A 57002-nucleotide genomic window follows, 5' to 3' on the forward strand; every position below is an offset into this window, starting at 1 on the left:
CAGGGGCTGCGCCCCCGAACCCCCCATCGCGCCTGAACGGCGCTCGTCCTCAAACGCCGGACGGGCTGAAATGCCCCGATGCGGGCCAGCACCGGGCAGTTGAGGGGCGCGGGGAACTGCGCGAGAAGCGACCACGACCCGCACCCGACCGCGGAGCCAAGGGGCGCGGGGAACTGCGCAAAAGGCATCCGCGGGCCGCAGCCGTATGGGCCCCCGGCGGGTTTCGGGGAGGGGCGGGGTGGGGGCTAATCCTTGGACAGGGCCAGCGATGCCCTCGCTACCGGGAGGCCGGGGAGGTGGGCCTCCAGGAGGTACGTGCCGGGCGGCACCACCCCGGCCGGCGCCGTCGCACACCCAGGCACCGACTTCGCCCGATCCCAGTCCACCGCGTGCGTGATCGAGGACCCCCCGGGCACCTGGAAGAAGAGCGCGGGGTCCCCCGAGGGACAGTCGTCCGACGACCACACGCGGTCGTTCGCGGTGGACGTCACCGTCAGCACCGCCCCCTTGGGCCCGAGATCCGCCTTGCACGCCGACGCCGCGTTGTTCTTGAGCACGATCTCGATGCGCGGCTTGTCCCCGGGCGCGTACGACGTCTTCGTGGTGCGCAGGGTCAGGGTCAGCGAGCCCGGCGCACAGGTCGGCACGGTGGAGTCGGCCGGCACCCGGCTGCCGGAACTGCCGCCGCCACCCGAACTGCCGCTCCCCGAGCCGGAGTCGGAGCCCCCCGAGCCGCCCGAACCCGTACTCCCGCCCCCGTCACCGGAGTTGGAGCCGCCCGAGCCGGCCCCGGCGCCCCCGGAACCGCCGGAGCCCCCCGTACCGCCGGACTCGTCGCGGCCGCCCGGGGCCGTGCTGATGGCGGGGCCCGAGCCCGAGGGGCCGGGGGTGATGGACTGTGTGGGGTTGGGGCCCTTCTCGCTGCCGCCGTTGTGCTTGCCCCCGCCGCCGGACGTGACGACCCATAGGACGAGGACGGCGATCAGCGCGAGCAGGGACAGCGCGACTGCCCTCCGTCGCCAGTAGATGGAGGAGGGAAGCGGCCCGACCGGATTGCGCAGAGATCCCACGCACCGAACCTTACGAGAGATCGACGCCAACTCCCGCCCCACCCGCCGCCACCGCGCGCAAGTTTTCCGGATCATCATCACGGAGCGCCCCGTTCCGTGATGCGGCCGTCACCCGGCGGCCGACTCGTGGTCACCCCCTCGCCATGATTCATACTGTCGGTCACCATGGATAGTGAGCTCTACCGCAACATCACCGACTTCGCCCACGACATGCCGTCCTGGGTGCAGAGCTTCGTCGAGGTCTGGACGGAGCTCGGCCTGCTCGTGTTCGGCGTGCTGTTCGTCTGCGCCTGGTGGCGGGCCCGGCGCCGGGACACGACGTCGTTCGCCCTCGCCCTGCTCGCGCCCGTGGCGACGGCCGTCGCGTACGTGTGCAGCGAGGTGATGAAGTCGCTGATCGACGAGGAGCGGCCCTGCCGGGCGGTGGCGGGCGCGGCGGCCTCGCTGATCGCCTGTCCCGCGCACGGCGACTGGTCGTTCCCCTCGAACCACTCCACGATCGCGGGCGCGGCGGCCGTCGCCCTCGCGCTCGCCTGGTCGCGGATCTGGCTGCTCACCGTGCCCCTGGCCCTGGCGATGGCGTTCTCGCGCGTCTTCGTCGGGGTGCACTACCCCCACGACGTGGCGGTCGGCCTGGTGCTCGGCACCGTGATCGCGCTGGTCGTGGTGAAGGCGGGCACCCGGCCGGTGCGGGCGCTCGCCGAGTCGATGCGCCACAGCGACATCGCCGCGGTCGCCTGGTTCACCGGACCCGGCGCACGTATGCACGCCAGGCAGCACGCACGCCGCTGAGGGCCACCGCGCGCCCCCCTTCGGACCCGAACATGCCAGGATCGGCCCTGCGATGAACATTCTGCCGACGATGCCCACCGTGTCCCCCGCCCCGTCCTCGTCCGCGCCCCGGGCGACCGAGCCCGCCGTACTGCACGAATCCGTCATCGGATGGTTCGGCGAACACGCCCGCGACCTGCCCTGGCGACGCCCCGAGGCGGGCGCCTGGGGCGTGATGGTCAGCGAGTTCATGCTCCAGCAGACCCCGGTCAGCCGGGTCCTGCCGGTGTACGAGCAGTGGCTCGCGCGCTGGCCGCGGCCTGCCGACCTGGCCGCGGAAGCGCCCGGCGAGGCGGTCCGCGCCTGGGGCCGCCTCGGCTACCCGCGCCGCGCGCTGCGGCTGCACGGCGCGGCGCTGGCCATAACGGAGCGGCACGGCGGTGACGTACCGGCCGACCACGCCCAGCTGCTCGCGCTGCCCGGCATCGGCGAGTACACGGCGGCCGCGGTCGCCTCGTTCGCGTACGGGCAGCGCCACGCGGTCCTCGACACCAATGTGCGCCGGGTGTTCGCCCGGGCCGTCTCCGGAGTGCAGTACCCGCCGACGGCGACCACCGCGGCCGAGCGGCGGCTGGCCCGCGCGCTGCTGCCCGAGGACGAGACGACGGCGGCCCGCTGGGCGGCGGCCTCCATGGAACTCGGCGCGCTGGTCTGCACGGCCAAGAACGAGACGTGCGCGCGCTGCCCGATCGCCGCGCAGTGCGCCTGGCGGCTGGCCGGCAAGCCCGCGCACCAGGGTCCGGCCCGGCGCGGCCAGACGTACGCGGGCACCGACCGCCAGGTGCGCGGCCGGCTGCTCGCGGTGCTCAGGGACGCGACCGGCGCGGTGCCGGCTTCCGCGCTCGACGCGGTCTGGCATGAACCGGTGCAGCGGGCCAGGGCGTTGGACGGGCTGGTGGCCGACGGTCTGGTCGAGCCGCTGGAGGGCGGCTTCTACCGGCTGCCCCAGTCCTGACGACTCCGGCCCGGACAGCTCCGGTCCCGGCAGCGCCAGTCCTGACAGCTCCGGTCCTGACGACTCCCGCCCAGGCAGCTCCAACCCCGGCGGGTCCGACCCTGGCGGTCCCGGTCCTGACGGTTCGTCAAGCCATGCCCGGCTGTGTCCGTAACGTCCGAATGAGCGGCCTTACCCCTGGAAAACGGCGGTAAACCTCGGCTGTTACACAACCGATGGCTCTCCGTGCGTCGGCCGACGGCTGCTCCGCACAGCCCCGTGACAAGTCCTCCGTAGCTTCATTCCGGTAAGCGACCAGCAGGACGAGCGGGACCAGCTCACGGGGACGACGGAGGCGGTTGGGTATGGCGCAGGGCGAGGTGCTTGAGTTCGAGGAGTACGTACGCACCCGGCAGGACGCGCTGCTGCGCAGTGCCCGGCGGCTCGTTCCGGACCCGGTGGACGCGCAGGACCTGCTGCAGACCGCGCTGGCGCGTACGTACGGACGCTGGGACGGCATCGCCGACAAGACGCTTGCCGACGCCTACCTGCGCCGCGTCATGATCAACACCCGGACCGAGTGGTGGCGGGCCCGCAAGCTCGAAGAGGTGCCGACCGAGCAGCTGCCCGACGCCCGGGTCGAGGACGGCTCCGAGCAGCGCGCCGACCGCGCCCTGCTGATGGACGTCCTGAAGGTGCTGGCCCCCAAGCAGCGCAGCGTCGTCGTGCTGCGACACTGGGAGCAGATGAGCACCGAGGAGACGGCCGCGGCCCTCGGGATGTCGGCGGGCACCGTCAAGAGCACGCTGCACCGGGCGCTGGCCCGGCTCCGCCAGGAGCTGGAGAGCCGCGAGCTGGACTTCCGTGCGCTGGAGCACGGTTACACGGGCGACGTAAAGGGGCGGGAGCGGTGCGCGGCCTGAACAGGCACGGCGGAAGAGGTGTGACGGCGGGGACCACGGCACTGGCCGGGCTCTCCGCCCTCGGGCTGTTGGTGGCCGGCTGCTCCACCGGCGGCACCGGCACCCGCGACGAGGGCGAGGCCCCGCGGTCCGACAAGGTCGCCCACGCCACGCCCACGCCGAGCGCGTCCTCGCCCGCCCCGTTCAACAAGGTCGACCCGGTGCGGCTGCTCAAGGCCGACCCGAAGGTGAGCACCCGGGTCAAGGCCCAGCTCAAGCCCTGCACCAAGAGCGAGTACCCCATCGACGTGACGTACGGGCACCTGACCGGCGCGACCGGCCAGGACGTCATCGTGAACGTCATGAACTGCTCGGACGCGGTCGGCCTCGGCGCCTACGTCTACCGCGCGTCCGGCTCCTCGTACGACAACGTCTTCACCGCCGAGGAGACGCCGGTGTACGCCGAGATCGACCGGGGCGACCTGGTGGTCACCCGGCAGATGTACGCGCCCGGCGACAAACCGTCCTTCGCGTCCAGCGAGGTCGTCACGACGTATCGCTGGTCGGGCGGCGCGAACGGCAAGTTCGCCCAGCAGGACCAGGTGGAGAACGACTACAGCAAGGCCGTCGACGGCAGCGGGACCAGCGCTCCCGCCCCCACCACTCCCTGACCCGACCCCCGGGCGGCGGTCGGCGCGGCGGCCATGCCGCAGACTGAGTACTGCGCCCGGCCGCCGCGGTACCGCGCCGGGCGCGGCAAGAGACCGCCGGAGAACTGAGAGAGCAGCGCGATGGCCGAGACCCATGTCCTGTTCGTCGAGGACGACGACGTCATCCGGGAAGCCACCCAACTCGCCCTGGAGCGGGACGGCTTCACCGTGACCGCCATGCCCGACGGGCTCTCCGGTCTGGAGGCGTTCCGCGCCGACCGGCCGGACATCGCCCTGCTGGACGTGATGCTGCCGGGCCTGGACGGCGTCAGCCTGTGCCGCCGCATCCGCGACGAGTCGACCGTGCCGGTCATCATGCTCTCCGCGCGCGCCGACTCCATCGACGTCGTCCTCGGCCTGGAGGCCGGCGCGGACGACTACGTCACCAAGCCGTTCGACGGCGCCGTCCTGGTCGCCCGGATCCGTGCGGTGCTGCGCCGGTTCGGGCACGCGGGCGGGCCCGGCGCCGCGCTGGAGACGCCCGACGAGGCGCCCGAGCGCGGGGTGCTCGCCTTCGGCGACATCGAGATCGACACGGAGGGCATGGAGGTGCGCAAGGGCGGTGACCCCGTCGGCCTGACGCCCACCGAGATGCGTCTGCTGCTCGAATTCTCCTCGGCCCCCGGCACGGTCCTGTCCCGCGACAAGCTCCTGGAGCGGGTGTGGGACTACGGCTGGGGCGGCGACACCCGGGTGGTGGACGTGCACGTACAGCGGCTGCGCACCAAGATCGGGCAGGACCGGATCGAGACCGTGCGTGGCTTCGGCTACAAGCTCAAGGCGTGAGGGCCAAGTGAGGCGTCCCGCCCTGCGTACCGGGGTCCGCTGGAAGATCAGCATCGCGATCACCGCGGTCGGTGCGCTCACCGTCATGGCGCTGAGCCTCGTCGTGCACAACGCCGCCCGCGTCTCGATGCTCGACAACGCCCGCGAAGTGCAGATGGAACGGCTCACCTTCGCGCAGAACTACTACGAGACCAGCAACAAGCGGGTCCGCTTCGGCACCAAGCTGAACGATCCCGCCCTGCCGCCCGCGCTCAAGGCCAAGGCGCTCCAGGGCCGCAAGGTCTCCTCGGTGCAGGAGCGCGGCAGCGGGCCGCCCGACATCTGGGCGGCCGTCCCGGTCGGCAACGGCGACGTCCTGTCGCTGCATTCCACGTTCACCGACCGCAGCTCCAACGTGATGGCCGACCTCGACCGCGCCCTGGTCATCGGCTCGGTCGCGGTCGTCTTCGGCGGCTGCGCGCTGGGCATCCTGATCGGCGGCCAGATCTCGCGCCGGCTGCGCAAGGCGGCGGACGCGGCGGGCAGGGTCGCCGAGGGCAACACCGATGTACGGGTACGGGACGCCATCGGCGGTGTCGTACGCGACGAGACGGACGAGCTGGCCCGCGCGGTCGACGCGCTCACGGACGCGCTGCAGGAACGCATCGAGGCGGAGCGCCGGGTCACCGCGGACATCGCGCACGAGCTGCGCACACCCGTCACCGGGCTGCTCACCGCGGCCGAGCTGCTGCCGCCGGGCCGCCCCACCGAGCTGGTGCGCAACCGGGCGCAGGCCATGCGGACGCTGGTCGAGGACGTGCTGGAGGTCGCCCGTCTGGACAGCGCGTCCGAGCGGGCGGAGCTGCAGGACATCGCGCTGGGCGAGTTCGTGAGCCGCCGGGTCGCGGCGTTCGACCCCGAGGCGAAGGTGCGGGTCGTGCACGAGTCGTGGGTCTCCACCGACCCGCGCCGCCTGGAGCGGATCCTGGGCAACCTGCTCGGCAACGCGGCCAAGCACGGCGGGGGGCCCGTGGAGGTCACCGTCGAGGGACGGGTGGTGCGGGTCCGCGACCACGGGGCCGGGTTCCCCGAGGCGCTGCTGCGCGAGGGGCCGAGCCGGTTCCGCACCGGGTCGAGCGACCGGGCCGGGAACGGGCACGGGCTGGGTCTGACGATCGCGGCGGGGCAGGCGAAGGTGCTGGGGGCCCGGCTGACGTTCCGCAATGCGGCGCCGGAAGGGGTCGGTGTGGGTGGCGCCATCGCCGTCCTCTGGCTGCCGGAGCACGCCCCCACCAACACCGGCACCTTCGCCACCCAGCCCCCGAGCACGAAGCCCCCGGGCGGCTGACCGACTCCGGGGGCCCCGGGGCGCGCGGACCCCGGACGGGCCGGCCGGGGCGTGCTGCCGCCCGGGCCGGCCCCTCATCTACACCGCGGGCTCGACCATCTGCACCTCGGCCGCGGCAGCGTCCTTGCCGGCCCCCGGGGCGGCCCCGCGCAGCGGGACCTCCTTCACGAAGAACGCCGCCACGAACATCGCCACCGCGATCACCGAGCCGACCAGGAACGTCCCGTGCGTCCCGGAGGACACCGCGTACTGGTACGCCTCACGGACCGGCTCCGGCAGCTTCAGCAGGCTCGCGTGGTCCAGCTGGGCCGAGCCGAGCTTGCCCGCGCCCGCGCCGAGGCGGTGCACCATCTCGTCGCCGACCCGGTTGGTGAAGATCGCGCCCATGATCGAGACGCCGAACGACGAGCCGAGGGTGCGGAAGAGGGTCGTGGAGGAGGAGGCCACGCCCATGTCCTTCATCTCGACGCTGTTCTGCGCGACCAGCATCGTGATCTGCATCAGGAAGCCCATGCCGGCGCCGAGCACCGCCATGTAGACGCCGGACATGAAGCGCGTCGTGGTGGTGTCCATCGTGGAGAGCAGGAACAGGCCGATCACCACGAGCGCGCCGCCCATGATCGGGAAGATCTTGTACTTGCCGCTGTTGGTGGTGACCCGGCCCGCGATCAGCGAGACGGCCATCATCGAGAGCAGCATCGGCAGGAGCAGCAGGCCGGAGTTGGTGGCGGAGGCACCCTGCACGGACTGCTGGTACAGCGGCAGGAACAGCATCGCGCCGAACATCACGAAGCCGGTGAGGAAGCCGATCCCGGACATGAGCGAGAAGTTGCGGTTGCGGAAGATGTGCAGCGGCAGGATCGGCTCGGCGGCCTTCGTCTCGACGAAGAGGAAGCCGACGATCGAGACGACGCCGAGCGCGATGAGCTCCATGATGATCGCCGAGCCCCAGGCGTACTGCGAGCCGCCCCACGTGGTGACCAGGACGATCGAGGTGATGCCCACGGTCAGCAGGATCGTGCCGAGGTAGTCGATCCGTCCGGACGCCCGCTTCTTGGGCAGGTGCAGCACCGCGGTGACCATGGCGAGCGCGACCGCGCCCAGCGGGATGTTGATGTAGAACGTCCAGCGCCAGCCGAGGTGGTCGGTGATGGCGCCGCCGACGAGCGGGCCGCCGATCATGGCGAGCGCCATGACGCCGGCCATCATGCCCTGGTACTTGCCGCGCTCGCGGGGCGGGATGAGGTCACCGATGATCGCCATGACGCCGACCATGAGGCCGCCCGCGCCGAGGCCCTGGATCGCACGGAAGCCGATGAGCTGGCTCATGTCCTGCGCCATGCCGCTGAGCGCGGAGCCGAGCAGGAAGATCGCGATGGAGGTCAGGAAGGCGCCCTTGCGCCCGTACATGTCGCCGAGCTTGCCCCAGATCGGGGTGGACGCGGCCGTGGCCAGGGTGTAGGCGGTCACCACCCAGGACAGGTGCTCGAGTCCGCCGAGCTCGCCCACGATCGTCGGCATCGCCGTGTTCACGATCATGTTGTCGAGCATGGCGAGCAGCATCGCGATCATGAGCGCGAGCAGGACGACGCGCACGCTGCGGGGCTGCGGCTCGTCCTTCACCCCCGCGCCCACTGTCTTCTCGTCCGGTATCCCCGTAGCCATCGTCCCCAACTCCCTGAAGCCTGCCGTCCACCGGGAGAGCTACTTACTTGTCGCCCGGCTAGTTACCACTACACTGGGGAAGGTAGACCCCAACTAGCCGGGCGTCAAGTAAGTAAATGATGAACGGCGCGGACGCCGGGGGACGGCGTCCGTACGCATTCGGGAGAGCAGGCATGGCCAGAGGAAACACCCGCCAGCGGATCCAGGACGTCGCCCTGGAGCTCTTCGGCGAGCAGGGGTACGAGAAGACCTCGCTGCGCGAGATCGCCGAGCGCCTCGACGTGACGAAGGCCGCGCTCTACTACCACTTCAAAACCAAGGAAGACATCATCATCAGCCTCTTCCAGGACCTCACGAGGCCCATGGACGAGGTGATCGAGTGGGGGCGCACCCAGCCGCACACCCTCGACGTCAAACTGGAGATCCTGCGCCGCTACAGCGAGGCCCTGTTCGGGGCCGAGCCGCTGTTCCGCTTCATGCAGGAGAACCAGGCGACCATGCGCGAGCTGAGCATCGGCGAGATGTTCAAGGAGCGGATGCACGCGATGGTCGACCTGCTGAAGGATCCGGACGCCCCGATGACCGACCGGATCCGCTGCTTCACGGCGCTGTTCTCGATGCACGCCGGGATGTTCGTCCTCAAGGACATGGAGGGCGAACCCGAGGAGAAGCGCCTGAGCGTCCTGGAGGTCGCCAGTGACCTGGTGACCCAGGCCCATCACCACTCGCGCGGCCGGTAGGCCGCGCCCGGTCAGACGGTGATGCCGACCGTCCGCAGGAAGGCCACCGGATTGACGGCCGAGCCGTAGTTCGGCGTCGTGCGGATCTCGAAGTGCAGGTGCGGGCCGCTGGAGTTGCCGGTGTTGCCGGAGAGCGCGATCCGCTGACCGGTGGCCACGCTCTGGCCGATCCGTACGTTGATCTTCGACAGGTGGGCGTACTGCGAGTACGTGTTGTTGGCGTGCCGGATCACGATCGCGTTGCCGTACGCGGGGCCGTCACCGGCGCCGACCGGGCCGGCCTTGACGACGGTGCCGCCGTGCACGGCCGAGACCGGCGTGCCGCTGGGCACCGCGAAGTCCTGGCCGGAGTGCTTGTGCGACCACATCGAGCCGCCCCGGCCGAAGCTCGCGCTCAGCGTGTAGTGCGAGACCGGGTGGACCCAGGAGACGGCCTTGGCGGCGGCGGCCTTCTTGACCGCGGCGGCGGCCGTGGCCTGCGCCTTGGCCTGGGAGGCCACGGCGCTCGTGGTGGTGGCGGTGGTGGCGAGCGGCGCCGCACTCACTCCGTCGGCGACCGCGACACCGGTGCCGAGGAGCGTGGCCGCTCCCATGCCGGCGGCGACGGCGGAGACGGCCGCGGCCCGCAGGCGGAGGGCGGGGCGACGGGTGGTGGTGGACGGGGTGCGCTGGGGCATGCGAAAGCTCTTCCTTACGGCGACAGGGATCGCCACCGAGGGAGACACGGGCTCCGGGGTCCGGCGGCATGCACGGACCCGGCGCGCACAGCGGCACACCGGGTCGGCCTCACCTTGGTAACTCGAACCCCCATCTCGACTCAAAACGCCCATCTACTAACGAAAGCCGTAACGATCAGGCAGGGAATACGTCCGATACGTGGCGTATGAGTCCTAGCCCGCCTAGTAGGGGCCCCGGGGGCTGTGCGCCTTGTCACCGGGTCCCGGACCACGGCCTGTCCGATTCGGGACCAAGGTCCCGCGCCCGTCGCTAGGCTGACGTGTCGTGGATTTCGCGCAGATCGGCCTCAGGCTCGCGTCCAGCACCGTCGGCCCGCTGGTGAAGAAGCTCTTCGTGAGCGAGGGGCCGGGCGCGGGCCTGGTCGACCGCCCGGTCCGGATCTCCGGCTACGTCTCCTTCCGCGGCGAGAAACGCACCCTGTCCGAGCGGGACCTGCGCAAGCTCGCGGCGGCCCTGGTCGAGGAGGGGCTGCGCACCGGCGAGCGGGCCGTGCCCGCCGACGAGGTACCGGCCGTGGTCGACGCCCTCACCGCCACCCTGTCCGCGCTGGGCGAGCTGACCCTCGACGACGTCGAGGCGGTCGCACTCGGCCCCGGGGCACTGGCCGGCGAACTGCGCCGGGCGGGCGGGCACCCCGAGCGCCACCTCTCGGCGGACGCCGCCCACTTCTACGACCGCCTGCTGCTCGCCACCTGTCTGCACATCCTGCACTTCTTCACCCAGCGCACCACGTTCGTCCCGGCCACCCTCGTCCAGCAGACCCGCCGCCAGGCCCAACTCGGCGCCCAGATGGACGAGTTGATGACACGCACCGCGCGGGCGGACGCGCGCGACGGCGCGTTCGAGCGCCGCCACCTCGCCCAGGTCGCCCGCACCCACGGCAAGCTGACCATCTACGGCATCGACCTCACCAACTCCCCCGGCACCTGGCCGCTGGACGCCGCCTACCTGAGCCTGGAGGCGACCGCGGTCGCGCCGCGCGCCGGGCTCTCCGAGCAGCTGCGCTCCTCGGCCGTCCGCTACGAGCAGCACCCGGCCCTGCTCGCCGCCCGCATCGGCCGCTTCCCCGAGCGCACGGCCGAGCCCTCGACGCGCTGTCTGCCGATGCCCGCCGACCAGGCGCTCGCCGACCACGAGCGGGTCCTGCTGCGCGGCGAGGCGGGCTCGGGCAAGACCACCCTGGTGCAGTGGCTCGCCGTCTCGGCCGCCCGCCAGGACACCGGGGGCAACGACGGCCGGATGACGTATCTGCGCGACCGCATCCCCTTCGTGCTGCCGCTGCGCACCCTGACCCGGCACGGCGAACGGCTGCCCGCCCCCCGGCACTTCCTCACCGCGGCCGGCTCCCCGCTGGCCGGCGAGCAGCCGCCCGGCTGGGAGTCCCGGGTGCTGTCGGCGGGCCGGGCCCTGGTCCTGGTGGACGGCATCGACGAGATCCCGGACGCCGAACGGGCCCGGGCCCGCACCTGGCTCGGCGACCTCGTCGCCACCTACCCCGGCAACCGCTGGCTCGTCACCTCGCGGCCCTCGGCCGTGCGGGACGACTGGCTCGCCGACGAGGACTTCACCGAGCTCACCCTGTCCACCATGAGCCCGGCCGACGTGGCCGCGTTCATCGGCCGCTGGCACACCGCCGCCCGCTCCGGCGTCACCGCCGGCGAGGGCCGCACGGACGAGGACGCGCTGCTCACGGCCTACGAGGCCCAGCTCCTCGACTCCGTACGCACCAAGCCCGACCTCGGCCGGCTCGCGACCAATCCGCTGATGTGCGGGCTGATCTGCGCCCTGCACCGCGACCGCCGCGGCTTCCTGCCGTACGGCCGCAAGGACCTGTACGACGCGGCCCTCACCATGCTCCTGACCCGTCGCGACCGCGAGCGCAGCATGAGCGGACTGCCCGAGCTGCGCGAGGAGCCGCAGCTCCAGCTGCTCCAGCGGATCGCGTACTGGCTGATCCGCAACGGCCGGACCGAGATGGACCGTTCGCGCGCGGAGCGGATCATCGGCGATCTGCTGCCGGCGATCCCCGAGATCGCCCGTATCGGCGACGCGCCGGCCGTCTACACCCACTTCCTGCACCGCAGCGGCCTGCTGCGCGAACCGGGCCCCGAAACCGTGGAGTTCGTGCACCGCACCTTCCAGGACTTCCTGGGCGCCCGGGCCGCGGTCGAGGAGGGCGCCTGGGGCGAGCTGGTGCTGCACGCCGGGGACGACCAGTGGGAGGACGTCGTACGCATGGCGGTCGCCCACGCGCGGCCCCGTGAACGGGCCGAGCTGTTCTCGGAGTTGCTCGTCCACGGCGACCGCCACGAGTCGCCCGCGGTGCGCATGCGGGTGCACATGCTGGCCGCGACCTGCCTGGAGCACGCCCCGGAGCTCGACCCGCGGGTGCGCGCCGAGGTGGAGCGGCGCACCGTCGGGCTCATCCCTCCGCTCAGCGGCCAGGCCGCCCAGGCGCTGGCCAAGGCGGGTCCGCTGATCCTCGATCTGCTGCCCGGCCCCGACCGGCTGGCCGCGGACACCGCCGAGCACGTCGTGACGGCCGCCTCCCTCACCGGCTCCGAGCGCGCGATCCCCTTCATGGCCCGCTTCGCCGGCCATCCCGATCTGCGCGTGCGCACCCAACTCGCCTGGTCCTGGCCCCGGTTCGACACCCAGCAGTACGCGGACGAGGTGATCGCCCGGCTCGACCCGGCCGACCTGTACTTCTGCGCCGCCTCCGAGGAGCAGCTCGCCGCCCTCGGGGAGCTGGGCACCCGCCCCCTCCTTGAGGCCCGCAACGGCCTGTCCGGCCGGGCCCTGGCCGCCTATGCCGCGCGGGCCCGGCTCACCGGCCTGCGGCTGCGCAACAACACCGTCCTGCGCGACCTGGCGTTCCTCGCGGGCCAGGACGGACTGACCGAGCTGACGCTCAGCGCGTGCCCGCTCCTGACCGATCTGTCCCAGCTGGCCGGACTGCCCCTGCGCAGCCTGTCCCTGGACGCCGCGCGCGGCATCGACCCGGCGTTCCTCGCCTCCCTCGACCGGCTCGACACCCTCACGCTCTCCCTCGAAAGCAGCGGCTGGCGCTGGGAGTCGGCCGATCTCCCCGCCCGGGCCCCGCTGCGCAAGCTGAACCTGCGCGGGGCCACCCGGCCCGCGGGCGGCCTCGGCGCGCTGGCCCGCTACCCGCTGCTGAGCACCCTGCACCTGGGCGCCGCGAACAGCCCCCGCACCAAGGCCGAGTGGACCGGCATCGACCGGCTGCCCGCGCTGCGCATGCTGGCGCTCACCGGGCGCTCGGTGGCCCTGGCCCCTCCGTCGGCCCGCCTGGAGCGGCTGCGGGTCGCGCTGCTCCACGACAGCCTGCCGCCGGTCGCGCTCGCCCGGATCCCCGAGCTCTTCCCGCGGCTGCGGGTGCTGGTCGTCGCCGGTTCGGCGGAGGAGCCCGACGTCAGTCCGCTGGCCGCCCTGGAGGACCTGGGGGCGGTGCACTTCGACTCCCGCGTCCATGAGCTGCACGGGGCGGACGCCCTGGCGCCGGGCGTGCAGATCACCGTGGCCGGCCGGCCGTTCCCCGCCGGGCAGCCCGGCCCGGAATGAGCAGACCCCTGTCCCAACTGCCGTGTGCAGAGCGACACTTGGGGTGGCAGCAAGGGGGAGCCATGACCGACGACACGCACGCTTTCGACGGGATCGAACTGGCCGACGCCATCGAGTCCGTACGCGACCAGCTCACCGAGGCCGCCGCCCGGGCCACCGGGCCGCTGGTCTTCGAACTCGGCGCCATCCAGATGGAGTTCACCCTCGAACTCCGCAAGGAGGTCAAGGGCGGCGCCAAGGTGCGGGCCTGGGTCGTGGACGCGGGGGCGGACGCCGGGCGCCTCACCGGCCGCACCCACAAGGTGTCCTTCACCCTGACGCCACAGGCAGCCGCGGGCGGCGCCGCCTGGAGGGTCGGCAACGACCGGCCGGGCGGCGGCTTCGCGGCCGGGCCGCGGTGAGCACGCCGCCCACGACCGCGGACCGGGTCGTGGCCGTGCTCTCGGACGCCCGCCAGGGCAGCGGGGTCATCGTGTCCCCGTGGCTCGTGCTGACCTGTGCGCACAATCTGGCGGACACCGCACCGGTCCGTCTGGCCCATCCGTCCATCGGCGAGGTGAGCGGCCAAGTTCTGTGGCAGGACGCGGAGTTGGACGCGGCGCTCATCTACGGCGGCGAGGAGCTGCTGCCGGGGATGCTGCGGCTCGGCACCGTGGACACCGCGCAGTCACTGCCCGGCTGCGAGATCATCGGCTTCCCCGACATCCAGCGCTACGGCGCCGATCACCACCTGGACTACGACCAGTTCGTGGGCACCGTACTGCCGGTCGCGGGCAGCCTGCGCGACGACCTGGTCTGCGAGCTGCACCGGCCCCCGGCCACCGAGCGCGCCGACGGCAGCTCACCGCTCGCGGGCCTGTCGGGGGCGCCGTTGTTCGCGGCGGCCACCCTGCTCGGCCTGGTCAAGGAGATCCCGCGCGGGCGCGGCCACCGCAGGGTGGTGTGCGTACCGCTGCGGGGCATCTTCGCCTCCCCCGGCTTTCGCGCCGCCTTCGCGACCCTGGCCTCGCTGCCCACCCTGGAACTGGTCACCGGCGTGCCCCCGGAGGACCAGCGCTACGAGCAGGAGTACGCGGAGGCCATCGGCGCCTCGTACCGCAAGACGAAGATCTTCGGCCTGGACGAGCTGAACAAGCGGGACTCCGAGTGGGACCTGGACACCGCCTATCTCAGCCTGGAGGCGAGACCGAAGGCCACCGAGCCCCCGCAGGCGAACCGCCCCCTGATGGACAGCGCCCCGCAGCGCATCGACGCCCTGCTCGCCTCGCGCCCGCGCGTCCTCATCCGGGGCGAGGCCGGCGCGGGCAAGACCACGCTGGTGTGGTGGCTGGCCGCGCACGCGGCGGCCGGGCGCCTGGGCCCCGGTCTCGCCGACCTCAACGCGCTGGTCCCGTTCGTGGTGCCGCTGCGCACCCTGCGCGCCCAGGGCGCCACCTTCCCGCTGCCCGCCCAACTCCCCACCGCCGCACGCCTCGTGGTGGACGCGGCACCCGAGGGCTGGGCCGGACGCGTCCTGAAGACCGGGCAGGCGCTGCTCCTGGTGGACGGGCTCGACGAGGTGCCCCAGGAGGACCGCGAGGAGGCCCACCGCTGGCTCGCCGCGCTCCTGGACCGCTATCCGCGCACCCGCTGTGTGGTGACGGTGCGGCCGATGGCGGTCGAGCCGGACTGGCTGAAGTACGCGGGTTTCGAGGAGCTGCGGCTGCTGCCGATGAACGACGAGGACATCACCGCCTTCATCGCGGCCTGGCACCGCGCGGCCCGTCTCGACAGCGGCCCGCACGAGGACCTGGACGAGCTGGAGCGCGACCTGTCCGAGCAGTTCAAGCAGAACAGCACCCTGAGGGGACTGGCCCGCACCCCGCTGCTGTGCGCGGTCATCTGCGCCCTGCACCGGCTGCGCCAGGGCTTCTTGCCCGACACCCGCTGGAAACTGTACGAGGCGGCGCTGCGGATGCTGCTCGGCAACCGCGACCAGCAGCGCAAGGTGGAGGCGCCCGAAGGCATCGAGATCAGCGCCGAGGAGTGCACCGAGCTGCTCCAGCGGATCGCGGTGTGGCTGGTGCGCGAGGGCCAGTCGGAGTTCTCCCGCGACCAGGCGCTGCGCCAGATCAAGCGGGCCCTTTCCGGCATGGAGAACGTCCGCGTCCAGGGCGCCCCCGAGGACGTCCTGCGCCATCTGCTCAACCGCAGCGGACTGCTCCAGGAACGCGCCGACGACGTCTTCCAGTTCACCCACCGCACCTTCCAGGACTTCCTCGCCGCCAAGGAGTTCGTGGAGGACGGCCACCTCGGCGAACTGCTGCGGCACGCCTCCGAGGAGCAGCAGTGGCAGGACGTGATCCTGCTGGCCGCCGGGCACTGCGGGCGCCGCGACCGTCCCGTCCTCGTCAACGGCCTGCTGGACGCGGGCTCGCGCCGGCGCGCCCACCAGGACAAGGCCAAGATCCACGTACTGGCGGCGCGCTGCGCCCAGCACGCGGCGTACCTGGACGAGACCACCGCGCGCCGGGTCCGCGAGCACATCGCGGCGCTGCTGCCGCCCCGCGACCTGGAGACCGTGACCCTGCTCGCCCGCCTCGGCCCCTCCGTGCTGGGGCATCTGCCGGACCCCGGCTCGGCCTCGCCCGAGGCCCTCGCGCACGTCGTCGCCCTCATCAGCCGGGTCGGCAACGGGGAGGCCGTCGAGCACGCCCGGGCCTGGTCGGCGGCCCACCCGGGCGCCGTCGACCTGTTCGCCACCGAGTGGTCGCGCTACCCCGCCGAGCGCTACGCCCGCGAGGTGCTGGCCCCCCTCGACCTGCGCGAGGTGCGGCTGCACGTGGAGACCCGCTGGCAGCTCGCCCAGCTCCCGCACGTGCCCGGCGCCCGCCGGCTGTGGATCACCCTGCCGCCCGACCTCAGCACCGACGAGCTGCACACCGCGCTGCGCGGACGCGAGGTGACCGCGCTGCGTCTGAACGGCACCGAGCGCCTGGCCGACCTCGCCTTCCTGCGGGACAGCGCGGAGCGCCTCGAAGACCTGGAGGTGCTGCGCGGTTCGGCGCTGCGCGACCTCACCCAGCTCGCCCGGCTGCCCCGGCTCGGCTCGCTCGGTCTGCTCGACCTGTCGGCGCAGGAGGTCGACCTCGGCCCGCTCGGCGAGGCCCCGGCGCTCAAGACCCTGCTGTTCGGCTCCAGCACCGATCTGCACCTGGGCCAGCTCCCGGTCCTGAGGAACGTCACCACCCTGCACCTGGAGGCCGACCAGGTCGCCGGCTTCGACGCGCTGAGCCGCTGGCCCGCCCTGGACTACCTGGAACTCGCGCCCTCCTCGTCGGCGACCACCCGCCGGCTGCTGGCCTACGTACGGGGGCGGCCCGCGATCACCCGGCTCGGCGTCGCCCTGAGCTCGGTGGCCGCGCTGACCGGGGTCGCCCCGTTGCCGAGCGTGCGCCACCTCGACCTGTGGCTCGCCAACTCCGACGGCGACCTCGGCGCGGTGCTCGCCGCCTTCCCGGCCCTCACCACGGTGGACCTCGCGGTCGGCACCGTACAGGCGGGCTCCTGGAACCCGGGCGCCCTGCTGCGCCGCCCCGGCCTCACCGTCACCGTCAACGGCGGCCCGCTCGCGCCACCGGCGGCATGACGAAAGGGGCTGCCCCGGTCCGTACGTGGTGTACGGGCCGGGGCAGCCCCTTCGTGCTTCAGGCCGTGCCGGGGGCGAGACCTCCGAGGAGGACTACGCCTCCTTGCTCAGGTTCGGACCGCCGCCGGCGGCCGCGTCCTCGATCGGGGGGACGTCGGGCAGCGCCGACTTCTCCTCGCCGCGGAAGGTGAACTTCTTCTCCTCACCCTCGCCCTCGGTGCCGATGACCACGATGTGACCGGGGCGCAGCTCACCGAAGAGGATCTTCTCGGAGAGGATGTCCTCGATCTCCCGCTGGATGGTCCGGCGCAGCGGCCGGGCACCCATGATCGGGTCGTAGCCCTTCTTGGCGAGCAGCGACTTGGCCTCGGCATTGAGCTCGATGCCCATGTCGCGGTCCTTGAGGCGCTCGTCCACCTTGGCGATCATGAGGTCGACGATCTGGATGATGTCTTCCTCGGTGAGCTGGTGGAAGACCACCGTGTCGTCGACACGGTTGAGGAACTCGGGGCGGAAGTGCTGCTTCAGCTCCTCGTTGACCTTGGCCTTCATGCGCTCGTAGCCGGTCTTGACGTCACCCTGGGCGGCGAAGCCCAGGTTGAAGCCCTTGGAGATGTCCCGCGTCCCGAGGTTGGTCGTCATGATGATGACCGTGTTCTTGAAGTCCACGACCCGGCCCTGGGAGTCGGTCAGACGACCGTCTTCCAGAATCTGGAGCAGGGAATTGAAGATATCGGGGTGGGCCTTCTCGACCTCGTCGAACAGGACGACGGAGAACGGCTTGCGGCGCACCTTCTCGGTGAGCTGGCCGCCCTCTTCGTAACCCACGTAGCCGGGGGGCGAACCGAAGAGGCGGGAAACCGTGTGCTTCTCGCTGAACTCCGACATGTCGAGGGAGATCAGCGCGTCCTCGTCGCCGAAGAGGAATTCCGCCAGCGTCTTGGACAGCTCGGTCTTACCGACGCCGGACGGGCCGGCGAAGATGAACGAACCACCGGGACGCTTCGGGTCCTTCAGACCGGCACGCGTACGACGGATCGCCTGCGAGAGCGCCTTGATGGCGTCCTTCTGGCCGATGACGCGCTTGTGCAGCTCGTCCTCCATGCGGAGCAGCCGCGAGGACTCCTCCTCGGTGAGCTTGAAGACCGGGATGCCCGTGGCCGTGGCCAGCACCTCGGCGATCAGCTCGCCGTCGACCTCGGCGACGACGTCCATGTCGCCGGCCTTCCACTCCTTCTCGCGCTTGGCCTTCGCGGCGAGCAGCTGCTTCTCCTTGTCGCGGAGAGAGGCCGCCTTCTCGAAGTCCTGGGAGTCGATGGCCGACTCCTTGTCGCGGCGCACGCCCGCGATCTTCTCGTCGAACTCGCGGAGGTCCGGCGGCGCGGTCATCCGGCGGATGCGCATCCGGGAGCCGGCCTCGTCGATCAGGTCGATCGCCTTGTCCGGCAGGAAGCGGTCCGAGATGTACCGGTCGGCCAGCGTCGCGGCCTGGACGAGGGCCTCGTCCGTGATCGAGACGCGGTGGTGGGCCTCGTAGCGGTCGCGCAGACCCTTGAGGATCTCGATGGTGTGCGGCAGCGACGGCTCGGCGACCTGGATGGGCTGGAAGCGGCGCTCAAGGGCCGCGTCCTTCTCCAGGTGCTTGCGGTACTCGTCGAGCGTGGTGGCACCGATGGTCTGGAGCTCACCGCGGGCCAGCATCGGCTTCAGGATGCTCGCCGCGTCGATCGCGCCCTCGGCGGCGCCCGCACCCACCAGGGTGTGGAGCTCGTCGATGAACAGGATGATGTCGCCGCGGGTGCGGATCTCCTTGAGGACCTTCTTCAGGCGCTCCTCGAAGTCACCGCGGTAGCGGGAGCCGGCGACCAGGGCGCCGAGGTCCAGCGTGTAGAGGTGCTTGTCCTTGAGCGTCTCGGGCACCTCGCCCTTGACGATCGCCTGGGCCAGGCCCTCGACGACGGCGGTCTTGCCGACGCCGGGCTCGCCGATGAGGACCGGGTTGTTCTTGGTGCGGCGCGACAGGACCTGCATCACGCGCTCGATCTCCTTCTCGCGCCCGATGACCGGGTCGAGCTTGGATTCGCGAGCGGCCTGCGTCAGGTTGCGGCCGAACTGATCGAGCACCAGGGACGTGGAGGGCGTGCCCTCCGCAGGGCCGCCGGCGGTGGCGGCTTCCTTGCCCTGGTAGCCGGAGAGCAGCTGGATGACCTGCTGCCGCACCCGGTTGAGATCGGCGCCCAGCTTCACGAGGACCTGGGCGGCGACGCCCTCGCCCTCGCGGATCAGGCCGAGCAGGATGTGCTCGGTGCCGATGTAGTTGTGGCCGAGCTGGAGGGCCTCGCGGAGCGAAAGCTCCAGGACCTTCTTGGCGCGAGGGGTGAAGGGAATGTGCCCGGACGGGGCCTGCTGGCCCTGGCCGATGATTTCCTCCACCTGCTGGCGGACCGCCTCGAGCGAAATCCCGAGGCTCTCCAGGGCCTTAGCGGCGACACCCTCACCCTCGTGGATCAGGCCCAGGAGGATGTGCTCGGTGCCGATGTAGTTGTGGTTGAGCATCCGGGCTTCTTCCTGAGCCAGGACGACAACCCGCCGCGCGCGGTCGGTGAACCTCTCGAACATCGTTAATCGCTCCTCAGAGCGGTCGGGCAGTTAGGGGGCGGTCCCCTCCCTGTCCTTCCGCATGCTAGTCCCGCAGGGCGGGACAGCTCATTCCAACTGCCGACACCCGTTCAATGCCTCCCGGCCCGAACAGCCGACAACTGCTCCAACCCGATGGTGCGAGACGATGTTCCCGCAGGCCAGACAGATAGCCCTGTCTCCAGTACGCCGATGGCGAACGTGAGACCGCCTGACGAGCGTGTCGCCCCTCCCCACTAGGAATGTCTTACCCGCCCGGACTGACACTCCATGCCGAAGACCCCGTTTCCGTAAGCTACGGGCGAACAGCCTTGCGCCCGCCTCCACCCCTGGAGCCTCCGAAATGCACGACACAGTGCGGTCGTTCGGGAACCCAGCGTAACCCCGGGCCGTTTCTCCAGTTGCTCCGGGCATGGCCCTCACCGTCCCGCAGCCCCGCGCATCCCTGGATGGCTCCCTCGCGCAGTGGTACGAGCGCGCGCTCGGCTGGGCCGTTTCCGCGGGGCCGCCGGTCCAGCTGCTCACCGGCCTGCGCTTCGACGTGCTCGACCTGCCGGCGAGCGCGGGGCGCGCACTGCTCGAGCGGTACGAGCCGACGGGTCCCGTCGCCCTGATGGGACGCCGGATGCGGCTGCTGGTCGCGGCCGGCAGCGCCGACGAGCTGCCCGGGCTGCTCGACTGGCTGGAATGGGGCGGGGTCGCCCTCGACCTGCGGGCCATCGGCGCCGGAGGCCGCGTCACGGCCCCGGTACCGCCCGGCTGGACCGGCCCGCGGGGGGCCGCCGTGTGGCTGCGACCCCCCGAGCCCGGGTGCCGGGTCGAGGAACGGCTGCCCGCCATCACCGGATTCGCGCAGTGCGGTGGCGCCGGCGAAGAGGGGGCCTCCGGCGCCTCGCGGACCGTGCGGAGCGGTCGCGCCGCGGGCCTCAGCCTGGTGAGGCTGGTGGCCGCGGCGGCCACGGAATGCCACCGGGCCCGGCTGTTCCACGCGAAATCCCCGGACAGTACGGGGAACGCGGGAACTCAGCCGTTCTGCTTCTCGTAGGCTTCCCGGATTTCGGCCGGGACGCGTCCGCGGTCGTTCACGTTGTAACCCTGCTCCTTGGCCCACTTGCGGATCTCGGCGGTGTTCTGGTTGCCGGTGCCGAGCAGCGCGCCACGGGCCTTGCCGCGCCCGCCCGCCGCACGGCCACCGGTACGCCGGCCGCTCTTCACGTAGGGCTCGAGGAGACCCCGGAGCTTGTCCGCGTTGGCGGTGGTGAGGTCGATCTCGAAGCTCTTCCCGTCAAGAGCGAACGTCACGGTCTCGTCAGCCTCGCCACCGTCGAGGTCATCGACAAGAAGGACCTGAACCTTCTGTGCCACCGGATTTCCTTTCATCGAAAATGCAGTACGCGGAAAGGAAACCGCTTTTGCCTGGAAAACACAAACCCCCTGGAGAGGTTCAGGATCCTTGGCCCGCGGGAAACGTACGCGATTCGGACATAGGGTTCCGACAGCTTCCCGCCGGTTCCCCGATCACAGGTGCAGAAGCATCCGGGTGTTGCCCAAGGTGTTCGGCTTCACTCGTTCGAGACCGAGGAACTCCGCGACGCCCTCGTCATAGGAGCGCAGCAGCTCGCTGTAGACATCCGTGTCGACGGTATCGACCGGAGTCTCGCCGATCTCGGTGAAGCCGTGCTTCGCGAAGAAGTCGACTTCGAAGGTGAGGCAGAAAACCCGCCGCACTCCGAGCCAGCGGGCCGTACCGAGGAGCTTGCCCAGCACGAGATGTCCGATGCCGGTGCCGTGGAACTCGGGGTCGACCGCGAGAGTGCGCACTTCGGCGAGGTCTTCCCACATCACGTGCAGCGCCCCGCAGCCCACCACCCGGGCGTCCGAGTCGCGTTCCGCCACCCAGAACTCCTGGATGGACTCGTAAAGCGTGACCGTTGCTTTGTCGAGCAGGATCCCGTCCCCGACGTACGCGTCGAGAAGGCTTCGCACGGCCGGCACATCACCGGTCCTGGCCCGGCGGACGGTGACCGCATTCGCGGCGGGATAAGACATGCCTGGACGCTATCGCCCCGCCCCGCCGCCGGACGCATCGCCCTCTTCGGATCCCTGTTCGGTCGCTTCGCGGTCCCGTTCGGGTTCCGGTTCCTGCACCATGCGGACGGCGTCGCGCAGCGCTTCGCGCTCCTCGGGGGACATCATGCCGAAGAAGGCGACGAGCGCGGCGGCCCGGTTGTCGCTCTGGGACCAGGCTTCGTTCATCAGCGCCGCGGCGTAGGCGGCCCGGGTGGAGACCGCCGTATATCGATAGGCCCGCCCGTCGACTTCCCTGCGGACCCAGCCCTTCTGATGGAGATTGTCCATAACGGTCATGACCGTGGTGTACGCGATGGACCGTTCCTGCTGAAGGTCTTCGAGGACTTCCCGGACGGTCACCGGGCGGTTCCACTGCCAGACCCGGGTCATGACGGCGTCTTCCAGCTCTCCCAATTGGCGGGGCACATCTGCACCATAGTGGGAGATGTCGCGAATGGCCGGTCATTTGCAGTTAGCGCGCAGCAAAAAGGGCGCACGGAGGGAAATGCCCTCGTGCGCCCCCGCTGCGTGCGTGCCCTCGTGGCCCCGGCGTCGCGCCGGCGGTCAGGAGGAGGCGGGCTTCTGCTGGGCGGCCTCGGCGCGGGCGAGGGCGCTGTCGACGGCCGCGTCCTCCTTGCCCTTGTTGGGGCCGCCCTGGCTCTTCACGATCGTCACGACGAGCGCGATGAAGAAGACGGCCATCACCACGGGGGGCAGAAGCGCGGAAACGTAGTCCATACCGACAGGGTAGCTAGCCCGCGCGCCGTTCCTCGGGCGGGGGCACGGGACGGCGGCGTGGCGGGAAGGCCTCGGAGGGCTTCGGCACGGGCCGCTGGGGCGCGGGGTGGCCGGGTGCCGGGCGGGCCGGGGCGGCCGGCGCCGGCTCGGCGGCCCGGTCCTTCTCGCCACCCTTGCCGGCGCCGGTTCCGGCGCCCCGGTCGGCGTCCGCGCCGGCCGCGCCGCCGCCGATCAGGGTCAGCAGCCGGGTGCGCGGGCCGGGGGTGGTGGCGGCGCGGCCGGCCAGGCGGGCCCTCACCGAGCGTTCGGCGATCCGGCGGCAGCGCTCCAGGAGCGCGGCACAGACCGGGTCGGAGCGCAGCGCGCGCAGGGCGGCGAGGTCGTCGGGCCCGGGGTCGTAACCGGCCGCCAGGGCGTCCTGGAGCAGCTCGGTGTAGCCGGGCAGCGAGCCGGGGAGCGCGTCACGGTAGCGGACGAGGTCGGCGAGCAGGAAGGCGCGCAGCCGCTCCCCCTCGCGGACCGCCTCGTCCACCGAGTCGGCCAGGCGCAGACAGTCCTTGACGTCCTCGTCCTGGACGGCGCTGGGGTGGAGGGCGATGGCGAGGGCGCGTCGGAGCACACGCAGCTCGTCCGCACCGAACGCCATGCCGCCGCGGGATCCGTATGGCGTGGGCATGCGGTGACGATACGTCCTACAGGGACAAAATCCGCTTAACGGGACGATGCCGGGCGCGTTGGCGGAGCGTACGCACCCGCGCGCCCGGCCGGCCCCGGGCGGCGCGGCCCCGCGAGGACGTCCCGGGGCCGCGCCGTCTCAGGAACGCGCCACGTTGCGCTCGTACACGAGGCGCAGGCCGATCAGGGTCAGCCACGGCTCGTGCTCGTCGATCTCCTCGGCCTCGCCGAGGACGGTGGGGGCGAGGCCGCCGGTGGCGATGACCGTCACGTCGTCCGGGTCGCCGTCGGGGCCGACCAGTTCGCGCTTCATGCGGCGCACGACGCCGTCCACCTGGCCCGCGAACCCGTAGACGATGCCGGACTGCATGGCCTCGACGGTGTTCTTGCCGATCACCGAGCGCGGACGGGCCACCTCGATCTTGTGGAGCTGGGCGCCCCGCAGCCCGAGGGCGTCGACCGAGATCTCGATGCCCGGGGCGATCACGCCGCCGGTGTACTCGCCGCGCGCGGTGACCGCGTCGAACGTGGTGCCCGTACCGAAGTCGACGACGATCGCCGGGCCGCCGTACAGCTCCACGGCCGCCACCGAGTTGACGATGCGGTCGGCGCCGACCTCCTTGGGGTGGTCGGTCAGGACCGGCACGCCCGTCTTGATGCCCGGCTCCACCAGGATCGCCGGGACGTCGCCGTAGTAGCGGCGGGTCACCTCGCGCAGCTCGTGCAGGACCGAGGGGACGGTCGCGCAGATGGCGATGCCCTCGATGCCGTCGCCCAGCTCCGCGCCCAGCATGGGGTGGGTGCCCATCAGGCCGTTCAGGAGGACGGCCAGCTCGTCGGCGGTGCGGCGCGGGTCGGTGGAGACCCGCCAGTGCTCGACGACCTCGTCGCCGTCGAACAGGCCGAGGACGGTGTGGGTGTTGCCGACGTCGATGGTGAGCAGCATCAGACCCGGCCCTCTCCGGCCTCGCGCAGGTCGAGGCCGATGTCGAGGATCGGCGACGAGTGGGTGAGGGCGCCGACCGCCAGGTAGTCGACGCCGGTCGACGCGTACTCGGCCGCGTTCGCGAGGGTCAGCCGGCCGGAGGACTCCAGCATCGCGCGGCCCGCGACCAGGGCGACGGCCTCGGCGGTCTCGGCCGGGGTGAAGTTGTCCAGGAGGATCAGGTCGGCCCCGGCGTCCAGGACCTCGGTGACCTGGGCCAGGGTGTCGACCTCGACCTCGATGGCGAGGTCGGGGAAGCGGTCGCGCACGGCCTTGAACGCCTCGGCGACGCCGCCGGCCGCGACCACGTGGTTGTCCTTGACCAGCGCCGCGTCCGACAGGGACATGCGGTGGTTGACGCCCCCGCCGCAGCGCACCGCGTACTTCTCCAGGGCGCGCAGCCCCGGAGTGGTCTTGCGGGTGTCGCGGACCTTGGCCCCGGTGCCTTCCAGGGCGTCCGCCCAGGCGCGGGTGGCGGTCGCGATGCCGGACAGGCGGCACAGCAGGTTGAGCGCGCTGCGCTCGCCGGTCAGCAGGTCGCGGGTGCGGGTGGTGACGCTGAGGAGCTTCTGGCCGGCCTCGACCCGGTCGCCGTCGGCGACGTGCCGCTCGACCTCGAACTCCTCGGTGCAGACGATGGACAGGATCGCCTCGGCGATCCGCAGACCCGCGACGGTGCCGGCCTCGCGGGCCGTGAAGTCGCCGGTGGCGACGGCGTCCTGGGGGACGGTGGCGGCCGACGTCACGTCGAAACCGCCGTCCAGGTCCTCCTCGATGGCGAGGTGCGCGATGTCCTCGACCTGGACGGGGTCGAGGCCCGACTCGGCGAGCAGTGCGGCGAGCGCGGGGTCGAGCCCGCACTCGTACACCTCCTCGCCGCCGCCGCAGCCGCAGTCGTCGCCGCAGCCGCCGCCCTGGGCGGGCGCACCGATCTGGATCAGGGGGACGTCCACCGGCTGGGGACGGAGTTCCTCGGGCGTGCTCACGGTTACGGCTCCAGGGGGGTGGCTGCGACGGTCGGGGGGAAAGTGGCGCCGGCGGTGGGGCTGAGGTCCAGGGACCGCTCGGGGGTGATGCGGACGACGAGGTGCCGGCGCCAGGCCGCGTCGTCCCGTTCGGGCCGGTCCTCGCGCCAGTGGCAGCCGCGGGTCTCCTCGCGGGCGGCGGCCGCGGCGACCAGGACCCGTGCGACGAGCAGCAGGTTGGTGGTCTCCCACGCCTCGACCCCCGGCACGGCGGCCTTGCGCTCGTCCGCGCGGATCGCCTCCAGGCGCCCGGCGGCCCCGGCGAGGCTCTCGGCGGAGCGCAGCACCCCGGCGCCCTCGGTCATGACGCGCTGGATGGTGATGCGGACGGCGGGGTCGAGCAGCGGAACGGGGCCTTCCGGCGCCGGGTCGGTGGCGACGGCCGGGGCCGTTCCGGGTGCCGGGTCGGTGCCGGAGGCCGGGGCGGAGCCGGAGGCCGGGTCGGTGCCGGGTGCCGGGGCCGCCACGGTCGCCGAGCCCGCTCCAATCGCCGCCTCCCGTACGGGAGTTGAGGCTGCGGCAGCCGTGCCGGCCGCGATGTCCGCCGCGATGTTCTCGGCGAAGACCAGGCCTTCGAGGAGGGAGTTGGAGGCGAGCCGGTTGGCGCCGTGGACACCGGTGCAGGCGACCTCGCCGCACGCGTACAGGCCGGGCACGGTGGTGCGGCCGCGCAGGTCCGTGCGGATGCCGCCGGAGGCGTAGTGCGCGGCGGGGGCCACCGGGATCGGCTCCGTCACCGGGTCGATGCCGTGCGAGCGGCAGGCGGCCAGGATGGTGGGGAAGCGCTGCTCCCACATCGCGGCGCCGAAGTGCCGGGCGTCCAGGTACATGTGCGCGGCGCCCTGGGCCAGCATCTGGCGGGTGATGGCCTTGGCGACGATGTCGCGCGGGGCGAGCTCGGCCAGCTCGTGCTGTCCCAGCATGAAGCGGGTGCCGGCCGCGTCCACGAGGTGGGCGCCCTCGCCGCGCACGGCCTCGGAGACCAGCGGCTGCTGGCCCTCGGAGTCGGCGCCGAGGAAGAGCACCGTGGGGTGGAACTGGACGAATTCGAGGTCGGAGATCTCGGCGCCGGCCCGCAGCGCGAGCGCCACCCCGTCGCCGGTGGACACCGCCGGGTTGGTGGTGGCCGAGAAGACCTGGCCCATGCCCCCGGTGGCGAGCACCACGGCGGGCGCGCGCACCGCGCCGACCCCGTCGTGCTGGCCCTCGCCCATGACGTGCAGGGTGATGCCCGCGGTGCGGCCCTGCTCGTCCTTGAGGAGGTCGAGGACCAGGGCGTTCTCGATGGTGCGCACCGCGCGGGTGCGGACCGCCTCGACGAGGGCCCGGGAGATCTCGGCGCCCGTCGCGTCGCCGCCCGCGTGCGCGATGCGCCGGCGGTGGTGGCCGCCCTCGCGGGTCAGCGAGATCAGGCCGGAGGCGTCGGTGTCGAAGTGGGCGCCGGTGTCGATCAACCGCCGTACGGCGTCGGGGCCTTCGGTGACCAGGAGGCGTACCGCGTCCTCGTCGCACAGGCCCGCGCCGGCCACCAGGGTGTCGTCGAGGTGCTGCTCGGGGGTGTCGCCCTCGCCGAGGGCGGCCGCTATGCCGCCCTGCGCCCAGCGCGTGGAGCCGTCGTCCAGGCGCGCCTTGGTGACGACGACGGTGGCCAGGCCGGCCGCGGTGCAGCGCAGCGCGGCGGTCAGGCCCGCGACGCCGGAGCCGACGACCACGACGTCCGCGTCGATGGCCCAGCCGGGGGCGGGGGCGTCGAGCCGTATTCCGGTGCTGGTCATTCCGGTGCTCCGAACGTGAGCGGGATGTTGTCGATGAGGCGGGTGGTGCCGACGCGGGCGGCGACCGCGAGGATCGCCTCACCGCCGAAGCCCTCGGGTGCCGGGCGGAACGTCGCCGGATCCACCAGCGCCAAGTAGTCCAGGACGACCGGGGGTTCGGCCTTCGCCGCGTCGTCCAGCACGCCCTGGGCCACGGCCCTGATCGCGGCGGGGGACGGCGCGGCGGCGGCGACCGCGTGGGCGTCGGCGGCGGCGCGGGCCTCGCCGATCGCGGTGAGCGCGTCGGCCCGGCCGGTGACCGCGCCCGCGGCGGCGGCCCGGGCGTGCAGGGCGTGTTCGGCGGCGAGCCGGTCGCGGGCCGCGAACAGCGCGTGGGACAGGGCGCGGGCGGCGGACCGCTCGGCCGCGGAGAGGTAGCGGTTGCGGCTGGACAGGGCGAGCCCGTCCGCCTCGCGCACCGTCGGTACGCCGACGATCTCCACGGGGAAGTTGAGGTCGCGCACCATGCGCCGGATCAGCGCCAGCTGCTGGGCGTCCTTCTGGCCGTACAGGGCGACGTCGGGCGCGCTGAGGTGGAGCAGCTTGGCGACGACGGTCAGCATGCCGTCGAAGTGGCCGGGCCGCGAGGCGCCTTCGAGCAGCTCGCCCATGGGGCCCGCGGTGACGCGCACCTGGGGCTCGCCACCGGGGTAGACCTCCTCGACCGACGGCGCGAACACGGCGTCGGCGCCCTCCCGTTCGGCGATGGCGCGGTCCGCGTCCAGGGTGCGGGGGTAGCGGTCGAGGTCCTCGCCGGCGCCGAACTGCAGCGGGTTCACGAACACCGTGACCACGACCTGGCCGCCGGGCCCGGCGAGCTCGCGGGCGGTGCGGATCAAGGTGGCGTGGCCCTCGTGGAGCGCGCCCATGGTCATCACGACGGCCCGGCGCCCGGTCCGCTCCAGGGCGGCCAGCTCCGCGGCGGTGCGCACCAGGGCGGTGCGGGCGGCCGTCATCGCGCCTCCCCTTCGGAGAGCACGCCGAGCAGGTCCTGGGCCAGCTCCGGCTTGAGCAGGCCGTGGGCGAGCGCCCGGTCCGCCGTCGTGCGGGCCATCGCGAGGTAACCGGCGACGGTGCCCGGGGCGTGCTTGCGCAGCTCCGCCACATGGGCGGCCACCGTGCCGGCGTCACCGCGCGCGACCGGGCCGGTCAGCGCCGCGTCGCCGGAGCGCAGGGCGTTGTCGAGGGCCGCGCCGAGCAGCGGGCCGAGCATCCGGTCGGGGTGGGCGACACCGGCCTGGTGCAGCAGCTCCATCGACTGGGCGACCAGGGTGACCAGGTGGTTCGCGCCGAGCGCGAGGGCCGCGTGGTAGAGCGGGCGGGCCGACTCCTCGATCCACTCGGGCTCGCCGCCCATCTCGATGACCAGGGCCTCGGCGGCCAGGCGCAGCTCCTCGGGGGCGGTGACGCCGAACGAGCAGCCCGCCAGGCGCTGGACGTCCACGGCGGTGCCGGTGAACGTCATCGCCGGGTGCAGGGCGAGCGGCAGCGCGCCGGCCCGCCGCGCCGGGTCGAGCACGGCCGTGCCGTACCGCCCCGAGGTGTGCACCAGGAGCTGGCCGGGGCGGATCGCGCCGGTCTCCGCGAGGCCCTCGACCAGGCCCGGCAGGGCGTCGTCGGGCACGGTGAGCAGCACGAGCTCGGCACGTTCGAGCACCTGCGCGGGCGGGACCAGCGGCACGTCGGGCAGCAGGGCGGCGGCCCGGCGCACCGAGGCGTCGGAGACACCGGAGACCGCGACCGGGCGGTGCCCGGCCAGCTGGAGCGCCGCGGCGAGCGCGGGACCGACACGGCCCGCGCCGACGACGCCCACGGCGAGGCGGGCGGGGCGGTCCGCCGGGGAGTGTTCGAAGCGGTGCTCTGGTGGTGCGTTCACGCGGGGGCCTTCCGTTCCAGTCCGCGAGGGGTACCGGACGCCAAACCAAATTCAAACGGCCCCGTCATGCTACGCCCAGGCCCGCGATCCCCTTGGGTTGTCCACAGGGTGTGGGCGATCATCGCGCCCATGACACAGAGCGAACCGAACGTCGGGCCCGGGCCCGTCCCGGCGACCCCGGACGGCATGGCCGGGCAAACCCCGGACGGCATGGCTGGGCAAACCCCGGACGGTACGGCCGAGGAGACCCCGGACCAGGCCCACCAGCGCCGCCTGGCCGTCTTCAGGAGCGCCGGACGCACCCTGGCCGAGCAGTCCGTCGACCACACCCTCGCGGAGCGTCTGGCGGCCCTGCTCGCGGACGGCGCCGAGGTGTACGACCTGGACGAGTTCACCGACCTCTACGGCAACGGCGCGGTGGCCGAGCTGGAGCGCCGCACCGCCCAGGAGCTGGGCTTCCCCGCCGCCGCCTTCTTCCCCACCGGCACGATGGCCCAGCAGGCCGCGCTGCGGTGCTGGGCGGCGCGCACCGGCAGCCCCGTCGTCGCCCTGCACCCGCTGGCCCACCCCGAGGTGCACGAGCGCCAGGCCTTTGCCCGGCTCAGCGGCCTGCGCACGGTGCATCCGACCGACGAGCCGCGGCTGCCGAACGCCGAGGAGGTGCTCGGCTTCGAGGAGCCGTTCGGCACCCTGATGCTGGAACTCCCGCTGCGCGACGCGGGGTACGTCCTGCCCACCTGGGACGAGCTGGTCGCCGTGGTGGAGGCGGCCCGCGAGCGGGACGCGGTGGTGCACTTCGACGGCGCCCGGCTGTGGGAGACGACCGCCCACTTCGGCCGCCCCCTGCGCGAGATCGCGGGCCTCGCGGACAGCGTGTACGTGTCGTTCTACAAGACCCTGGGCGGCCTCTCCGGTGCGGTCCTGGCGGGCCCCGAGTCCCTGATCGCGGAGGCCCGCGCCTGGCGCCACCGCTACGGCGGCCAGCTCTTCCAGCAGTTCCCCGCGGCCCTCGCCGGGCTGCTCGGCCTGCGCAGGGTGCTGCCGGAACTCCCCACGTACGTGGCACACGCCGAGGTGGTGGCCCGGGCGATCGGGGAGGGGTTCGCCGCGGCGGGCGTGCCGTGGTTCCGGGTGCACCCCGAGCCGCCGCACACCCACCAGTTCCAGGTGTGGCTGCCCTACGACGCCGAGGTGCTCGGCGAGGCCTCGCTGCGGCAGGCCGAGGACGGCGTGTGCCTGTTCCGGCGCTGGTCCGCGAGCCCGTCGGGCCCGGCCGGGCTCGCCGTCACCGAGGTCACGGTGAACGCGCCCGGTCTCGCCTGGAGCGCCGACGACGTACGGGCCGCGGTGGCCGACTTCGTACGCCGCCTGCCGTAGCGGGCCGCGCGCGGGGCCGCGCCGCGACGGCGCGGCGTTTTCAAGGGCGGACCGGCGGCCGGCGGCGCGCCGTTTTCAGTGGCAGGCCGGCGGCCGGCGGCGCGGATGCGGGGCGACCAGCTGGGCCAGTGCCGTGCGCAGCCGGCCGGTGGCCGGGCGGCCGGCCAGGACCGCCTCGAAGCGGCGCTGGTCCCGCAGCGCGCGGAACGCCGCCATGTCGTGGGTGCCCGGTACGGGCGGTGCGGGCTCGCCGAGGCGGGCCGCGCGGTAGCTGTCGATCATGTGCTGCTGCATGGCGTCCATGGCTTCACCGTGCGCCCGGCCAGGGGGCCGCGTCGCGCCGATTGACGAGCCGCGTCAAATGGCGCGCGGGGGGCCGGGCCGGGGCCGCGCCGGGCGGCGGAGACCGGGCCACGGGCCGCCGATTGACCGGGACCGTCAATCGACGGGGGCCCGCCCGGCGGCGCGGTGCACCATGGGCGCATGAGCGTGACCATCGACATCACCGGCCTGCCGCCCGAGCGCATCGACTTCGCGGTCTCCCCGCTCGCGGAGCTGGGCCTGGCCCTGCACGCGCTCTCCGAGCCGGGCCACCATCCCGGCCTGCACGGCTGGGCGACCGCGACGGCGGCCGGCCTCAAGCCCGACCTCGCGGACCGGCTGCACGACGCCGAGTTCCTGTGGCGCAACACCTTCTCCGACGTGTTCATGCCGTTCGCGGGACTGCCCGGCGGGGACGGCGCGCCCGGCGCGACGCTCGCCGAGGACCTCGACCTGCTCGACCGCCTCAGCGACGAGCGGTTCACCTCCGCCGCCCTGGAGTTCACCTGCTCCAGCCAGTACGGCGTCAAGACGCCCTCCGCGCTGCACGACCAGGCGGTGCGCACCCGGGCCCTGGACCTCGCGGCGACGCGCGGACCGCGCCAAGTCGAGTTCACCCGGCGCCTGTTGGACGATCCACCGACCGTACGGGCCTGGGTGCGGCGCCTCCTGGAGGACTGCGAACAGGCCTTCTTCGCGGACACCTGGCAGCGGGTGCGGGTCCAACTCGCCGCCGACGCCCGCCACAAGGCCGAGCTGCTGCGCCGCAAGGGGCTCGGCGACGCGATCGAATCGGTGTCGTCCGCACTCGCCCTGGACCGGGACGGCACCCGCATCAGCGTCGACAAGCTGACCGAGGGCCGCACCACCGCCACCGACCCGGAGCCCGGTGCCGGGCTCACCTTCGTCCCCACCTCGTTCGGCTGGCCGCATCTGATGGTGCTGCACGCGCCGGGCTGGCGGCCGGTGATCCACTATCCGGTGCACGGTCCCGAACTGCCGTCCCCCGCCTCGGTGGAGGTCCTCAAGCTGCGGATGGAGGCGCTGGCGCACCCGATGCGGATGCGCCTGTGCCGCAACCTGGCCCGCTCCCCCTACACGACGAGCGAACTCGCCGACGCGCACGGCATCACCGCGCCGGAGGTCTCCCGCCATCTGGCCGTCCTGAAGAAGGCCGGGCTCATCACCACGCGCCGCCGCGGCCGGTACGTACAGCACCAGCTGGATCTGACGGTGGTGGCCCGGCTCGGCAGCGACTTCCTGGAGGGCGTGCTGCGCTGAGCCGGACCCCGCCGGACCGGCCCGCGGTGGCCGGCGCCGGACGCGTCAGGCGCCGCCGGCCCGCACCAGGCCCGTCTCGTACGCCAGGACCACCACCTGGACGCGGTCGCGCAGTTCGAGCTTGGTCAGGATGCGGCCCACGTGCGTCTTGACCGTGGCCTCCGACAGGACGAGGCGGGCGGCGATCTCGCCGTTCGACAGCCCCTGGGCGACCAGGAGCATGACCTCGCGCTCGCGCTCGGTCAGCCGCTCCAGCTGTTTGTGCTCGGGCTCCTTGGTGCCGGTCGGCAGCATCGGGGCGAACCGGTCGAGCAGCCGCCGGGTCGTCGAGGGCGCGACCACCGCGTCCCCGCTGTGCACCGAGCGGATCGCGGCCAGCAGTTCGGCGGGCGGCACGTCCTTCAGCATGAAGCCGCTGGCGCCCGCCTTCAGGCCGGAGAAGGCGTACTCGTCGAGGTCGAAGGTGGTCAGGATCAGCACCTTGGGCGGGTTGGGCGCGGCGCAGATCCGCCGGGTGGCCTCGACGCCGTCGAGCTTCGGCATGCGCACGTCCATCAGGACCACGTCGACGGCGGTCGCGCGCAGGTTCGCGATCGCCTCCGCGCCGTCGCCCGCCTCCGCGACGACCTCCATGTCCGGCTGGGCGGCCAGCACCATCCGGAAGCCGGTGCGCAGCAGCACCTGGTCGTCGACGAGCATCACGCGGATCGTCATCGTTCCCTCTCCATCACGCCGTACAACGGCCGAGCACATGAGCACGTACAGGAAATCAGGCGGCCCGGCGGCCGGTCAGTGGGCCGGTTTGAGGGGCAGCAGGGCGCTGATGCGGAAGCCGCCGCCCGGGCGCGGTCCCGCGTCCAGGGTGCCTCCGACCATGCCGATCCGCTCCCGCATGCCGATCAGGCCGTGGCCCTGGCCGTCCGCGCCGCCGTCCTCGTACATCTCGTGGGCGGCGCCCCGGCCGTCGTCCTCCACCAGGAGGCCGAGCCCGTCGTCGAAGTACACCAGCCGTACGCTCGCCCCCGCGTCCGGGCCGCCGTGCTTGCGGGTGTTGGTGAGGGCCTCCTGCACGATGCGGTAGGCGGTGAGCTCGACGCCGCTGGGCAGGGGGCGCGGGGTGCCCTCGATCTTGAAGTCGACCGTGAGGCCCGCCCCGCGGACCGTCTCGACCAGGTCCTCGATCTGCTGGACGTCCGGCTGCGGCACGTACTCCCCCGCCTCCTGGTGCTCGCCGGTGCGCAGCACGCCGAGCAGCCGGCGCATCTCGGCGAGCGCCTGGCGCCCGGTCGTCGAGATGGTCTCCAGGGCCGTGCGCGCCTGGTCCGGCGAGGTGTCCATCACGTACGCGGCGCCGTCGGCCTGCACGACCATCACCGACACGTTGTGCGCGACCACGTCGTGCAGCTCGCGGGCGATCCTGGCCCGCTCGGCCGCGACCGCCACCTTGGCCTGCGCCTCGCGTTCCCGCTCCAGGCGCGAGGCCCGCTCCTCCAGCTGCGCGAAGTACGCCTTGCGGGTGCGCATCGAATCGCCGAGCACCCAGGCCAGGACGAACGGGACGGTCATGATGACGACGAAGAAGACCTTCTCCTGGGGACTGCTCCCCACCCCGGACGCCATCCAGCGCAGATGGGCCAGCGGCGCCGCGAGCAGCCCGCCGACCAGCGCGACCCGCGAGGCCCAGCGCTCGCCCGCGGAGGCGACCGTGTAGACGAGGACCAGCATCGCGAAGTCCTGGATCTGCGGGTTGACGTTCAGAGCCAGCTGCGCCAGGCCCATGACGACGACGAGCAGCAGCATCCGCTCGGGCATCCGGCGGCGCAGCGCCACGGCCACGCCCATGCCGAGCGCGATCAGGACCTGGACGGCCGCCGACGCCTGCCTCGGGTCGTTCGCCCCCGCCACGATCTGCAGGCAGGAGAACCCGAACAGGATGACGGCCCAGAAGGTGTCGACCCCGGTCGGGTGTCTGCGGATGAAATCGTAGAGGCGCTGCACGTAACCCAGCGTAGGGAAGTCGGATAGGTGCAGGGGTCAACCGCCGGGGCGATCCTGCTCCCGCCGACGTACTCCGCAAGGTGGAGACTGGGGCGCGTGACGGATGAGACGTGTCAGCACGCCGGGGACGCAGAGGGTTCGGGGACGGCGGCCGAGGGGCCCGGGGCCGCGCCCCCGGGATGGCGCGCGGCCACCGAACGGGCGCTCTACGGGGAGGGCGGGTTCTATCTGCGTCCCGAGGGCCCGGCCGGGCACTTCCGCACGTCGGTGCACGCCTCGCCGCTGTTCGCGGGGGCCGTCGCCCGGCTCCTGACCGAGGTCGCGGCCGGGCTCGGGCCCGGGCCCGTCGACCTCGTGGACGTCGGCGCCGGGCGCGGCGAGCTGCTCACCGGGGTGCTGGCCGCGCTGCCCGCGGACTTCCCGGTGCGTGCGTACGCCGTCGAGCGCGCGGCCCGGCCCGACGGGCTCGACGAGCGCGTCCTCTGGCGCTCCGAGATCCCCGACCGGGTCCGCGGTCTGCTCTTCGCCAACGAATGGCTCGACAACGTGCCGGTGGAGGTCGCTGAGGTCGACCCGGACGGGGTGACGCGGCTCGTGCTCGTACGTCCTGACGGGACCGAGGTGCTGGGTGAGCCGGTGTCCGGGCGGGACGCGCAGTGGCTCGCCCGCTGGTGGCCGCCGGCCGGGCCGGGGTCGCGGGCGGAGATCGGGTGGCCGCGCGACGAGGCGTGGGCGGGGGCGGTGGGCCGGGTGGTGGCGGGGCTCGCGGTGGCCGTGGACTACGCCCACACCCGGGAGGCGCGGCCGCCGTTCGGGACGCTGAGCGGGTTTCGGGGCGGGCGGGAGGTGCTGCCCGTGCCGGACGGGTCCTGCGACATCACCGCGCATGTCGCGCTCGACGCGTGCGCGCTGCCCGGCGCCGAGCTGCTCTCCCAGCGGGCCGCGCTGTCCCGGCTCGGCGTCTCGGGGGCGCGGCCCCCGCTCTCCCTCGCCTCGTCCGACCCCGGGGCCTACGTACGGGCGCTGGCTTCCGCCGGCGAGGCGGCCGAACTGACCGCCCCCTCCGGCCTGGGAGCCTTCCTCTGGCTCCACCAGCCCCGCTGAGCCCGGGGGGCCGCATCCTGCGGGGGTGCCCAGGGGGGTTGGAGGGCCCGGCTCCCTGGGGGGTTTGCCCACCCGCCCGCCCGTGCAGCGGGTTGAACCGGCTGAGCCCTGGGGCTGCGCCCCAGACCCCCAGGAGGCTGCCCGCCCACCCGCCCGTGACGGGGGTTGGAGGGTGCCAGCCCCTGGGGCTGCGCCCCAGACCCGCTGAGGGGCTCCGCCCCTCGAACCCCGGCGGGCTTGCCCACCCACCCGCCCGTGCAGCGGGTTGAACTGGCTGAGCCCTGGGGCTGCGCCCCAGACCCCCTGAGGGGCTCCGCCCCTCGAACCCCGGCGGGGGCTTCGCCCCCTGCACCCCTGCTCGGGGGCTGCGCCCCCGGACCCCCCTTCGCGCCTGAACGGCGCTCGTCCTCAATCGCCGGACGGGCTGAAGATGCGCATGCTGGCCAGCACCGGTGCCGCCAAGGGGCGCGGGGAACTGCGCGAGAAGCGACCACGGTCCGCACATGACCGGGGGTTAGGGGCGCGGGGAACTGCGCGACCAGCCACGCACGGTCCGCAGATAACCGGGGGTTGAGCGGCACGGGAAACTACACAACCCCCAGCCAACCCCAGGGGCGCGAGGAACTACGCGAGGCAAGCCGAGACACACACGCGGGCCGGCACCAACCCTGCCAGGGGCACGGGGAACTGCGCACAAAGCGAGCACGGTCCGCACATGACCGGGGTCAGGAGCCCGGGGAACAGCGCAAACCCCGGGGCACCCCCGGTGCGGCCGGGCCGCAGGGGATACTGGGCCCATGACGGAGACGATGGTCGGGATCGGCGGCGGGGCAGAGAGCACCGACATGGTGCTCAACATCGGCCCCCAGCACCCCTCCACCCACGGAGTGCTACGCCTCAAGCTCGTCCTGGACGGCGAACGCATCCAGCAGGCCGAGCCGGTCATCGGCTACATGCACCGCGGCGCCGAGAAACTCTTCGAGGCCCGCGACTACCGCCAGATCGTGATGCTGGCCAACCGCCACGACTGGCTCTCCGCGTTCTCGAACGAGCTCGGCGTCGTCATGGCCGTGGAGCGGATGCTCGGCATGGAGGTGCCCGAGCGCGCCGTCTGGACCCGCACCCTGCTCGCCGAGCTGAACCGGGTGCTCAACCACCTGATGTTCCTCGGCTCCTACCCCCTCGAACTCGGCGGCATCACCCCCGTCTTCCACGCCTTCCGCGAGCGCGAGGAGCTCCAGGCCGTGATGGAGGAGGTCTCCGGCGGCCGGATGCACTACATGTTCAACCGGGTCGGAGGCCTCAAGGAGGACCTGCCGCTGGGCTGGCTCGGCCGGGTGCGGCACGCCGTCGCCTCGGTGCGTTCGCGCATGGACGTCTACGACCGGCTGGTGCTCGGCAACGAGATCTTCCGGGCCCGCACCAGGAACGTCGGCGTGCTGTCGGCCGAGGCCGTGCACGCGTACGGCGTGAGCGGGCCCATCGCGCGGGCCTCCGGCGTCGACTTCGACCTGCGCCGCGACGAGCCGTACCTCGCGTACGGGGACCTCCAGGACACCCTGAAGGTCGTCACCCGCACCGAGGGCGACTGCCTGGCCCGCTTCGAGTGCCTCCTGGAGCAGACGCACAACGCGCTCGACCTCGCCGACGCCTGCCTCGACCGGATGGACACCCTGGCCCCCGGGCCGATCAACCAGCGGCTGCCCAAGGTCCTCAAGGCCCCCGAGGGCCACACCTACGCCTGGACCGAGAACCCGCTCGGCGTCAACGGCTACTACCTGGTCAGCAAGGGCGAGAAGACGCCGTACCGGCTCAAGCTGCGCTCGGCCTCGTACAACAACATCCAGGCGCTCGCCGTACTGCTGCCGGGGACCCTGGTCGCCGACATGGTGGCGATCCTCGGCTCGCTGTTCTTCGTCGTGGGCGACATCGACAAGTGACCGACGAGTGAAGTGACCGGCACCTAGTCGGCCAGTAGCCGACAAGTGGCGCGCGCCGGGCCGCAGTTGACCGCGCCCGCCCCGCCCCGCCTCGCCCGGTCAGCCCGACCAGTGGCCGCGGGCCGCCGCCAGGACGAAACCCGGGCCGAAGGCGACGATCAGGCCCGCCGCGCCCGGCAGCGGCGGTTCGGCGCACATGCGGGCCAGCACGTCGAGGACCGCCGGGCCGCCCAGGTCGCCGTTGGCCGCCAGGCTCTCCCGGGCGTGCCGCAGGCCCCCGCCGTCCGCCCGGTCCGCGAGGCCGAGGTCCGCCGCCACGCCGTCGAGGACGTCCGGGCCGCCGGGGTGGACCACCGCGAAGTCCAGCGGGCGGCCGTCCAGCCACGTGCGCAGCGCGGGCAGCCAGTCCCCCACGCCGGCCGCCGCGGGGGCCGCCCCGGTGTGCGGCCCGGCGCCGCCGGTCCGGTCCGGGCGGGGCCCCGCGCCGTCGGGCAGCACGTACTCGAAGGTGTCCTCCACGACGAAGCCCGGCCCGTCCCAGGCCGGGCGTTCGCAGATCACCGTCGCGGCGGCGCCGTCCCCGAACAGCGCTTTGCGGACCATGGACGCGGGGCTCGTGTCCGCGTGGTCGTACGTCGTCGCCGACATGCACTCCGCGGTGATCAGCAGGACGTTGGCGCCGGGATGGGCGGCGATGTCCTGGTGGGCCCGTACGACCCCCTGGGCGCCGCCCGCGCACCCCGCCCGGCCCAGCGGATGGCGCCGCACATCGGGCCGAAGACCGAGCTCGCCGACCAGGTGGACGTCGAGGGAGGGCACCGCCCAGGACGTGGTGTGGCTGGTGACGACGGCGTCGATGTCCTCGGGACGCAGCCGCGCGACGGCCAGCGCACGGCGGCCCGCCTCGGCGGCGAGCGCCAGCGCGTCCTCGTAGGCCGCGTCGTTGCGCTCTCCGCTGCGCGCGTTTCCCGCCACGGTCGGCGCGTGCAGGGGTCGGGTGAAGTGCCGCGTCCCGACCGTCGTCGCGCGGGCCGCGCGCAGCATGGCCTCCAGACCCGGAAGGCCGGCGTGGACCCGTCGGATGTCGGCGCAGATCTCGTCGGTCGTCACCACGTTCCCCGGCAGGACGACGCAGGGAGGCGCTATGCGAACGGGCACGGACGAGCTCCCTCAACGAATCGAAAAAGGGCGTTGCGTAACGATACGTCAGGTGTCTTGAAATAATCCGCTAACTTCAAAACTTGGTCAACTAAAGCCCAAGAAAGGGTACTTGGGGCGGTGCTTCGCGAGGGGGCTCCGTCCTTGCGGCGGGCCCCTGCCACGTCAGTCGGTCCGTCGGAAGCCGAAGCGTACGACCGCGGGAGCGGCTCGGCTCGGGCGGAGACTCGGGGCAAGGGGCAAGGGGCAAGGGGCGAGGGGCGAGGGGCGAGCAAAAGCACGAGCGGCGCGGGCACGGGCGGCTTGCCGGCGGGCGGGGACACATAACGCGGCCGGGCCGGGCGCAGGACCGTACCCGCCTCGCGGCCCGTACTGCGGCCCGTCCCGTGATCCGTCCCCGCGCGCGGGGGCGGCGCTACGAGATGGCCGTCCTCAGCACCGCCACGTCCAGCTGCTCGGTCTCGTCGTGCGCGGTCAGGTCGATGACCTCGCCGACGACCTTTTCGGGGCCCTGCTGGGCCCGGTTGGCCAGGACCTCCTCGCCCACCACGTCCGCGAGGTCCTCGTCCTGGACGGCTTCGATCGCGGCGGCCGTCTTGCGGTCCACGGCCTCGGGCGCCCCCGCGCCCCCCGTACCGAAGAAGTCGAAGCTCCCCTCGGGCCGCACCGCGCGGCGCGGGGCCTCGGGAACGACGGCGGCGGCCACCGGCGCGGGGGCCGCGGGGAGTTCGGCCTGCCGGGGCCGTGCGGTCAGGGCGGCCGACGGGCGGGTGTGCTCCCCGCTGCCGAGGACCGCCGCGGGCTTCCCCTGCGGCTCCTCCGCCTCCCGGTGCCCGCCCGACCGCGACGCCTCGGCCTCGGCCCGCGCCTTGGCCTGGCGTTCGGCGCTGAGCGAGAGGGATTCGAGGGCGCGGGCCGCCGCGAGGTAGGAGGCGGGCGTCGGCGTACTGCCCGAGGGCATCAGGGCCTTGGGCCCGGCTTCGAGGGCGAGCCGGCGGCGGCCTTCGAGGGCGCTGGCCCGCTCGGTCTCGGCGTTGGCGTAGCGGCGCAGCAGGGCCGCGTGCTCACCGCGCAGCCCGGCCAGCTCCTTGCGCTTGGCGCGGAGCTTGGCGTCGAGGCGGCCCCGCAGCTCGCGCGACTCCTCCAACTCGGTCTCCAGCTCGGCGATCCGCTCCTCGGTGCGCCACTGGTCGGCGGCGCGCGAGCGCGTCAGCTCGGCGACCCGTCGACCCGCGGCCCGGTCCCAGGCGCGCATCAGCACCGAGCCGGTGACGCAGGCCGCGGCGGCGGCCGCGGCCAGCGCCCGCAGCACCGCCGGCTGATCGAAGAGCCAGGCGCCACCGGCGCAGACGACGGACACACCGGCGACGGCCGACGGCTGGAGGAGCCGGTGCAAGGGGGGCGAATGACGGTGGCGTCCACGTGGCATGGCCTGAAATTTACCGTGCGTAGACCTCACATGGACCCCCGCCCGTCAATCTGTTCCCCTGTAGTTACTCCGATCGCCCAATTCGGCTACTTCTTGATCAGTCCCTTCGACTGGAGATAGGCCTTGGCGACATCGGCCGGCTTGGCGCGCTCGGAGTCGACCTTGCGGTTGAGATCGACGAGATCGGCGGTCGTCAGGGCTTTGGTCAGCTTGCCGAGCGCGTCGGCTATCTCCTGACCGCCGGCTTCCTTCGCATTGACCACCGGCAGCACGTTGTCCGCGTTCTGGAGCTTCTTGTCGTCGTCGAGCAGGACCAGGCCGTAGCCGTCCAGGGTCGCGTCCGTCGTGGTGGTGAGCACCAGCTGGTCCACCCCGTCCTTGACGGCCTGCTTGGCCTGCGGGGTGCCGACGCCCTTGGGGTCGATGCCCGTGACGTCGATGCCGTACTTGGAGGTCAGACCGGGGCCGCAGAAGGGCCGGATCTTGCACTCGTCACCGGCGGCGATCTTCACCTTGACCTTTGAAGTGCCCAGGTCGGAAAGGGTCTTGAGGTTGTTCTTGGCGGCGAATTCCTTGGTCACCGCGAACGCGTTCTGGTCCACCGCCGCGCCCGCCGGCAGAACCTTGAGTCCGCGCGGCCCGGCGAGGGCGGTCAGTTGTGCCACGGTGGCCGTGACGTCGCTGGAGGCGAGCGGCTTGTCCTTCGCCTGGTCGCCGTTCACCTTGGCATTGAGGAATTCGGTGAGGGTGGCCGCGTATTCCGGGACGACGTCGATCTCGCCCTTCTCCAGGGCCGGTTCGTACAGTTCCCGGTTCTTGACGGTGGTGACCGAGGTCGAGTACCCGGCGTCGGACAGGACCTGCGAGTACAGCTCCGCGAGCACCGCGGACTCGGTGAAGCCGGCCGCGCCGATCACCAGCGAGCCCTTCTTGCCGCCGCCCGTACTGCTGGAGCCGCCGGAGGTGCTGGAACTGCTCTTGTCCTTGCTGCTCTCCAGGCTGTCGCCGCCGCACGCGGCGAGCGTGCCGGCCAGGGCCAGCGTGCCGAGCACCGCACCGGTCGTGCGCAGGATCTTGCTCATGAGGGTTTCACCATCCAGAAGACGTCACGGGATCACGGGTGTTGCGGAGGCTTGGGGGGCGCGGCCGTCGGCCGGTGTCACGAACGCTTGCGCAGCGGGCTGAAGAGACGGTCGACCGCCACCAGAGCGCCCTCGACCAGCAGGGCGAGCGCGGCCACGAGCATCGCGCCCGCCACCACCTGCGGGGTGTCGTAGACCGCGAACCCCTCCGTGACGATCCGGCCGAGCCCGCCGAGGCCCGCCATGGCGGCGATCGTCGCGGTGGCGATGATCTGCACCGCCGCGGAACGCAGACCGGTCATGATCAGCGGGTAGGCCAGCGGCAGTTCGACCTGGAGGAAGAGCTGGCGCCCGGACATCCCCATGCCGCGCGCCGCCTCCACCGCCGCCCGGTCCACCTCGCGCATGCCGACGTAGGCGTTGGTCAGGAGCGGCGGGACCGCGAAGAGCACCAGGGCTGTCACGGTGGGCAGATACCCCGCGTTGCGCAGCGGAGTCACCATGAACAGGGCGAGTACCGCGAACACGGGTATCGCGCGGCCCACGTTGGAGAGGTTGACGGCGAGCGCGCCGCCCCGGCCGATGTGCCCGAGCCACAGCGCGAGCGGCAGGGCGATCAGACAGGACACCACCAGCGCGAGCGCGCTGACGTACACGTGCTCGCCGAGGCGGTGCCAGGCGCCGTCCTGCCCGGACCAGTTGGCACCGGTGGCCAGCCACGTGCAGGCCTGCGCGAAGACTCCCATGCCGCTCAGACCGCCTTCGCCGTACGGATCCGCGTCCAGGGCGTGAGCAGCCGCTGGACGCCGAGGAGCAGCAGGTCGGCGGCGATTGCGAGGACCACGCACAGCACCGACGCGGTGAGGATCTGCGCCTTGAAGAAGGTGGGCAGACCCTGCTCGATCAGGTTGCCGAGCCCGCCGTGGTCGACGAGCGAGCCGATCGTGGTGAGGGCGACGGTGGCCACCGTGGCGATCCTGAGCCCGGCCATCAGCGCGGGCAGCGCCAGCGGCAGCTCGACCTCGAACAGCAGCCGTATGCGCCCGTATCCCATACCGCGGGCGGCCTCCAGGGCGTCGGGCGGCACGGATTCGAGCCCGGCCAGGATGTTGCGCACCAGGATCGTCAGCGAGTAGAGCACCAGGCCCGTGATCACCAGGCCGGCCGAGAGGCCGAACACCGGGAGCAGCAGCGCGAACATCGCGAGCGAGGGCACGGTGTAGAGGACGGTCGTGAAACCGAGGACGGTGGCCGCGACGCCCTTGCGCCCGCGCGCGAGCAGCGCGAGGGGGAAGGCGATGAGCAGGCCGACGAGCACCGACACCGCGGTGATCCAGATGTGCTCGACCGTCGCGTCGGTGAGCTCCTGGCTGCGGGAGCTGACGTAGTCCCAACAGATCCAGTCGTTGGCCGCCAGGCAGTTCTGTGCCACTCCCCCACCTCCCCCGATCGGTCCGAACGTACGTACCAGACCCTATCCCCGACCACTGACAATCGCCGTGGGCCTTTGCCGTACAGCAACATGGGCTTCACACAAGCGCGCACGCCAGCCTTCACAATGGGGAACCATGATCCGGTTCGAGCACGTCACCAAGCGGTACGCCGACGGCACCACGGCCGTGGACGACCTGTCCTTCGAGGTGGCCGAGGGTGAACTGGTCACCCTGGTCGGCCCGTCGGGGTGCGGCAAGACCACGACGATGAAGATGGTCAACCGGCTCATCGAGCCGACCGGCGGGCGGATATTCCTGGACGGCGAGGACATAGCCACCGTCGACCCGGTGCACCTGCGGCGCCGCATCGGCTACGTGATCCAACAAGTCGGGCTGTTCCCGCACAAGACGGTCCTGGAGAACACCGCGACGGTGCCGCACCTGCTCGGCGTGAAGAAGGCCGAGGCCCGCCGGCGCGCCGCCGAACTCCTCGACCTGGTCGGGCTCGACCCGGTGACGTACGGCTCGCGCTACCCCGAGCAGCTCTCCGGCGGACAGCGCCAACGGGTGGGCGTGGCACGGGCGTTGGCGGCGGACCCGCCGGTGCTCCTGATGGACGAGCCGTTCGGCGCGGTCGACCCGGTGGTGCGCGAGCGGCTCCAGAACGAGTTCCTCAGGCTCCAGTCGCAGGTGCGCAAGACGGTCCTGTTCGTCACCCACGACATCGAGGAGGCGGTCCGCCTCGGGGACCGCATCGCGGTCTACGGGCAGGGCGCCATCGAGCAGTTCGACGCCCCCGCCGCCGTGCTCGGCGCCCCCGCGACCGACTACGTGGCCGACTTCGTCGGCGCCGACCGCGGCCTCAAGCGGCTCTCCGTCACGCCCATCGAGGAGAGCGACCTGGAGCAGCCGCCCGTGGTGCACCTCGACGACGCGCTGCCCGCCGACATCGCGCGCTGGGCCGTGGTCCTGGACGGCGAGGACCATCTGCACGGCTGGATCTCGGGCGAGCAGGCCCGGCGCGGCACGGGCACCGTGCGCGAGCACGCCCGGCGCATGGAGGCCTGGCTGCCGGTGGGCGCCTCGCTCAAGCAGGCCTTCGCCACGATGCTCCAGCACGACGCGGGCTGGATCGCGGTGATCGACCGCGAGGAGCGCGGCCGCTTCCTCGGCGTCCTGACCCCGGCCCGGCTGCACGAGGCGCTGCGCCGCTCGATCGACGCCGACGCCCAGGCGGTGCCCCGTACCGAGGTGACGGTCGAGTCGGTCAGCTCGCGCTGAGCCGTCCGCTGATCCACTCGAGGGTCGGCGGGATCTCGCGGCGCCAGGTGTTGAAGTTGTGGCCGCCGCTGTCGAGCGTGATGGAGGAGACGCGGCCGGGGGCCTTCACCTTCTTGATGAAGGCCTGCGTCGGCTTGTAGTTCTCCTCGCCGGACAGCGAGCTGGTGACCAGGAAGGACGACGGCGCGGGCTTGACGTGGTCCAGGCTCCACAGCAGGTTGGCGCGGTTCTCCTCGTGCTTGTCGCCGTGGAAGAGGTCACCGGTCGTCGGGTCGTCGGCCGCCTTGTAGTACGCCGAGAGGCCGGCGCTCGCCGCGAACCGCTCGGGGTGGTGCACGCCGATCTTCAGGGCGCAGTAGCCGCCCGTCGAGTTGCCGATGAAGCCCCAGTTCCGCGCCTTGGTGCCGACCCGGTAGCTCGCCGAGATCGCGTTCGGCACGTCCTGGGCGAAGAACGTCTCGGTCTGCGGCCCGCCCGGTATGTCGACGCACTCGGTGTCGCGCTGGCCCGCGACCGTCGGGCGCATCATGATCAGGATCATCGGCTGCATCTTCTTCTGCTTGGCCTGGGCCCAGGCCGTCTTGGGGTAGCGCAGGCCCTTGAGCAGGTTCTCGGCGGTGCCCGGGTAGCCGGTCAGCACGATGGAGGCGGGGAAGGTCCTGTGCTCGTTCCCCTTCTGGAAGTACTCCGGCGGCAGATAGACGTACGCGGGGCTGGTGATCTTCGACTTCTGCCCGGCGAGGACGATCTTCTGTATCTCCCCGCCCAGCTGCGGCTTGCCCGCGCCCGGGGTGTCCGGCTTCTGTCTGCCGACGACCTGGACGTCCTTGCCGCCCGCCGAGTGGTCGACGACCTTGCCCATGTCCTGCTCCTGCCCGAACAGGTCGGCCCAGGAGCCGTAGAACAGGAACGAGTTGTTGGCGGCCAGACCGACCGAGGCGAAGATCGCCAGCTGGGTCGCGAGCAGCAGCCCGACCCGGCCCGTCACGGCCTTCCAGCTGCGACGCGCAAGGCGCGGCCACAACCAGATGGTGACCGCGAAGAGCACCACCGCCAGAAACACGGCGAGTGCCAGGACCTTGTTGCTCGTGAGACCCATGAGTCGATGAAACTTTCTGGCTGAGATTTTCCTGGGACCAAGGGAACCCGCCCCCCACAAGTCCCGTCCTAGAGGGCGCAAATTGTCCGGCTGGACGGTGCGGACCCCGTCCCCCGGCCAACTGAATCTCTCGCGGAGTCACGGGAAGCGATGTCTGTCAGGATAGATGGGGACAAAAACGGATCGGTTCCGACTCGTGTACGAAAGGTCCTCCGCGGGCCGCGCCCCGAGTCGGTTCCCAAGCTGGTCGGTACGGCCTGCACGATCGTGGGCCTCCTGGACGTCGCGGCCGGAGTCTTCGATCGCGTCCGGCACAGTCGGTTCCACACCGTCAGCGAAGTGCTGCCGGGCACCTTCGGCCCGTTCGCGGCGGCCGTCGCGCTCAGCGCCGGCATCCTGCTGCTGCTCCTCGCGCACGGCCTGAAGCGCCGCAAGCGCCGGGCCTGGCGGGCCGCCGTGGTGCTGCTGCCGATCGGGGCGGTGGCCCAGTTCTGGTACCGGCACTCCATCGTCGGTGCGCTGATCTCATTGGTACTGCTCACCCTGCTGATCCGCCACCGGAGCGAGTTCAACGCGCTGCCCGACCCGCGCAGCCGCTGGAAGGCGGTGGCGAACTTCTTCCTGATGGGAGCGGGCTCGCTCGGGCTCGGCCTGGTGATCGTGAGCGTCCACCCGCACCGCACGGTGGGCAACCCGAGCATCGTGGACCGCATCCAGCACGTGATGTTCGGCCTGTTCGGGGTGGAGGGCCCGGTCGAGTACCAGGGCAAGACCAGCTGGACGGTCGGCTACTCGCTCGGCGCGCTCGGCCTGCTCACCGCGATCACCACGATCTACCTGGCCTTCCGCCCCGAGCACCCGGCCGCCCGGCTCACCGAGGACGACGAGCACAAGCTCCGCGAGCTGCTGGCCAAGCACGGCGCCCGCGACTCGCTCGGCCACTTCGCGCTGCGCCGCGACAAGGCCGTCGTCTTCTCGCCCAGCGGCAAGGCGGCCGTCACCTACCGGGTGGTGTCCGGCGTGATGCTCGCCTCGGGCGACCCCATCGGCGACGTCGAGGCCTGGCCCGGCGCCATCGAGCGCTTCATGGACGAGGCCAAGGCGCACTCCTGGACCCCGGCGGTGGTCGGCTGCTCCGAGACCGGCGGCGAGGTCTGGACCCGTGAGACGGGGCTCGACGCGCTGGAGCTGGGTGACGAGGCGGTGGTGGACGTCGCGGATTTCTCCCTCGCCGGACGCGCCATGCGCAACGTACGCCAGATGGTCAAGCGCATCGAGCGCAATGGCTACGAAACCCGCGTACGGCGCGTCCGTGACCTCTCCGACGGAGAGCTGGAGCGCGTCCGCCGGGCCGCCGAGGACTGGCGGGGCACCGACACCGAGCGCGGCTTCTCGATGGCGCTCGGCCGCATCGGCGACCCGAACGACGGCGACTGCGTGATCGCCACGGCCCACAAGGCCGACGAGGAGGGCGAGGTCCCTGGTGCGTACGGCGACCTGAAGGCCATCCTCCACTTCGTCCCCTGGGGCAAGGACGGCATGTCCCTGGAGATGATGCGGCGCGACCGCTCGGCCGACCCCGGGATGAACGAGCTGCTGATCGTGGCCTCGCTCCAGGCCTGCGAGAAGATCGGCGTCCGCCAGGTCTCCCTGAACTTCGCCATGTTCCGCTCGGCGCTGGCGCGCGGCGAGAAGATCGGTGCGGGGCCGGTGCTGCGCCTGTGGCGCGGCCTCCTGGTCTTCCTCTCGCGCTGGTTCCAGATCGAATCCCTCTACAAGTTCAACGCGAAGTTCCAGCCGCGCTGGGAGCCGCGCTTCATGGTGTACCGGGCCCACGCCGACCTCCCCCGCATCGGCTTCGCCGTGATGCAGGCAGAGGGCTTCGTGAACCTGGGCCTCCCCGGCCCCCTGGCCCGCCTGACCCGAGCGGCCCGCCGAGACCGCACATGCGCCCACACCCGCACGCCCGATCCGGGGATTCATACGGCGTAGGGGTTGCCTTTCCGGGGGGGGTGCTGGGGGTGCCCGGGGTGTGCGCAGTTCCCCGCGCCCCTGGCAGGGCCGGTGCTGGGCAGCACGTGCACCCTGGCCTGCCTCGCGCAGTTCCCCGCGCCCCTAACTGCACTGGTGCGGGCCAGCATTGGCATCCTCAGCCCGTCCGGCGATTGAGGACGAGCGCCGTTCAGGCGCGATAGGGGGTGCAGGGGGCGGAGCCCCCGCCGGGGTCCGAGGGGCGGAGCCCCTCAAGGGGGTCTGGGGCGCAGCCCCAGGGCCCAGCCAATCCAGCCCGCTGCACGGGCGGGCGGGTGGGCAAACCCCCCGGGGTTCGAGGGGCGGAGCCCCTCAGCGGGTCTGGGGCGCAGCCCCAGGGCTCAGCCGATGCAACCCCCCGCACGGGCGGGCGGGTGGGCAGACCCCCCGGGGTCTGGGGCGGAGCCCCAGGGAGCCCGGGGCGCCCGCCCCGTGACCCTCAGGCGCGCTCCAGGGACCCCGCAGGCTCCATCGCCGAAGAGGCAACAACCCCCCGCCCCCTCCGGTCAGAGGAGAGCCCCACCAACGCCACCCCCACCACCAGCACGAACGCCACCCCCGCCAGCGCGAACGACAGCGTGAACTGGCTCTCCGCCGGCAGCGGCGGCACCCCGGCCGGCAACCCGGAGATCACCTTCGAGGCGAGCAGCGACGTGATCACCGCACTGGCGATCGCCGAACCGACCGACCGCGAGATGGAGTTGATCCCGTTCGCGATCCCCGTCTGGTGGTGCGGAACGCTCGCCACGATGAGCGCCGGCATCGCCGCGTACCCGAAGCTGATCGCGGCACCGATCAGCATCCCCGCGAGGATCACGGACGACGTCGAGTCGTGCGCCCCGGTCAGCCAGGCGAAGCCGAGCACCCCGAAGGCCGCGCCCGCCGCGAGGGTGAAGCGCGCGCCGATCCGTCCGACCAGCTGCCCGCCGAGCGGAGCCGCGATCAGCGACACCAGGGTGGTCGGCAGCAGGTACTCCACGGAGGCGCGGAGCACCGAGGCGGAGAAGCCGTACCCGGTGAGCGCGTCCGGCATCTGCACCAGGTAGGAGACGCCGATGAACTGGGAGAACATCGCGAAGCCGAGCAGCAGTCCGGCCAGGTTCGTGAACAGCACCGGCCGGTGCGCGAACATCCGCATGTCGACCATGGGCGCCGCGACCTTGCGCTCGACCAGCACCCACACCCCGGCCATCACGACGGCCGCGACGAACAGGCCGACCGTACGGACCGAGGACCAGCCCCACTCGTGGCCCTGCGAGATCGGCAGCAGGAGCAGGACGAGGAAGGCGGCGAGCGTGGCCGCGCCGAACCAGTCGGTGCGTCCGCCCGTCTTGTTGCGGGAGGCCGGTACGACGGCGATGACCGCGACCAGGGCCAGCACCGCGAGGATCACGGCGAGCCAGAACACCCGGTGGTAGTCGGGGTGCGAGCCCTGCGTGAGCAGCCCCGCACCGACGAGCGCGAGCCCGCTGCCGAACGCCAGCGTGCCGCTGACCAGCGCCATCGCGCCGTGCAGCTTCTGCGGCGCGATCTCCTCACGCAGCACCGAGAGGGCCAGCGGGAAGATCGCGGTGGCCGCGCCCTGGAGCACCCGGCCGATGATCAGCAGGGCGAGCGAGCTGGTGGTGGCGGCGAGCACGGAGCCCGCCACCATGACCACGAGCACGCCGATCAGCGTCGGCTTCTTGCCGTGCATGTCGCCGAAGCGGCCGAGCAGCGGGGTGAAGACGGCAGCCGAGAGCAGGGTCGCGGTGGTGACCCAGCTGACGCCCGAGGTGGTGGTGCCGAGATCGTTCTGGATGATCCCGAGGATCGGCACGACCAGGGTCTGCATCATCGAGACGACCATGGCCGCGAGGCCGAGGACCAGGACGAGCCCGGTACCGCCGCTGGGGCGTTGGTTAGTGGTCACTTTTTCTTCCGTACGGCAGGAGTGGCACGAGCAGGTGCGTGAGCGGATGGGGCCGGGTGGAACCAGGCCACAAGCTTGATTACCTCAAGCAACTTAATGAAGGTAAACATCGAAGGTTGAGGTAGTCAAGTTTTGCTCGAGCCACGGGTACAGTGGACGGCATGCCTGGAACCCGCCGCCCGCCCGCCGTCAGCAACGCCGCGCTCATGGACGCCATCTGGGACTCCCTGGCCGGCTTTTACGGCGACTTCACGTCGGCCGCCGCGGAGCAGGGCCTCACCTCCAGCCAGGCCAAGACCCTGACCGTGCTGCGCCGCGGCCCCGCCTCCATGCGCTCGCTCGCCACCACGCTGCACTGCGACGCCTCCAATGTGACCGGGATCATCGACCGCCTGGAGGCCCGCGCCCTGGTCCGCCGCGAGCCGAGCCCCACCGACCGGCGCGTCAAGAACGTCGTCCTGACCGACGACGGCGTGCGCACCGTGGAGACCGTCCGCACCGGCATGCTCGCCACCCACACCGCCCTGGACGCGCTGGACGCCGGTGACCGGGACGCCCTGCACGCTCTCCTCACCCGTCTGTTCACCCCCCATGAGCGTGGTCCGGGAACGCCCGGCTGACCCCTACGCTTGACGTATGAGTACGGTGAACGCACGGCCGAACGGGCGGGGGTCCGTCGCGGGCCTGCCCGCATGGGACCGCTGCGCGGTCATGGGCGTGGTCAACGTGACGCCCGACTCCTTCTCCGACGGCGGCCGCTGGTTCGACACCTCCACCGCCGTCAAGCACGGGCTCGACCTGGTCGCGGCCGGCGCCGACCTCGTGGACGTCGGCGGCGAGTCCACCCGCCCCGGGGCCTCGCGCGTGGACGAGGCCGAGGAGCTGCGCCGCGTCCTCCCCGTCGTACGGGGCCTGGCCGCCGAGGGCGTCACCGTCTCCGTCGACACCATGCGCGCCCGCGTCGCCGAACAGGCCGTCGCCGCCGGCGCGGTCCTGGTCAACGACGTCAGCGGGGGCCTCGCCGACCCCGCGATGATCCCGGCCGTCGCCGCCAGTGGCGCTCCCTTCGTCGTCATGCACTGGCGCGGCTTCAGCCAGGACATGAACAGCCGCGCCGTCTACACCGACGTGGTCGGCGAGGTCCTCGCCGAGCTCCGCATCCGCATGGAGGCCGTGATCGAGGGCGGCATCCCCGCCGAACGCCTCGTCATCGACCCCGGCCTCGGCTTCGCCAAGCAGGCCGAGCACGACCTCGCCCTGGTCGCCCACCTCGCCGAACTGCGCGCGCTGGGCCGCCCGGTCCTGGTCGCCGCCTCCCGCAAGCGTTTCCTCGGGCACGTCCTGGCCGGCCACGAAGGCGCCCCGCCACCGGCCCGCGAGCGGGACGCGGCGACCGCCGCCGTCTCCGCCCTCGCCGCGCACGAGGGCGCCTGGGCCGTCCGCGTCCACGAGGTGCGCGCCACCGCCGACGCCGTCCGGGTCGCCCGCGCCGTCGAGGGAGCCCGGTGAGCCCGCGCACCGAGAACGAGGCCGTCGAGCAGGCCAACACCGCGTTCTACGAGACCCTGGAGCGGGGCGACTTCGACGAACTGTCCGACCTCTGGCTGGACGCGACCCACGCCGGCGACACCGGCATCTCCTGCGTCCACCCCGGCTGGCCGGTGCTCTCCGGGCGCGGCGAGGTGCTCCGCTCGTACGCCCTGATCATGGCGAACACCGAGTACATCCAGTTCTTCCTGACCGATGTGAAGGTCGTCGTGCTCGGCGACACGGCCCTGGTCACCTGCACCGAGAACATCCTCAGCGGCGGCCCGGCCGAGGAGAGCGGCGAGCTGGGTCCGCTGGTCGGCCAGCTCGTGGTCGCCACCAATGTGTTCCGCCGCACATCCGAGGGCTGGCGGCTCTGGTCCCACCACGGCTCGCCGGTGCTCGCCGAATCGGGCGACGAAGAGCCGGAACAGGACTGATTCCGGGCACGATGGGGGGCTTCGGAGGGTTGAATCCGAAGCCATCGGGTAGGGGCGGCTACCAGGCCCCTCTCGATCTGTCCATAGCCCCCGTGGGCGAGCAGTGTCCGTGCCCGCGGGTAGATTCGATGGCGGGCACCGTGCCGCCCGCACGCGGCCGCATGCCCGTCTGACCAACGACAGCAGGAGTGATTCGCGTGGATCGTGTCGCGCTGCGCGGCCTCAAGGCCCGTGGGCACCATGGCGTCTTCCCCCGGGAACGCGAAGAGGGCCAGACCTTCATCGTCGACCTGGTGCTCGGCCTCGACACCCGCCCCGCGGCGGCCGAAGACGACCTGGCGAAGACCGTGCACTACGGCGTGGTGGCCGAGGAGGTCGTCGACGTCGTCCAGGGTGAGCCGGTCGACCTGATCGAGACGCTCGCCGAGCGCATCGCCCAGCAGTGCCTCAAGCACGAAGGCGTCCAGGAGGTGGAGGTGGTCGTCCACAAGCCCGACGCGCCGATCACCGTCCCGTTCGACGACGTGACCATCACCATCACCCGGAGCCGAGTATGAGCCTGTATCCGCAGGGGACCACCCAGAGCGATCCGACCGTGCAGCCGGTGCCCGCCTCCGTGGTGGAACAGGTCGACGCGGCCGACATGACGCTCTCCAACCCGCGCCGCGCGGTCATCGCCCTCGGCTCGAACCTGGGCAACCGTCTTGAGACGCTCCAGGGCGCCATCGACGCTCTGGAGGACACCCCGGGCCTGCGCGTCAAAGCCGTCTCGCCGGTCTACGAGACCGAGCCCTGGGGCGTCGACCCGGGCTCCCAGCCCTCGTACTTCAACGCGGTCGTCGTCGTGAAGACCACCCTGCCCCCCGCCTCCCTCCTGGAGCGCGGCCACGCCATCGAAGAGGCCTTCGACCGGGTCCGGGACGAGCGCTGGGGCCCGCGCACCATCGACGTCGACATCGTTGCCTACGCCGACGTCGTCTCCGACGACCCGGTCCTCACCCTCCCCCACCCGCGCGCCCACCAGCGTGCTTTCGTGCTGGCCCCGTGGCTCGACGTGGACCCCGAGGCCCAGCTGCCCGGCCACGGCCCGATCGCCGGCCTGCTGAGCGACGTCGGCCGCACGGGCGTGGTGCCCCGCGCCGATCTGGAACTCCGCCTGCCCGAGTAGTCGTTACGCTTCTGAGGTCGATCACCCGAGACGCGAAGGGCCCACTCCGTGAAGCAACTGCGCCTGCGCGTACTGGCCGGCCTTTTCATCGTCGCCGGAGTGCTCTCCTGGGCGGGCGCCCGGCTGTGGGACGCGGTCTCCACCCTGCCGAGCGTGCCGCTCGCCGCGCCCATCGTGCTCGGCGTGATCGCGGTCGTCCTGCTGGCCACCGCCCTCTCGATCCGCGCCCGGCTGCGCGCCCAGCGCGAGCGCCGGCCGGGGGCCAAGGGCGTCGAGCCCCTGATGGCCGCCCGCGCGGTCGTCTTCGGCCAGGCGAGCGCGCTCGTGGCCGCCCTGGTCTGCGGGATGTACGGCGGCACCGGGGTGTACCTGCTCGGCTATCTCGACGTGCCGGCCCGCCGCGACCAGGCGATCTACGCCGGCTTCTCGGTGGTGGCCGGCATCGCGGTGGTGGCCGCCGCCCTGTTCCTGGAGCGCATCTGCAAGCTCCCGGACGACGAGGACGACACGACCGCCCCGGTCACCTGACCCGCCCTCACCACGACGCACCACGGCCCCGGTTCCCGCTCCAGCGGGAACCGGGGCCGTCGGCTTCGGCCGTCGCGCTCGGCTCAGCGGGCCAGGATCAGGCTCATCGCCTCGCTGCGCGTGGCGGGCGCGCGCAGCTGGCCGCGCACGGCCGAGGTCGTCGTCTTCGCGCCCGGCTTGCGTATGCCGCGCACCGACATGCACATGTGCTCGGCCTCGATCACCACGATGGCGCCGCGCGCGTCGAGGATGCGCATCAGCGAGTCCGCCACCTGCGTGGTCAGCCGCTCCTGCACCTGGGGCCTGCGGGCGAACACGTCCACCAGCCGGGCCAGCTTCGACAGGCCGGTGATCTTGCCGGACTCGGCCGGGATGTAGCCGACGTGGGCCACGCCGTGGAAGGGCAGCAGGTGGTGCTCGCAGAGCGAGACGATCTCGATGTCCTTCACCAGGACCATCTCGTCGTGCCCGAGGTCGAACGTCGTCGTCAGCACCTCCTCGGGCGTCTGACGCAGACCCGCCAGGATCTCCTTGTAGGCCCGCGCCACCCGCGCCGGGGTCTCCTGGAGGCCTTCACGGTCCGGATTCTCGCCGACGGCTATGAGGAGCTCGCGCACCGCGTTCTCGGCGCGCTTCTCGTCGAACTCGCCGATCGGGGCTTCGCCGTCCAGCGTCACCGGGTCGGTCATCTGTGCCTCGTTCCTCGACTGTCATCGTGCGCGTGGCCGGAAAACACCCGCGCCCCCACAGGCTAGAACCTGGGGGGCGCGGGATGCATTCCGGGGCCGGTACGGACCCGGAGGGTGCTCAGCTCTCGGGACGGTCCTCGGGGCCGGGAATGGCCTCGGTGGGCGTCTCCAGGGTGGTGGAGCCGTTGGTGCTGGTGGTGGCGCCGTTGGTGAGCGCCAGCTCCTTGGGCGAGAGCACCGGCGGCCTCGTCGACGGCGTACGCCGCGAGGAGCCGGTCCAGGCCGGACGGGCCGGGCGCTTGACGATGCCCGAGAACACCTCGGCGATCTGCTCCTTGCCCAGCGTCTCCTTCTCCAGGAGCTGCAGGACGAGGTTGTCGAGGATGTCGCGGTTCTCGACCAGGATCTCCCAGGCCTCGTTGTGCGCCGTCTCGATGAGCTTCTTGACCTCTTCGTCGACGAGCGCCGCGACCTCTTCCGAGTAGTCGCGCTGGTGCGCCATCTCACGGCCCAGGAACGGCTCGGTGTTGTCGCCACCGAACTTGATCGCGCCGAGCCGCTCGGTCATGCCGTACTGCGTGACCATCGCGCGTGCGGTGGCCGTGGCCTTCTCGATGTCGTTGGCCGCGCCCGTCGTCGGGTCGTGGAAGACGAGCTCCTCGGCCGCACGCCCGCCCAGCATGTACGCCAGCTGGTCGAGCATCTCGTTGCGGGTCGTGGAGTACTTGTCCTCGTCCGGCAGGACCATGGTGTAGCCCAGGGCCCGGCCGCGCGACAGGATCGTGATCTTGTGGACCGGGTCCGAGTTGGGGGAAGCCGCCGCGACCAGGGCGTGACCGCCCTCGTGGTACGCGGTGATCTTCTTTTCCTTCTCGGACATGATCCGCGTCCGCTTCTGCGGACCCGCCACGACGCGGTCGATCGCCTCGTCCAGCATCGAGTTGTCGATGAGCTTCTTGTCGCTGCGCGCCGTCAGGAGCGCCGCTTCGTTCAGCACGTTCGCCAGGTCGGCGCCGGTGAAGCCCGGGGTGCGCCGCGCGACGGCCGACAGGTCGACGTCGGGGGCGACGGGCTTGCCCTTCTGGTGGACCTTGAGGATCTCCAGACGGCCCTGCATGTCCGGGCGGTCGACCGCGATCTGGCGGTCGAAACGGCCGGGGCGCAGCAGCGCCGGGTCGAGGATGTCGGGACGGTTCGTGGCGGCGATCAGGATGACGCCGCCCTTCACGTCGAAGCCGTCCATCTCGACGAGGAGCTGGTTGAGCGTCTGCTCGCGCTCGTCGTGACCGCCGCCGAGACCCGCACCGCGGTGCCGGCCCACGGCGTCGATCTCGTCGACGAAGACGATCGCCGGGGCGTTCGCCTTGGCCTGCTCGAAGAGGTCACGCACCCGGGAGGCACCGACACCGACGAACATCTCGACGAAGTCGGAACCCGAGATCGAGTAGAACGGCACGCCGGCCTCACCCGCGACGGCGCGGGCGAGCAGCGTCTTGCCCGTACCGGGCGGGCCGTACAGCAGCACACCCTTGGGGATCTTGGCGCCGACGGCCTGGAACTTCGCCGGCTCCTGGAGGAACTCCTTGATCTCGTGGAGTTCCTCGACGGCCTCGTCGGACCCCGCCACATCGGCGAAGGTCGTCTTCGGGGTGTCCTTGGTGATGAGCTTGGCCTTGGACTTCCCGAAGTTCATGACTCGGGAGCCGCCGCCCTGCATCTGGTTCATCAGGAACAGGAAGACCACGACGATGAGGACGAAGGGGAGCAGGGACAGCAGGATCCCGAGGAACGGGTTCTGCTTGTCGGGCGAGACGGTGTACCCCTTCGGGATGTCACCGCCCTTCACTCCGGTCTGCAGCTGGTTGGCCATGTCGGTCGCCTGGGCGTCACCGATGTAGTTGGCCTGGACCTTGCTGCTGCCCTTGACCTTCTGGCCGTCCTTCAGGTCGATCTTGATGACCTGACTGTCACCGGTGGTGATCTTGGCCTGTTCGACCTGCTTGTTGTTGATCGCCTGAACGACATCGGATGTGTCGACCGTCTTGTAGCCGCCCGACGAGCCGACGACCTGCATCAACACGACCACGGCGAGGACGGCCAGCACGATCCACATGACCGGCCCACGGAAGTATCGCTTCACGTCCATCCATACGGAGCGAGAACGCCCCGTCCCTCCTGCCCGTAGGTAAATGCTGCTGTGAGTATGACTAAGACTGTGTGTAAAGACTGTTCTTCGGACGGTACCCCAGCATTGTCACCCGTGGTCGCACGGTACGGCTGACAAAGGCGCCTTCCCCTGCTCCAACGGCGGGAGGAGGGCTGTGGTTCCCCGAAACGGCCGGGGTTGCGTCAGCCGCCGTAGACATGCGGCGCGAGCGTGCCGACAAAGGGGAGATTGCGGTACTTCTCGGCATAGTCGAGGCCGTACCCGACGACGAATTCATTGGGAATGTCGAAGCCGATCCACTTCACGTCGATCGCGACCTTTGCGGCATCCGGCTTACGGAGCAGCGTGCACACCTCCAGGGAGGCGGGCTCGCGCGACCCGAGGTTGGAAAGCAGCCATGACAGGGTCAGACCCGAGTCGATGATGTCCTCGACGATCAGGACGTGCTTGCCCTTGATGTCGGTGTCCAGGTCCTTGAGGATCCGCACGACGCCGGAGGACTGGGTGCCCGCACCGTACGAGGAGACGGCCATCCAGTCCATGGTGACCGGGGTGGACAGCGCGCGGGCCAGATCCGCCATGACCATGACGGCGCCCTTGAGGACACCGACGAGGAGCAGGTCCTTGCCCGCGTACTCCGCGTCGATCTTCCCGGCCAGCTCCGCCAGCTTCGCGTCGATCTCTTCCTTGGTGATGAGCACCGACTGGAGGTCGGTGCCCATGTCCTTCTCGTTCACCCGGGCCGCTTTCTTGGGGGGGTCGGTTGGTCCGTGCGGGAGCCGAGTTACGTGCGTGGGCTCAGCTCTGCCGAATGACCAGTCTGCCACCCTGCCGACGCGCGACGACGCGGCCCGGGAGATTGATGGCCCGCTGGCCGCGCCAGCTGGTGATCAGCTTGTCGACCTCCTCCACGTGGCGGGCGAAGAGCGATCCGGCGGGCGCCCCCGCCCCGATGACCTCCCGGCGCACGATGCGGCGGCGCACCGCGGGCGGCAGCGCGTAGAGCTTGGCGCACTCCAGGAGCCCGGTCTCGTCCCGTACGGTCGCCTCCGCCTGGAGGGCCCAGGCGTCCAGGGCGTCGGCGTCGTCGCGGGAGAGCTGGGCGGTGCGGGCGAGCGCCTCGACGACTCCTTTGCCGAGCGCCTTCTCCAGGGCGGGCAGCCCCTCCTGGCGCAGCCGGGAGCGGGTGTAGGCCGGGTCGGCGTTGTGCGGGTCGTCCCAGACGGGCAGCGACTGGACCATGCAGGCCTTGCGGGCGGTCTGGCGGTCGAGCTCCAGGAAGGGGCGCCGATAGCGGCCCGCCGCCCCCGAGACGGCGGCCATGCCGGACAGCGAGCGGGTGCCGGAGCCGCGGGCGAGGCCGAGGAGCACGGTCTCGGCCTGGTCGTCGCGGGTGTGGCCGAGCAGGACGGCGGCGGCGCCGTGGCGCTCGGCGGCGGCGTCGAGGGCGGCGTAGCGGGCGTCCCGGGCGGCGGCCTCGGGCCCTCCCTCGCGGCCCACGTGCACGGCGACGGACTCGACGGGGTCGAGGCCGAGGCCGGTCATCCGCGAGACGACCTCGGCGGCCCGCAGGTCGGAGCCGTACTGGAGGCCGTGGTCGACGGTGATGCCACCGGCGCGCAGCGAGAGCTTGCGGGACTCGAAGGCGAGGGCGGAGGCGAGCGCCATGGAGTCGGCGCCGCCCGAGCAGGCCACGAGCACGAGGGGCTCGGGCGCGGTGCGGGCGCCGGACGCGGAAGCGGTGGGAGCCCCCGCGGTCACACCGGCGGCGACGGCCTCGCGGTCGCGGGAACGATCGGCGCGGGAGTGGTCGTCGCGGGAGTGATCACGGGATTGTTCGTTCAGTACGTCGTGGAGTACGCGGCGAACCGCCAGGCGTATCGCTGCGACCGCAGGATGGGGACCCATGTCCGGTGCCCTTCGGTGAAGTTGGGGTGCCTCTGGCGCGGAGAGGATGCGGAGAGGGAGCGGGGGGAGATCGGAGGGAGCAGGGGAAGGCGGGGGTGAACGGAAGGCCGTTCAGTCACACAGAGTGCGTAGATGGTGACAGAACAGAGCCGTTACCCGAGCATTGCACGCCTACCCATGCCCCACGGTCCCTCGGATGGGTGATTCCCGCGTTGACACCCGCCCACCGGCGGCCGTCCTGTCAGGACTCGGCCCGGCGGTGGACCCGCGCCACCCAGTCCGCCGGCTTCGCGATCTCCGCCTTCGTCGGAAGCGTGTTCGGAGAGGTCCACACCCGGTTGAAGCCGTCCATGCCCACCTCCTCCACCACCGCGCGCACGAAGCGCTCGCCGTCGC

The 57002-nt window shown here is 72.1% G+C and carries 52 protein-coding genes (1 of these 52 running past the window's edge); 23 read left to right on the top strand and 29 right to left on the bottom strand.

Annotation, left to right across the window (positions count from 1 at the left end; translation table 11 throughout):
• Positions 1-245: 245 nt before the first annotated feature.
• On the bottom strand, positions 246-1070 hold the full coding sequence (locus ACGF3I_RS28950) for a hypothetical protein (protein WP_393137073.1): 825 nt from the start codon (positions 1068-1070) through the stop codon (positions 246-248).
• Positions 1071-1235: 165 nt separating this feature from the next.
• Between ACGF3I_RS28950 and ACGF3I_RS28955 the strand changes: the two genes are divergently transcribed.
• From ACGF3I_RS28955 to cseC, 6 genes are all read left to right on the top strand, one after another.
• On the top strand, positions 1236-1862 hold the full coding sequence (locus tag ACGF3I_RS28955; RefSeq protein ID WP_393137075.1) for a phosphatase PAP2 family protein: 627 nt from the start codon (positions 1236-1238) through the stop codon (positions 1860-1862).
• 52 nt (positions 1863-1914) lie between these two features.
• Positions 1915-2856, top strand: coding sequence for an A/G-specific adenine glycosylase (locus ACGF3I_RS28960; RefSeq protein ID WP_393137077.1), 942 nt, complete (start codon positions 1915-1917; stop codon positions 2854-2856).
• Positions 2857-3200: 344 nt separating this feature from the next.
• The gene (locus ACGF3I_RS28965) at positions 3201-3758 is read left to right on the top strand and encodes a SigE family RNA polymerase sigma factor (protein ID WP_267058697.1); all 558 of its coding nucleotides are present in this window, start codon (positions 3201-3203) and stop codon (positions 3756-3758) included.
• A gap of 20 nt (positions 3759-3778) precedes the next feature.
• Positions 3779-4408, top strand: a complete 630-nt coding sequence (locus ACGF3I_RS28970; RefSeq protein WP_393137079.1) for a hypothetical protein — start codon at positions 3779-3781, stop codon at positions 4406-4408.
• Positions 4409-4528: 120 nt separating this feature from the next.
• Complete coding sequence (gene cseB, locus ACGF3I_RS28975) at positions 4529-5233, top strand: two-component system response regulator CseB (RefSeq protein ID WP_393137081.1); 705 nt, start codon at positions 4529-4531, stop codon at positions 5231-5233.
• A 7-nt stretch (positions 5234-5240) separates the two neighbouring features.
• Positions 5241-6560, top strand: a complete 1320-nt coding sequence (gene cseC / locus ACGF3I_RS28980) for a two-component system sensor histidine kinase CseC (RefSeq protein WP_393137083.1) — start codon at positions 5241-5243, stop codon at positions 6558-6560.
• Positions 6561-6638: 78 nt separating this feature from the next.
• Here the strand turns inward: cseC and ACGF3I_RS28985 are convergent, their stop codons facing one another.
• Positions 6639-8225, bottom strand: a complete 1587-nt coding sequence (locus tag ACGF3I_RS28985; RefSeq protein WP_393137085.1) for an MDR family MFS transporter — start codon at positions 8223-8225, stop codon at positions 6639-6641.
• Between the two features lie 173 nt (positions 8226-8398).
• Between ACGF3I_RS28985 and ACGF3I_RS28990 the strand changes: the two genes are divergently transcribed.
• The gene (locus ACGF3I_RS28990) at positions 8399-8965 is read left to right on the top strand and encodes a TetR/AcrR family transcriptional regulator (RefSeq protein WP_393137087.1); all 567 of its coding nucleotides are present in this window, start codon (positions 8399-8401) and stop codon (positions 8963-8965) included.
• Between the two features lie 11 nt (positions 8966-8976).
• On the opposite strand, the gene ACGF3I_RS28995 is transcribed toward ACGF3I_RS28990, so the two are convergent.
• Positions 8977-9642: a M23 family metallopeptidase gene (locus ACGF3I_RS28995; RefSeq protein ID WP_393137089.1), complete on the bottom strand. Its 666-nt coding sequence runs from the start codon at positions 9640-9642 to the stop codon at positions 8977-8979.
• 325 nt (positions 9643-9967) lie between these two features.
• On the opposite strand from ACGF3I_RS28995, the gene ACGF3I_RS29000 reads away from it, so the two are divergent.
• The 3 genes from ACGF3I_RS29000 (at position 9968) to ACGF3I_RS29010 (ending at position 16913) form a co-directional block, all read left to right on the top strand.
• Positions 9968-13285 (top strand): NACHT domain-containing protein, encoded by a 3318-nt coding sequence (locus ACGF3I_RS29000; RefSeq protein WP_393137091.1) that lies wholly within the window; start codon positions 9968-9970, stop codon positions 13283-13285.
• A gap of 62 nt (positions 13286-13347) precedes the next feature.
• Positions 13348-13686 (top strand): trypco2 family protein, encoded by a 339-nt coding sequence (locus ACGF3I_RS29005; protein ID WP_393137093.1) that lies wholly within the window; start codon positions 13348-13350, stop codon positions 13684-13686.
• Complete coding sequence (locus ACGF3I_RS29010) at positions 13683-16913, top strand: NACHT domain-containing protein (RefSeq protein WP_393137095.1); 3231 nt, start codon at positions 13683-13685, stop codon at positions 16911-16913. Before ACGF3I_RS29005 ends, ACGF3I_RS29010 begins: the two co-directional genes overlap by 4 nt.
• A 93-nt stretch (positions 16914-17006) precedes the next feature.
• Here ACGF3I_RS29010 and ACGF3I_RS29015 read toward each other — a convergent pair whose 3' ends face one another.
• A complete protein-coding gene (locus ACGF3I_RS29015; protein WP_393137097.1) occupies positions 17007-19532 on the bottom strand; it encodes an ATP-dependent Clp protease ATP-binding subunit in 2526 nt (841 codons plus the stop codon).
• 430 nt (positions 19533-19962) lie between these two features.
• On the opposite strand from ACGF3I_RS29015, the gene ACGF3I_RS29020 reads away from it, so the two are divergent.
• On the top strand, positions 19963-20595 hold the full coding sequence (locus ACGF3I_RS29020) for an SCO3374 family protein (RefSeq protein WP_393137099.1): 633 nt from the start codon (positions 19963-19965) through the stop codon (positions 20593-20595).
• On the opposite strand, the gene ACGF3I_RS29025 is transcribed toward ACGF3I_RS29020, so the two are convergent.
• From ACGF3I_RS29025 to ACGF3I_RS29070, 10 genes are all read right to left on the bottom strand, one after another.
• Positions 20574-20915 (bottom strand): Lsr2 family protein, encoded by a 342-nt coding sequence (locus tag ACGF3I_RS29025; protein WP_053729112.1) that lies wholly within the window; start codon positions 20913-20915, stop codon positions 20574-20576. The two genes, ACGF3I_RS29020 and ACGF3I_RS29025, sit on opposite strands and share 22 nt — an antisense overlap.
• A gap of 153 nt (positions 20916-21068) precedes the next feature.
• Positions 21069-21599 (bottom strand): amino-acid N-acetyltransferase, encoded by a 531-nt coding sequence (locus ACGF3I_RS29030; protein WP_393137101.1) that lies wholly within the window; start codon positions 21597-21599, stop codon positions 21069-21071.
• Between the two features lie 9 nt (positions 21600-21608).
• Positions 21609-22046, bottom strand: coding sequence for a BlaI/MecI/CopY family transcriptional regulator (locus ACGF3I_RS29035; protein ID WP_393137103.1), 438 nt, complete (start codon positions 22044-22046; stop codon positions 21609-21611).
• A gap of 138 nt (positions 22047-22184) precedes the next feature.
• Entirely contained in the window at positions 22185-22358 is a 174-nt protein-coding gene (locus tag ACGF3I_RS29040) for a hypothetical protein (protein ID WP_393137106.1), read from the bottom strand.
• A gap of 13 nt (positions 22359-22371) precedes the next feature.
• Complete coding sequence (locus ACGF3I_RS29045) at positions 22372-23004, bottom strand: hypothetical protein (RefSeq protein WP_393137215.1); 633 nt, start codon at positions 23002-23004, stop codon at positions 22372-22374.
• 168 nt (positions 23005-23172) lie between these two features.
• Positions 23173-23979, bottom strand: coding sequence for a type III pantothenate kinase (locus tag ACGF3I_RS29050; protein WP_393137108.1), 807 nt, complete (start codon positions 23977-23979; stop codon positions 23173-23175).
• Positions 23979-25004: a carboxylating nicotinate-nucleotide diphosphorylase gene (nadC, locus tag ACGF3I_RS29055; RefSeq protein ID WP_393137110.1), complete on the bottom strand. Its 1026-nt coding sequence runs from the start codon at positions 25002-25004 to the stop codon at positions 23979-23981. Before nadC ends, ACGF3I_RS29050 begins: the two co-directional genes overlap by 1 nt.
• A gap of 2 nt (positions 25005-25006) precedes the next feature.
• On the bottom strand, positions 25007-26818 hold the full coding sequence (locus ACGF3I_RS29060; protein WP_393137112.1) for an L-aspartate oxidase: 1812 nt from the start codon (positions 26816-26818) through the stop codon (positions 25007-25009).
• Positions 26815-27813 (bottom strand): pantoate--beta-alanine ligase, encoded by a 999-nt coding sequence (gene panC, locus ACGF3I_RS29065; RefSeq protein WP_393137114.1) that lies wholly within the window; start codon positions 27811-27813, stop codon positions 26815-26817. Before panC ends, ACGF3I_RS29060 begins: the two co-directional genes overlap by 4 nt.
• Entirely contained in the window at positions 27810-28733 is a 924-nt protein-coding gene (locus ACGF3I_RS29070; RefSeq protein WP_393137116.1) for a Rossmann-like and DUF2520 domain-containing protein, read from the bottom strand. The genes panC and ACGF3I_RS29070 overlap by 4 nt, the downstream gene beginning before the upstream one ends.
• 210 nt (positions 28734-28943) lie before the next feature.
• Here ACGF3I_RS29070 and ACGF3I_RS29075 point away from each other — a divergent pair, with 210 nt between their 5' ends.
• Positions 28944-30110 (top strand): threonine aldolase family protein, encoded by a 1167-nt coding sequence (locus ACGF3I_RS29075; protein ID WP_393137216.1) that lies wholly within the window; start codon positions 28944-28946, stop codon positions 30108-30110.
• Positions 30111-30185: 75 nt separating this feature from the next.
• Here the strand turns inward: ACGF3I_RS29075 and ACGF3I_RS29080 are convergent, their stop codons facing one another.
• Positions 30186-30413 carry a hypothetical protein gene (locus ACGF3I_RS29080; RefSeq protein ID WP_393137118.1) on the bottom strand — a complete coding sequence of 76 codons (228 nt, stop codon included), beginning with the start codon at positions 30411-30413 and terminating at the stop codon, positions 30186-30188.
• 186 nt (positions 30414-30599) lie between these two features.
• On the opposite strand from ACGF3I_RS29080, the gene ACGF3I_RS29085 reads away from it, so the two are divergent.
• Entirely contained in the window at positions 30600-31712 is a 1113-nt protein-coding gene (locus ACGF3I_RS29085) for a DUF5937 family protein (protein ID WP_393137218.1), read from the top strand.
• A gap of 45 nt (positions 31713-31757) precedes the next feature.
• On the opposite strand, the gene ACGF3I_RS29090 is transcribed toward ACGF3I_RS29085, so the two are convergent.
• Both ACGF3I_RS29090 and ACGF3I_RS29095 read right to left on the bottom strand, forming a co-directional pair.
• Entirely contained in the window at positions 31758-32426 is a 669-nt protein-coding gene (locus tag ACGF3I_RS29090; RefSeq protein ID WP_393137120.1) for a response regulator, read from the bottom strand.
• A 75-nt stretch (positions 32427-32501) separates the two neighbouring features.
• Positions 32502-33710 (bottom strand): sensor histidine kinase, encoded by a 1209-nt coding sequence (locus tag ACGF3I_RS29095; RefSeq protein ID WP_393137122.1) that lies wholly within the window; start codon positions 33708-33710, stop codon positions 32502-32504.
• Between the two features lie 96 nt (positions 33711-33806).
• On the opposite strand from ACGF3I_RS29095, the gene ACGF3I_RS29100 reads away from it, so the two are divergent.
• Entirely contained in the window at positions 33807-34814 is a 1008-nt protein-coding gene (locus ACGF3I_RS29100; protein ID WP_393137124.1) for an SAM-dependent methyltransferase, read from the top strand.
• Between the two features lie 797 nt (positions 34815-35611).
• Positions 35612-36754 (top strand): NADH-quinone oxidoreductase subunit D, encoded by a 1143-nt coding sequence (locus ACGF3I_RS29105; protein ID WP_393137127.1) that lies wholly within the window; start codon positions 35612-35614, stop codon positions 36752-36754.
• 99 nt (positions 36755-36853) lie between these two features.
• On the opposite strand, the gene ACGF3I_RS29110 is transcribed toward ACGF3I_RS29105, so the two are convergent.
• The 5 genes from ACGF3I_RS29110 to ACGF3I_RS29130 all read right to left on the bottom strand — a co-directional run bounded on the left by ACGF3I_RS29110 (position 36854) and on the right by ACGF3I_RS29130 (position 41855).
• Positions 36854-37912 (bottom strand): PhlD, encoded by a 1059-nt coding sequence (locus ACGF3I_RS29110; RefSeq protein ID WP_393137129.1) that lies wholly within the window; start codon positions 37910-37912, stop codon positions 36854-36856.
• A 415-nt stretch (positions 37913-38327) separates the two neighbouring features.
• Positions 38328-39341, bottom strand: coding sequence for a hypothetical protein (locus ACGF3I_RS29115; protein WP_393137131.1), 1014 nt, complete (start codon positions 39339-39341; stop codon positions 38328-38330).
• Positions 39342-39427: 86 nt separating this feature from the next.
• Complete coding sequence (locus ACGF3I_RS29120; protein WP_393137133.1) at positions 39428-40423, bottom strand: ABC transporter substrate-binding protein; 996 nt, start codon at positions 40421-40423, stop codon at positions 39428-39430.
• A 77-nt stretch (positions 40424-40500) separates the two neighbouring features.
• The gene (locus tag ACGF3I_RS29125; protein WP_393137135.1) at positions 40501-41169 is read right to left on the bottom strand and encodes an ABC transporter permease; all 669 of its coding nucleotides are present in this window, start codon (positions 41167-41169) and stop codon (positions 40501-40503) included.
• A 5-nt stretch (positions 41170-41174) separates the two neighbouring features.
• On the bottom strand, positions 41175-41855 hold the full coding sequence (locus ACGF3I_RS29130; RefSeq protein WP_393137137.1) for an ABC transporter permease: 681 nt from the start codon (positions 41853-41855) through the stop codon (positions 41175-41177).
• Positions 41856-41991: 136 nt separating this feature from the next.
• On the opposite strand from ACGF3I_RS29130, the gene ACGF3I_RS29135 reads away from it, so the two are divergent.
• Complete coding sequence (locus ACGF3I_RS29135; protein ID WP_393137139.1) at positions 41992-43137, top strand: ABC transporter ATP-binding protein; 1146 nt, start codon at positions 41992-41994, stop codon at positions 43135-43137.
• Here ACGF3I_RS29135 and ACGF3I_RS29140 read toward each other — a convergent pair.
• Entirely contained in the window at positions 43124-44236 is a 1113-nt protein-coding gene (locus ACGF3I_RS29140; protein WP_393137140.1) for an alpha/beta hydrolase, read from the bottom strand. The genes ACGF3I_RS29135 and ACGF3I_RS29140 overlap by 14 nt on opposite strands.
• Positions 44237-44386: 150 nt before the next feature.
• On the opposite strand from ACGF3I_RS29140, the gene ACGF3I_RS29145 reads away from it, so the two are divergent.
• Positions 44387-46228: a phosphatidylglycerol lysyltransferase domain-containing protein gene (locus ACGF3I_RS29145; protein WP_393137142.1), complete on the top strand. Its 1842-nt coding sequence runs from the start codon at positions 44387-44389 to the stop codon at positions 46226-46228.
• Positions 46229-46706: 478 nt separating this feature from the next.
• On the opposite strand, the gene ACGF3I_RS29150 is transcribed toward ACGF3I_RS29145, so the two are convergent.
• Complete coding sequence (locus ACGF3I_RS29150; protein WP_393137144.1) at positions 46707-48179, bottom strand: MFS transporter; 1473 nt, start codon at positions 48177-48179, stop codon at positions 46707-46709.
• Positions 48180-48340: 161 nt separating this feature from the next.
• Here ACGF3I_RS29150 and ACGF3I_RS29155 point away from each other — a divergent pair, with 161 nt between their 5' ends.
• The 6 genes from ACGF3I_RS29155 to ACGF3I_RS29180 all read left to right on the top strand — a co-directional run bounded on the left by ACGF3I_RS29155 (position 48341) and on the right by ACGF3I_RS29180 (position 51842).
• Positions 48341-48799 (top strand): MarR family winged helix-turn-helix transcriptional regulator, encoded by a 459-nt coding sequence (locus ACGF3I_RS29155; RefSeq protein ID WP_393137146.1) that lies wholly within the window; start codon positions 48341-48343, stop codon positions 48797-48799.
• A 16-nt stretch (positions 48800-48815) separates the two neighbouring features.
• The gene (folP, locus tag ACGF3I_RS29160) at positions 48816-49688 is read left to right on the top strand and encodes a dihydropteroate synthase (RefSeq protein WP_393137148.1); all 873 of its coding nucleotides are present in this window, start codon (positions 48816-48818) and stop codon (positions 49686-49688) included.
• Entirely contained in the window at positions 49685-50146 is a 462-nt protein-coding gene (locus ACGF3I_RS29165) for a nuclear transport factor 2 family protein (RefSeq protein ID WP_393137150.1), read from the top strand. The genes folP and ACGF3I_RS29165 overlap by 4 nt, the downstream gene beginning before the upstream one ends.
• A 197-nt stretch (positions 50147-50343) precedes the next feature.
• Positions 50344-50703, top strand: a complete 360-nt coding sequence (folB, locus tag ACGF3I_RS29170) for a dihydroneopterin aldolase (protein ID WP_393137152.1) — start codon at positions 50344-50346, stop codon at positions 50701-50703.
• On the top strand, positions 50700-51314 hold the full coding sequence (gene folK, locus ACGF3I_RS29175) for a 2-amino-4-hydroxy-6-hydroxymethyldihydropteridine diphosphokinase (protein ID WP_393137154.1): 615 nt from the start codon (positions 50700-50702) through the stop codon (positions 51312-51314). The genes folB and folK overlap by 4 nt, the downstream gene beginning before the upstream one ends.
• A 48-nt stretch (positions 51315-51362) precedes the next feature.
• Positions 51363-51842 carry a DUF3180 domain-containing protein gene (locus ACGF3I_RS29180; protein WP_393137156.1) on the top strand — a complete coding sequence of 160 codons (480 nt, stop codon included), beginning with the start codon at positions 51363-51365 and terminating at the stop codon, positions 51840-51842.
• A gap of 83 nt (positions 51843-51925) precedes the next feature.
• Here ACGF3I_RS29180 and folE read toward each other — a convergent pair whose 3' ends face one another.
• From folE to ACGF3I_RS29205, 5 genes are all read right to left on the bottom strand, one after another.
• Positions 51926-52531 (bottom strand): GTP cyclohydrolase I FolE, encoded by a 606-nt coding sequence (gene folE / locus ACGF3I_RS29185; protein ID WP_393137158.1) that lies wholly within the window; start codon positions 52529-52531, stop codon positions 51926-51928.
• A gap of 118 nt (positions 52532-52649) precedes the next feature.
• Complete coding sequence (ftsH, locus tag ACGF3I_RS29190; RefSeq protein WP_393137160.1) at positions 52650-54677, bottom strand: ATP-dependent zinc metalloprotease FtsH; 2028 nt, start codon at positions 54675-54677, stop codon at positions 52650-52652.
• Positions 54678-54880: 203 nt separating this feature from the next.
• Positions 54881-55420, bottom strand: a complete 540-nt coding sequence (hpt, locus tag ACGF3I_RS29195; protein WP_120727895.1) for a hypoxanthine phosphoribosyltransferase — start codon at positions 55418-55420, stop codon at positions 54881-54883.
• A gap of 76 nt (positions 55421-55496) precedes the next feature.
• The gene (gene tilS, locus ACGF3I_RS29200) at positions 55497-56606 is read right to left on the bottom strand and encodes a tRNA lysidine(34) synthetase TilS (RefSeq protein ID WP_393137162.1); all 1110 of its coding nucleotides are present in this window, start codon (positions 56604-56606) and stop codon (positions 55497-55499) included.
• 241 nt (positions 56607-56847) lie between these two features.
• Positions 56848-57002, bottom strand: the 3' end of a protein-coding gene (locus ACGF3I_RS29205; protein ID WP_393137164.1) for a zinc-dependent metalloprotease. The gene runs 985 nt beyond the window's last position; the window shows 155 of its 1140 coding nt (coding positions 986-1140); its start codon lies off the right edge, out of view; the stop codon is at positions 56848-56850.

Origin of the sequence: Streptomyces sp. NPDC048111, from assembly GCF_043202815.1 — a bacterium.
Lineage (GTDB): Bacteria > Actinomycetota > Actinomycetes > Streptomycetales > Streptomycetaceae > Streptomyces.

Excerpts from the sequence above, each read along its gene's own strand:
- ACGF3I_RS28955 (WP_393137075.1), top strand. The coding sequence starts at position 1,236 with ATGGATAGTGAGCTCTACCGCAACATCACCGACTTCGCCCACGACATG.
- ACGF3I_RS28960 (WP_393137077.1), top strand. The coding sequence starts at position 1,915 with ATGAACATTCTGCCGACGATGCCCACCGTGTCCCCCGCCCCGTCCTCG.
- ACGF3I_RS28965 (WP_267058697.1), top strand. The coding sequence starts at position 3,201 with ATGGCGCAGGGCGAGGTGCTTGAGTTCGAGGAGTACGTACGCACCCGG.
- cseB (WP_393137081.1), top strand. The coding sequence starts at position 4,529 with ATGGCCGAGACCCATGTCCTGTTCGTCGAGGACGACGACGTCATCCGG.
- ACGF3I_RS28985 (WP_393137085.1), bottom strand. The coding sequence starts at position 8,225 with ATGGCTACGGGGATACCGGACGAGAAGACAGTGGGCGCGGGGGTGAAG.
- ACGF3I_RS28990 (WP_393137087.1), top strand. The coding sequence starts at position 8,399 with ATGGCCAGAGGAAACACCCGCCAGCGGATCCAGGACGTCGCCCTGGAG.
- ACGF3I_RS28995 (WP_393137089.1), bottom strand. The coding sequence starts at position 9,642 with ATGCCCCAGCGCACCCCGTCCACCACCACCCGTCGCCCCGCCCTCCGC.
- ACGF3I_RS29005 (WP_393137093.1), top strand. The coding sequence starts at position 13,348 with ATGACCGACGACACGCACGCTTTCGACGGGATCGAACTGGCCGACGCC.
- ACGF3I_RS29015 (WP_393137097.1), bottom strand. The coding sequence starts at position 19,532 with ATGTTCGAGAGGTTCACCGACCGCGCGCGGCGGGTTGTCGTCCTGGCT.
- ACGF3I_RS29020 (WP_393137099.1), top strand. The coding sequence starts at position 19,963 with ATGGCCCTCACCGTCCCGCAGCCCCGCGCATCCCTGGATGGCTCCCTC.
- ACGF3I_RS29030 (WP_393137101.1), bottom strand. The coding sequence starts at position 21,599 with ATGTCTTATCCCGCCGCGAATGCGGTCACCGTCCGCCGGGCCAGGACC.
- ACGF3I_RS29040 (WP_393137106.1), bottom strand. The coding sequence starts at position 22,358 with ATGGACTACGTTTCCGCGCTTCTGCCCCCCGTGGTGATGGCCGTCTTC.
- ACGF3I_RS29045 (WP_393137215.1), bottom strand. The coding sequence starts at position 23,004 with ATGGCGTTCGGTGCGGACGAGCTGCGTGTGCTCCGACGCGCCCTCGCC.
- ACGF3I_RS29050 (WP_393137108.1), bottom strand. The coding sequence starts at position 23,979 with ATGCTGCTCACCATCGACGTCGGCAACACCCACACCGTCCTCGGCCTG.
- ACGF3I_RS29060 (WP_393137112.1), bottom strand. The coding sequence starts at position 26,818 with ATGACCAGCACCGGAATACGGCTCGACGCCCCCGCCCCCGGCTGGGCC.
- panC (WP_393137114.1), bottom strand. The coding sequence starts at position 27,813 with ATGACGGCCGCCCGCACCGCCCTGGTGCGCACCGCCGCGGAGCTGGCC.
- ACGF3I_RS29075 (WP_393137216.1), top strand. The coding sequence starts at position 28,944 with ATGGCTGGGCAAACCCCGGACGGTACGGCCGAGGAGACCCCGGACCAG.
- ACGF3I_RS29080 (WP_393137118.1), bottom strand. The coding sequence starts at position 30,413 with ATGGACGCCATGCAGCAGCACATGATCGACAGCTACCGCGCGGCCCGC.
- ACGF3I_RS29090 (WP_393137120.1), bottom strand. The coding sequence starts at position 32,426 with ATGACGATCCGCGTGATGCTCGTCGACGACCAGGTGCTGCTGCGCACC.
- ACGF3I_RS29105 (WP_393137127.1), top strand. The coding sequence starts at position 35,612 with ATGACGGAGACGATGGTCGGGATCGGCGGCGGGGCAGAGAGCACCGAC.
- ACGF3I_RS29115 (WP_393137131.1), bottom strand. The coding sequence starts at position 39,341 with ATGCCACGTGGACGCCACCGTCATTCGCCCCCCTTGCACCGGCTCCTC.
- ACGF3I_RS29120 (WP_393137133.1), bottom strand. The coding sequence starts at position 40,423 with ATGAGCAAGATCCTGCGCACGACCGGTGCGGTGCTCGGCACGCTGGCC.
- ACGF3I_RS29125 (WP_393137135.1), bottom strand. The coding sequence starts at position 41,169 with ATGGGAGTCTTCGCGCAGGCCTGCACGTGGCTGGCCACCGGTGCCAAC.
- ACGF3I_RS29135 (WP_393137139.1), top strand. The coding sequence starts at position 41,992 with ATGATCCGGTTCGAGCACGTCACCAAGCGGTACGCCGACGGCACCACG.
- ACGF3I_RS29140 (WP_393137140.1), bottom strand. The coding sequence starts at position 44,236 with ATGGGTCTCACGAGCAACAAGGTCCTGGCACTCGCCGTGTTTCTGGCG.
- ACGF3I_RS29145 (WP_393137142.1), top strand. The coding sequence starts at position 44,387 with ATGTCTGTCAGGATAGATGGGGACAAAAACGGATCGGTTCCGACTCGT.
- ACGF3I_RS29155 (WP_393137146.1), top strand. The coding sequence starts at position 48,341 with ATGCCTGGAACCCGCCGCCCGCCCGCCGTCAGCAACGCCGCGCTCATG.
- folP (WP_393137148.1), top strand. The coding sequence starts at position 48,816 with ATGAGTACGGTGAACGCACGGCCGAACGGGCGGGGGTCCGTCGCGGGC.
- folK (WP_393137154.1), top strand. The coding sequence starts at position 50,700 with ATGAGCCTGTATCCGCAGGGGACCACCCAGAGCGATCCGACCGTGCAG.
- folE (WP_393137158.1), bottom strand. The coding sequence starts at position 52,531 with ATGACCGACCCGGTGACGCTGGACGGCGAAGCCCCGATCGGCGAGTTC.
- ftsH (WP_393137160.1), bottom strand. The coding sequence starts at position 54,677 with ATGGACGTGAAGCGATACTTCCGTGGGCCGGTCATGTGGATCGTGCTG.
- hpt (WP_120727895.1), bottom strand. The coding sequence starts at position 55,420 with ATGGGCACCGACCTCCAGTCGGTGCTCATCACCAAGGAAGAGATCGAC.
- tilS (WP_393137162.1), bottom strand. The coding sequence starts at position 56,606 with ATGGGTCCCCATCCTGCGGTCGCAGCGATACGCCTGGCGGTTCGCCGC.